At 62.2% G+C, this 57,671-nt stretch carries 47 protein-coding genes, 1 other RNA gene and 2 pseudogenes (1 of these 50 only partly in view); 14 read left to right on the forward strand and 36 right to left on the reverse strand.

The window, feature by feature from the left end; genetic code table 11:
- Positions 1-95: 95 nt before the first annotated feature.
- From lpxC to aqpZ, 6 genes are all read right to left on the reverse strand, one after another.
- Positions 96-1,049, reverse strand: coding sequence for a UDP-3-O-acyl-N-acetylglucosamine deacetylase (gene lpxC / locus PYH37_RS23185; protein ID WP_280733778.1), 954 nt, complete (start codon positions 1,047-1,049; stop codon positions 96-98).
- A gap of 338 nt (positions 1,050-1,387) precedes the next feature.
- Positions 1,388-3,184 carry a cell division protein FtsZ gene (ftsZ, locus tag PYH37_RS23190; protein WP_280733779.1) on the reverse strand — a complete coding sequence of 599 codons (1,797 nt, stop codon included), beginning with the start codon at positions 3,182-3,184 and terminating at the stop codon, positions 1,388-1,390.
- A 103-nt stretch (positions 3,185-3,287) separates the two neighbouring features.
- A complete protein-coding gene (gene ftsA, locus PYH37_RS23195; RefSeq protein ID WP_280733780.1) occupies positions 3,288-4,619 on the reverse strand; it encodes a cell division protein FtsA in 1,332 nt (443 codons plus the stop codon).
- Positions 4,616-5,548: a cell division protein FtsQ gene (ftsQ, locus tag PYH37_RS23200; protein WP_280733781.1), complete on the reverse strand. Its 933-nt coding sequence runs from the start codon at positions 5,546-5,548 to the stop codon at positions 4,616-4,618. Before ftsQ ends, ftsA begins: the two co-directional genes overlap by 4 nt.
- Positions 5,536-6,462 carry a D-alanine--D-alanine ligase gene (locus PYH37_RS23205; RefSeq protein ID WP_280733782.1) on the reverse strand — a complete coding sequence of 309 codons (927 nt, stop codon included), beginning with the start codon at positions 6,460-6,462 and terminating at the stop codon, positions 5,536-5,538. Before PYH37_RS23205 ends, ftsQ begins: the two co-directional genes overlap by 13 nt.
- A gap of 372 nt (positions 6,463-6,834) precedes the next feature.
- Complete coding sequence (gene aqpZ / locus PYH37_RS23210) at positions 6,835-7,569, reverse strand: aquaporin Z (protein ID WP_280733783.1); 735 nt, start codon at positions 7,567-7,569, stop codon at positions 6,835-6,837.
- 113 nt (positions 7,570-7,682) lie between these two features.
- On the opposite strand from aqpZ, the pseudogene PYH37_RS23215 reads away from it, so the two are divergent.
- A pseudogene (locus tag PYH37_RS23215) lies at positions 7,683-8,056 on the forward strand (MFS transporter); the annotation flags it as partial.
- Between the two features lie 175 nt (positions 8,057-8,231).
- Here the strand turns inward: PYH37_RS23215 and murB are convergent.
- The 17 genes from murB to PYH37_RS23300 all read right to left on the reverse strand — a co-directional run bounded on the left by murB (position 8,232) and on the right by PYH37_RS23300 (position 26,930).
- Positions 8,232-9,206, reverse strand: a complete 975-nt coding sequence (murB, locus tag PYH37_RS23220) for a UDP-N-acetylmuramate dehydrogenase (protein ID WP_280733784.1) — start codon at positions 9,204-9,206, stop codon at positions 8,232-8,234.
- A gap of 2 nt (positions 9,207-9,208) precedes the next feature.
- Positions 9,209-10,618 (reverse strand): UDP-N-acetylmuramate--L-alanine ligase, encoded by a 1,410-nt coding sequence (gene murC, locus PYH37_RS23225; protein WP_280733785.1) that lies wholly within the window; start codon positions 10,616-10,618, stop codon positions 9,209-9,211.
- Positions 10,615-11,739 carry an undecaprenyldiphospho-muramoylpentapeptide beta-N-acetylglucosaminyltransferase gene (murG, locus tag PYH37_RS23230; protein WP_280733786.1) on the reverse strand — a complete coding sequence of 375 codons (1,125 nt, stop codon included), beginning with the start codon at positions 11,737-11,739 and terminating at the stop codon, positions 10,615-10,617. The genes murC and murG overlap by 4 nt, the downstream gene beginning before the upstream one ends.
- Before the next feature lie 3 nt (positions 11,740-11,742).
- Complete coding sequence (gene ftsW / locus PYH37_RS23235; RefSeq protein WP_280733787.1) at positions 11,743-12,897, reverse strand: putative lipid II flippase FtsW; 1,155 nt, start codon at positions 12,895-12,897, stop codon at positions 11,743-11,745.
- A gap of 72 nt (positions 12,898-12,969) precedes the next feature.
- The gene (murD, locus tag PYH37_RS23240) at positions 12,970-14,361 is read right to left on the reverse strand and encodes a UDP-N-acetylmuramoyl-L-alanine--D-glutamate ligase (RefSeq protein WP_280733788.1); all 1,392 of its coding nucleotides are present in this window, start codon (positions 14,359-14,361) and stop codon (positions 12,970-12,972) included.
- Positions 14,362-14,368: 7 nt separating this feature from the next.
- On the reverse strand, positions 14,369-15,469 hold the full coding sequence (gene mraY / locus PYH37_RS23245) for a phospho-N-acetylmuramoyl-pentapeptide-transferase (RefSeq protein WP_280733789.1): 1,101 nt from the start codon (positions 15,467-15,469) through the stop codon (positions 14,369-14,371).
- A gap of 139 nt (positions 15,470-15,608) precedes the next feature.
- Positions 15,609-17,042 carry a UDP-N-acetylmuramoylalanyl-D-glutamyl-2,6-diaminopimelate--D-alanyl-D-alanine ligase gene (locus tag PYH37_RS23250; protein WP_280733790.1) on the reverse strand — a complete coding sequence of 478 codons (1,434 nt, stop codon included), beginning with the start codon at positions 17,040-17,042 and terminating at the stop codon, positions 15,609-15,611.
- Position 17,043: 1 nt separating this feature from the next.
- Positions 17,044-18,504: a UDP-N-acetylmuramoyl-L-alanyl-D-glutamate--2,6-diaminopimelate ligase gene (locus PYH37_RS23255; protein ID WP_280733792.1), complete on the reverse strand. Its 1,461-nt coding sequence runs from the start codon at positions 18,502-18,504 to the stop codon at positions 17,044-17,046.
- A 173-nt stretch (positions 18,505-18,677) separates the two neighbouring features.
- Entirely contained in the window at positions 18,678-20,426 is a 1,749-nt protein-coding gene (locus PYH37_RS23260; RefSeq protein ID WP_280733793.1) for a peptidoglycan D,D-transpeptidase FtsI family protein, read from the reverse strand.
- Positions 20,426-20,809 (reverse strand): cell division protein FtsL, encoded by a 384-nt coding sequence (gene ftsL, locus PYH37_RS23265; protein WP_280733795.1) that lies wholly within the window; start codon positions 20,807-20,809, stop codon positions 20,426-20,428. Before ftsL ends, PYH37_RS23260 begins: the two co-directional genes overlap by 1 nt.
- 6 nt (positions 20,810-20,815) lie before the next feature.
- Positions 20,816-21,841: a 16S rRNA (cytosine(1402)-N(4))-methyltransferase RsmH gene (gene rsmH, locus PYH37_RS23270; RefSeq protein WP_280733796.1), complete on the reverse strand. Its 1,026-nt coding sequence runs from the start codon at positions 21,839-21,841 to the stop codon at positions 20,816-20,818.
- A 14-nt stretch (positions 21,842-21,855) separates the two neighbouring features.
- Positions 21,856-22,296, reverse strand: a complete 441-nt coding sequence (mraZ, locus tag PYH37_RS23275; protein WP_280733797.1) for a division/cell wall cluster transcriptional repressor MraZ — start codon at positions 22,294-22,296, stop codon at positions 21,856-21,858.
- A gap of 413 nt (positions 22,297-22,709) precedes the next feature.
- An RNA gene (rnpB, locus tag PYH37_RS23280) (RNase P RNA component class A) lies at positions 22,710-23,108 on the reverse strand.
- 111 nt (positions 23,109-23,219) lie between these two features.
- Entirely contained in the window at positions 23,220-24,413 is a 1,194-nt protein-coding gene (locus tag PYH37_RS23285) for an NAD(P)/FAD-dependent oxidoreductase (RefSeq protein WP_280733798.1), read from the reverse strand.
- A gap of 296 nt (positions 24,414-24,709) precedes the next feature.
- Entirely contained in the window at positions 24,710-25,237 is a 528-nt protein-coding gene (locus PYH37_RS23290; RefSeq protein WP_280733799.1) for a lytic transglycosylase domain-containing protein, read from the reverse strand.
- A 227-nt stretch (positions 25,238-25,464) separates the two neighbouring features.
- Positions 25,465-26,226: an N-acetylmuramoyl-L-alanine amidase gene (locus PYH37_RS23295; protein WP_280733800.1), complete on the reverse strand. Its 762-nt coding sequence runs from the start codon at positions 26,224-26,226 to the stop codon at positions 25,465-25,467.
- On the reverse strand, positions 26,223-26,930 hold the full coding sequence (locus tag PYH37_RS23300; protein WP_280733801.1) for a J domain-containing protein: 708 nt from the start codon (positions 26,928-26,930) through the stop codon (positions 26,223-26,225). Before PYH37_RS23300 ends, PYH37_RS23295 begins: the two co-directional genes overlap by 4 nt.
- Positions 26,931-27,375: 445 nt before the next feature.
- Here PYH37_RS23300 and PYH37_RS23305 point away from each other — a divergent pair, with 445 nt between their 5' ends.
- From PYH37_RS23305 to PYH37_RS23315, 3 genes and pseudogenes are all read left to right on the forward strand, one after another.
- Positions 27,376-28,590, forward strand: coding sequence for a pyrophosphate--fructose-6-phosphate 1-phosphotransferase (locus PYH37_RS23305; RefSeq protein ID WP_280733802.1), 1,215 nt, complete (start codon positions 27,376-27,378; stop codon positions 28,588-28,590).
- 142 nt (positions 28,591-28,732) lie between these two features.
- A pseudogene (locus tag PYH37_RS32500) lies at positions 28,733-28,949 on the forward strand (LysE family translocator); the annotation flags it as partial.
- Between the two features lie 254 nt (positions 28,950-29,203).
- Positions 29,204-30,244, forward strand: coding sequence for a lytic transglycosylase domain-containing protein (locus tag PYH37_RS23315; RefSeq protein WP_280733804.1), 1,041 nt, complete (start codon positions 29,204-29,206; stop codon positions 30,242-30,244).
- 47 nt (positions 30,245-30,291) lie between these two features.
- Here the strand turns inward: PYH37_RS23315 and PYH37_RS23320 are convergent, their stop codons facing one another.
- Entirely contained in the window at positions 30,292-31,659 is a 1,368-nt protein-coding gene (locus PYH37_RS23320; RefSeq protein WP_280733805.1) for a serine hydrolase domain-containing protein, read from the reverse strand.
- Between the two features lie 250 nt (positions 31,660-31,909).
- Between PYH37_RS23320 and PYH37_RS23325 the strand changes: the two genes are divergently transcribed.
- The 5 genes from PYH37_RS23325 (at position 31,910) to PYH37_RS23345 (ending at position 37,390) form a co-directional block, all read left to right on the forward strand.
- On the forward strand, positions 31,910-33,160 hold the full coding sequence (locus PYH37_RS23325) for a BtaA family protein (RefSeq protein ID WP_280733806.1): 1,251 nt from the start codon (positions 31,910-31,912) through the stop codon (positions 33,158-33,160).
- Positions 33,157-33,837 (forward strand): class I SAM-dependent methyltransferase, encoded by a 681-nt coding sequence (locus PYH37_RS23330; RefSeq protein ID WP_280733807.1) that lies wholly within the window; start codon positions 33,157-33,159, stop codon positions 33,835-33,837. Before PYH37_RS23325 ends, PYH37_RS23330 begins: the two co-directional genes overlap by 4 nt.
- Before the next feature lie 157 nt (positions 33,838-33,994).
- On the forward strand, positions 33,995-34,780 hold the full coding sequence (locus tag PYH37_RS23335) for a glycoside hydrolase family 25 protein (RefSeq protein WP_280733808.1): 786 nt from the start codon (positions 33,995-33,997) through the stop codon (positions 34,778-34,780).
- 192 nt (positions 34,781-34,972) lie between these two features.
- Positions 34,973-36,190, forward strand: coding sequence for a lytic murein transglycosylase (locus PYH37_RS23340; protein WP_280736143.1), 1,218 nt, complete (start codon positions 34,973-34,975; stop codon positions 36,188-36,190).
- A 261-nt stretch (positions 36,191-36,451) separates the two neighbouring features.
- Entirely contained in the window at positions 36,452-37,390 is a 939-nt protein-coding gene (locus PYH37_RS23345) for a DMT family transporter (RefSeq protein WP_280733809.1), read from the forward strand.
- 539 nt (positions 37,391-37,929) lie between these two features.
- Here the strand turns inward: PYH37_RS23345 and metF are convergent.
- From metF to PYH37_RS23365, 4 genes are all read right to left on the reverse strand, one after another.
- Complete coding sequence (gene metF / locus PYH37_RS23350) at positions 37,930-38,871, reverse strand: methylenetetrahydrofolate reductase [NAD(P)H] (RefSeq protein ID WP_280733810.1); 942 nt, start codon at positions 38,869-38,871, stop codon at positions 37,930-37,932.
- A 2-nt stretch (positions 38,872-38,873) separates the two neighbouring features.
- A complete protein-coding gene (locus PYH37_RS23355; RefSeq protein ID WP_280733811.1) occupies positions 38,874-39,896 on the reverse strand; it encodes an ArsR/SmtB family transcription factor in 1,023 nt (340 codons plus the stop codon).
- A 656-nt stretch (positions 39,897-40,552) separates the two neighbouring features.
- A complete protein-coding gene (gene ettA / locus PYH37_RS23360; RefSeq protein WP_280733813.1) occupies positions 40,553-42,202 on the reverse strand; it encodes an energy-dependent translational throttle protein EttA in 1,650 nt (549 codons plus the stop codon).
- A gap of 115 nt (positions 42,203-42,317) precedes the next feature.
- Entirely contained in the window at positions 42,318-43,091 is a 774-nt protein-coding gene (locus tag PYH37_RS23365) for a ribonuclease T2 (protein WP_280736144.1), read from the reverse strand.
- 245 nt (positions 43,092-43,336) lie between these two features.
- Between PYH37_RS23365 and PYH37_RS23370 the strand changes: the two genes are divergently transcribed.
- The 3 genes from PYH37_RS23370 (at position 43,337) to PYH37_RS23380 (ending at position 46,991) form a co-directional block, all read left to right on the forward strand.
- Positions 43,337-44,284 carry an alpha/beta fold hydrolase gene (locus tag PYH37_RS23370; protein WP_280733814.1) on the forward strand — a complete coding sequence of 316 codons (948 nt, stop codon included), beginning with the start codon at positions 43,337-43,339 and terminating at the stop codon, positions 44,282-44,284.
- The gene (locus PYH37_RS23375) at positions 44,281-45,234 is read left to right on the forward strand and encodes a DMT family transporter (protein WP_280733816.1); all 954 of its coding nucleotides are present in this window, start codon (positions 44,281-44,283) and stop codon (positions 45,232-45,234) included. Before PYH37_RS23370 ends, PYH37_RS23375 begins: the two co-directional genes overlap by 4 nt.
- 110 nt (positions 45,235-45,344) lie before the next feature.
- Positions 45,345-46,991, forward strand: a complete 1,647-nt coding sequence (locus PYH37_RS23380) for a thiamine pyrophosphate-binding protein (protein WP_280733817.1) — start codon at positions 45,345-45,347, stop codon at positions 46,989-46,991.
- 106 nt (positions 46,992-47,097) lie between these two features.
- Here PYH37_RS23380 and PYH37_RS23385 read toward each other — a convergent pair whose 3' ends face one another.
- The 3 genes from PYH37_RS23385 to PYH37_RS23395 form a co-directional block, all read right to left on the reverse strand.
- Positions 47,098-47,448 (reverse strand): cupin domain-containing protein, encoded by a 351-nt coding sequence (locus tag PYH37_RS23385; protein ID WP_280733818.1) that lies wholly within the window; start codon positions 47,446-47,448, stop codon positions 47,098-47,100.
- Between the two features lie 73 nt (positions 47,449-47,521).
- Positions 47,522-47,860 (reverse strand): protein tyrosine phosphatase family protein, encoded by a 339-nt coding sequence (locus PYH37_RS23390; RefSeq protein WP_280733819.1) that lies wholly within the window; start codon positions 47,858-47,860, stop codon positions 47,522-47,524.
- 75 nt (positions 47,861-47,935) lie between these two features.
- Positions 47,936-48,775, reverse strand: coding sequence for a DUF4432 family protein (locus PYH37_RS23395; protein WP_280733820.1), 840 nt, complete (start codon positions 48,773-48,775; stop codon positions 47,936-47,938).
- Between the two features lie 249 nt (positions 48,776-49,024).
- On the opposite strand from PYH37_RS23395, the gene PYH37_RS23400 reads away from it, so the two are divergent.
- Together PYH37_RS23400 and PYH37_RS23405 are read left to right on the forward strand one after the other, a co-directional pair.
- Complete coding sequence (locus PYH37_RS23400; protein ID WP_280733821.1) at positions 49,025-50,440, forward strand: L,D-transpeptidase family protein; 1,416 nt, start codon at positions 49,025-49,027, stop codon at positions 50,438-50,440.
- A gap of 338 nt (positions 50,441-50,778) precedes the next feature.
- Positions 50,779-52,068 (forward strand): NAD(P)/FAD-dependent oxidoreductase, encoded by a 1,290-nt coding sequence (locus PYH37_RS23405; protein ID WP_280733823.1) that lies wholly within the window; start codon positions 50,779-50,781, stop codon positions 52,066-52,068.
- Between the two features lie 36 nt (positions 52,069-52,104).
- Here the strand turns inward: PYH37_RS23405 and PYH37_RS23410 are convergent, their stop codons facing one another.
- From PYH37_RS23410 to PYH37_RS23430, 5 genes are all read right to left on the reverse strand, one after another.
- Positions 52,105-52,821: a ParA family protein gene (locus PYH37_RS23410; RefSeq protein WP_280733824.1), complete on the reverse strand. Its 717-nt coding sequence runs from the start codon at positions 52,819-52,821 to the stop codon at positions 52,105-52,107.
- Between the two features lie 211 nt (positions 52,822-53,032).
- On the reverse strand, positions 53,033-54,178 hold the full coding sequence (locus tag PYH37_RS23415; protein WP_280733825.1) for an iron-containing alcohol dehydrogenase: 1,146 nt from the start codon (positions 54,176-54,178) through the stop codon (positions 53,033-53,035).
- Positions 54,175-55,560, reverse strand: coding sequence for an aldehyde dehydrogenase family protein (locus PYH37_RS23420; protein ID WP_280733826.1), 1,386 nt, complete (start codon positions 55,558-55,560; stop codon positions 54,175-54,177). Before PYH37_RS23420 ends, PYH37_RS23415 begins: the two co-directional genes overlap by 4 nt.
- Positions 55,561-55,652: 92 nt before the next feature.
- Positions 55,653-57,017: a glutamine synthetase family protein gene (locus PYH37_RS23425; protein ID WP_280733827.1), complete on the reverse strand. Its 1,365-nt coding sequence runs from the start codon at positions 57,015-57,017 to the stop codon at positions 55,653-55,655.
- A 91-nt stretch (positions 57,018-57,108) separates the two neighbouring features.
- On the reverse strand, positions 57,109-57,671 hold the final stretch of the coding sequence (locus tag PYH37_RS23430; protein ID WP_280733828.1) for an amino acid permease. Its footprint extends 985 nt past the window's final position; only the last 563 of its 1,548 coding nucleotides appear in the window; the start codon falls outside the window, past its right edge — the gene reads right to left on this strand; the stop codon is at positions 57,109-57,111.

The raw sequence follows: 57,671 nt of genomic DNA on the forward strand, positions 1-57,671 counted from the left end.
GGTTTTCCACCCCTGTCCCGCCAAACTAGAGCCTGAACCGTCATGAAAAAGCCGGCCTTTCGGCCGGCGACTGGAGAAGACGTGAACTTTTGTTGTCATGCGGACCAGGGCGCAAAGCCCGGAGCAGCCACCGCGACCATGTCGCGAGAACGGGTGCGCTGACGCCGCGTCGCGGTTTCCACGACCTCGTAGGCGCTCGAATCGCTGAGGAGTGCCTTCAGCGCGTTGGCGTTCATCTTATGGCCGCCGCGATAGGAACGATAGCAGCCGAGGAAGGGAGCACCCGCAAGAGAGAGATCGCCCACCGCGTCGAGCGTCTTGTGGCGGACGAACTCGTCCGTGTAGCGAAGGCCTTCGACGTTGACGACGGTGTTGTCGTCCGAAATCACCACCGAGTTTTCGAGCGACGAACCGAGCGCGAAACCACTGGCCCACAGCCGCTCCACGTCGCGCATGAAGCCGAAGGTGCGCGCCCGTGACAGTTCGCGCTTGAAGACCGACGGCGTCATGTCGCCCTTCCAGGCCTGGCGACCGATCAGCGGGCAGTCGAAATCTATCTCGACTTCGAATCGCATGCCGTCATAAGGCGTGAACTCCGACCATGAGGCGCCCGATTCGATGCGCACCGGCTTCAGGATGCGAATGTAGCGGCGCTTCACCGCCAGCGCCCGGATACCGGCCTGCTCTATGGCGTCGATGAAAGGTTCGGAACTGCCGTCCATGATCGGCATTTCGGCGCCATGCACCTCGATGAGCAAATTGTCGAGACCGAGCGCATAGACCGCCGCCATCACGTGTTCGATCGTTGCGATCGCGGTCGCGGGGGAAAGTCCGAGAACGGTGCAGAGATCCGTGTTGCCAACTTGCGACGAGACGGCCTTGTACTCGGCGACCCGTCCGCCGGCGAGAACGCGCTGGAAGACGATGCCGGCGTCGGCCTCGGCCGGATGGAAGGTGATCGCCACCTCGGCACCGGAGTGAACACCAATTCCTTTGAGTGTTATCGGATTTGCAATCGTCGTCTGAAACCCGAGCAGTTCAATTCCCATTCTCGTCGTCACTTTCAATCAACACGGCCGATGGCCAAACACTTAAAGGATGCAGCGATGCTCAGGGCACAAGCCGAACACTCAAGATTCCGGGACCTATCGGCCGAAACCTCGCTCTTCGAACTAACAGCGCCCGATCGAATCGTATGCGTCCCCCAATTCCGATGCTGAAAATAAAAGTTTGGAGGCACCATTCCAAATCACTGTTCGTTTCGCTTTGTTACGCAATTGTCGTGTGCGCGATGTAAATGGCAACTCTTTGAAAGAACAGGGAAATTCAAAAAAATGCCCGGGCAAACGCCCGGGCATTCGGCAAGGTGAAGGAACGGCCCTTCAAATCAGTTCGATTGACGGCGCAGGAACGCCGGGATTTCGAGCTGATCATCTTCGTGCGAGCGCGCCTGCGGCGAGACGCGACCGTGGTCATCGAGTTGGCCCCGACGCGGAGCATAAAGGCTCGCTTCCGGCGAAAGCGGGCGGCGCTGCTGGGAAGCGGCGCTCGGTGCCGCTGCCGTCATGTCTGCAGAGACGCCGTGGTCGTCATCGTCGCGACGGGAAAGCGAATTGGTGATTCGCTTCAGGAGCCCCATCGGTCCGCGCTCTTCCTGATGGGCCGGAGCCGGGTTGGCGCGATGGTCCATCTCTGCCTTTACGACCGGCGGAAAGTCTTCGACCTTCGGCATGCGTACCGGTTCGACGTGCTGACGCGCGACCGGAGCGGGCTCCTGACGGACCTGCTGCGGCTGGACTTGTGGCTGGAATTGCGGCTGCACCTGTGCCTGTACCGGCATCTCGACCGGGCGCTGCACCGGCTGGGGCTGGCGCATTACAGGAGCGGCTTCCACCGGAGCGGCCCCGGCAAAGAGCCTGCTCTGCGGACGAAACGCCTCTTCTTGCATCGGCTGGGCGGGCGCGGCGACTTGGGCGCGGGTGGCGATGTCGAGTTCGCGTTCCATCTCCGCTTCGCGGATTGCGAGCGCGATCTGGTCTACCGTGTTCTGCTGCTGCACAGGCTGCTGCACCGGCTGGTGGACCGGCTGCTGAACAGGAGCCGGCTGCTGGTGCGAGACGGTCTGCTGCGGCTGGGCCGGGACTGCGGCGGACGGGCGGACGATCGGCTTCGGCGCTACCGGACGAAAGTCGGCGGAACGACCCGCCACCTCCGCGGCCGTACGATCGATCCCGGTCGCAACCACGGAAACGCGAATCAGGCCTTCAAGCTCTTCGTCGAAGGTGGCGCCGAGAATGATGTTCGCGTCCGGATCCACTTCCTCGCGGATGCGCGTTGCAGCTTCGTCGACCTCGAAGAGGGTGAGGTCGCGGCCGCCGGTGATCGAGATCAGCAGGCCTTGAGCGCCCTTCATCGACGTTTCGTCGAGCAGCGGGTTGGCGATCGCGGCTTCGGCGGCGGCCATCGCGCGGCCCTCGCCGGAGGCTTCGCCCGTACCCATCATGGCGCGGCCCATTTCACGCATCACCGAGCGAACGTCGGCGAAGTCGAGGTTGATGAGGCCTTCCTTGACCATGAGGTCGGTGATGCAGGCGACACCCGAATAGAGCACCTGGTCGGCCATGGCGAAGGCATCCGCGAAGGTCGTCTTGTCATTGGCGATGCGGAAGAGGTTCTGGTTCGGGATGACGATCAGGGTGTCGACCGACTTCTGCAGCTCGGTGATGCCCTGGTCGGCGAGGCGCATGCGGCGCTGGCCCTCGAAGTGGAAGGGCTTGGTGACGACGCCGACCGTCAGGATGCCCTTGTTGCGGGCTGCCTGCGCGACGATCGGGGCCGCACCGGTGCCGGTGCCGCCGCCCATGCCGGCGGTGACGAAGCACATATGCGTGCCGTTCAGGTGGTCGATGATCTCATCGATGCATTCTTCGGCCGCCGCGCGGCCGACTTCAGGCTGCGAGCCGGCGCCGAGACCTTCGGTGACGGCGACACCCATCTGGATGATCCGTTCGGCCTTGGTCATGGTCAGCGCCTGCGCATCCGTATTGGCGACGACGAAATCCACGCCCTGGAGCCCTGCGGTGATCATGTTGTTGACAGCGTTGCCGCCGCCGCCGCCGACGCCGAAGACCGTGATGCGGGGCTTCAGCTCGGTAATATCCGGCTTTTGCAAGTTGATGGTCATGCTAGCGTTCCTTCTCGTTTTCTGGCCGCCTTGCCGAGCCGGCCAAATCCTTCAAAACTCAAACACCTGTCTCGTCCGGCAACGCGAATTGCGCCGGCGAAGCTCAGAAACTTTCTTTCAGCCACTGGCCCATGCGGGCGATGCGGCTGTTTCCGCCGCCGAACGTCGAGAACACGCCGCCGTGTGTGGCATGGGTCTCGAGATCGGCGACCTGCGGATAAATCATCAGCCCGACGGCCGTGGAGAAGGCCGGGCCCTTGGCGGCGGCCGGCAGGCCGGAAACGCCGAGCGGCCGGCCGATGCGGACATTGCGCGCCAGAATTCGCCGCGCCGCTTCCGGCAACCCGGTCAACTGGCTGGCGCCACCCGTCAGTACGATCCGCTTGCCGACGATCGGGCTGAAGCCGGAGCGCTGAATACGATCGCGAATGAGCTCCAGCGTCTCTTCGATGCGGGCGCGCACGATGCGCGAGACCAGCGCACGCGGCACGTGGGTCGGCTGGTCACGATCGTCCTCGCCGATCGGCGGAACGGAAACGACGTCGCGTTCGTCGGCGCTGTTCGGGAGTGCGGAACCGTGCACCACCTTCAGGCGCTCGGCATCCTCGATGCGCGTCGAAAGCCCGCGCGCGAGATCCGTGGTGACGTGGTGGCCGCCGAGGCTGACGGCATCCGCATGAACCAGCTTGCCTTCCGCAAAGACGGAAATCGTCGTCGTGCCGCCGCCCATGTCGATCGCCGCGCAACCGAGCTCGACTTCATCGTCGACGAGCGCCGCAAGGCCGCTGGCATAGGGTGTCGCGACGATACCCTCGACCGAGAGATGGGCGCGGTTGACGCAAAGCTCGAGATTCTTGAGCGCTGCCCGCTCGGCGGTCAGCACATGCATGTCGACACCGAGCACGTCGCCGAACATCGCCAGCGGATCGCGGATACCGCGCTCGCCGTCGAGCGAAAAGCCGGTCGGCAGCGAATGGAGGATCGCCCGGTCCGAGCGCAACGACTGCTGGCCGGCAGCGGCGAGAACTTTCTTGAGATCGCTCGCATCGACCTCCTGTCCGCCGAGGTCGATCGTCGCCGTATAGACGTCGCTCTGCAGACGGCCGGCGGAGACGTTGACGATCAGACTGTCGATCGTCAGTCCCGCCATGCGTTCCGCCGCATCAACCGCAAGCCGGACGACGCTTTCGGCGGCATCGAGGTCGGCGATGACGCCGTTCTTCACGCCGCGCGACTTCTGATGGCCGATGCCGATGATTTCGATATTGTGAGTGCGGCCCGGCAGGATCTGGCTTTCGGCGCGCGGCGTGAGCCGGCCGATCATGCAGACGACCTTGGTAGAACCGATGTCGAGCACCGAGACGACATGCGACCGCTTGGACGAAAGCGGCTTCAGGCGCGGGAGGCCGAAGCTGGCGGAACCGAACAAACTCATATCCGCTTCTCCTGGGCTTTCAGCATCTTCTCCCTCGCCTTGAGCGCGACTTCCCGGCGAGCGACGGCTTCCGGTGTCAGTTGTACGGTTGTACGGTCTTCGAGCCGCAGATCGACGGCGGCGATATCGCGTTCGAGAAGCTGGTGCCGCTCTTCCATTTCGGAGAGAACCTGCATCGCCCGGGCGACATCCTTTTCCGGAAGCTTCACGACGATGCCGTTGTCGAGGCGCAGATCCCAGCGGCGGCCGGCCACGCGCACGAACGCCTTGACGCGCGAGCGGAACTCCGGCCAGCGGGAGAATTCGTCGTAGAAGCCCGCGGCCGCCGTCTCGGCGTCGCGGCCGACGAAAAGCGGCAGAGCGGCGAACTTGTTGTCCCGAAGCGGCGCGATAACGCTGCCGCTCCTCTCGATGAGCGAAAGATCCGAACCATGCTGCCAGATGCCGAAGGCCTTGCGCTCCGTCAGAGTGACCTCGATCGTGCCCGGATAGATCTTGCGCACGGTAACCGCCTGCACCCACGGCAGTTCGGCAATCAGCCGGCGCGCTTCGGCAATATCGAGCGCCACGAGCGAGGTCGTGCCGTCGAGACCAAGCTGCTGGAGAATATCGATCTCCGAGGTCTGTGCGTTGCCGGAAACCCGCACATCCTCGATCGCAAAGCCGACGGCGGTCGTCGAGGCCTGCGCGAAGTTCTGCGTGTGCCCGCCGAGGGACATGCCGTAGAGGCCGGTCGCGGCGAAGAAGGCGACAGCGGAGAGCGTTCCCGTATGCGCGGGAAAACGGACACGGCCGGTGCCGAGGCTGACCAGGAAACGAAAGCTCCTGCGCAGCGGACGCGGCAGCACGAACGTATCATCCGCCTCGGCGCCGATGCCGTCGAGCGGGTAACGAACCCTTTTGCCCCTTCTGCCCCTCAACGCAAGCACGACGCGTCCTCCACCATCCACCTTAGTAACTCGCCAAACTGAAGGCCTGCATGCTGCGCCATTTCAGGCACCAGGGAGGTCGGGGTCATGCCGGGCTGGGTGTTGATTTCCAACCAGATCAATTCGCCCTCGCCGGCCCCGCGATCATCGAAACGAAAGTCGGATCGGCTCACGCCCCGGCAGCCGATTGCCTGATGCGCCTTCAATGCGAGTGTTTGTATTTTTTGGTAAATATTTGGTGAAATCTGCGCCGGAATGACGTGGTTCGAACCACCTTTTACGTATTTCGAATCATAATCGTAGAAGGCATGCCCCTGCGGGATGATCTCGGTGACGCCGAGCGCAACGTCGCCCATGACGGCACAGGTGAGTTCGCGACCTGCGATATAACGCTCGACCATGACGCGATCGCCGTAGCGCCATTCGGTCGACGTGATCACCTGGGGCGGGTGCGACTGATCTTCCTTGACGATGACGACGCCGAAGCTCGACCCCTCGCGAACCGGCTTCACCACATAGGGCGGCTGCATCGGATGAACGTTGCCGAAGGTGCGGCGATCCATGATCAACGCATCGGCGACCGGGATACCGGCGGCTTTGGCGACGTGCTTGGCCTGCGCCTTGTCCATGGCAAGCGCGGAAGCAAGGACGCCGGAATGGGTATAGGGGATTTCGAGATACTCCAGGATGCCCTGGATCGTGCCGTCTTCACCGAAGGGACCATGGAGCGCGTTGAAGACGACATCGGGGCGCAAATCGGCCAGAACCGCGGCCACGTCGCGGCCGACATCGATGCGGGTGACCCGATAGCCTTCCGCCTCGAGAGCATCCGCGCAAGCTGTCCCGGAGGATAGGCTTACGGGCCTCTCCGAGGAAAATCCGCCCATCAGGACAGCAACATGCTTGCCGCTCATTCAAACCCCCAAACAATACGCCACTATTGCCAAGCTTGCTTGCGTCTGGCTGATTCCGACAGCCGAGTCGCGGGCAGCCGAATAGGGGCCACTACAACAACATCATGGTTAACGAACCGTTTACTTTGGTTAACTCTTATCGCAAAAGCGCGAGCTTTCCGCCCGCGGAGAATCAGCCAAAGGCAAGGATTTCGTCGCTGAATCAGCGCTTTGTATGACCGTTAAGGGAAATCTGGACAGCAAGATGAAAAACGAAGACCCCGCCTGAAAACAGGCGGGGCCGCCGAGACTGCCGCCCGATCGCTCCTCGGAGTGGCTGGAGCATCCCGCTTTCAAGCGGAACCGCTGGAAGCGGACAAGATGCTCTAGAATCTAGAGTGCTAGAGCGTCCTTTGTGCGTTCACTTGAACGCACGGCGCTCAAGTCGTCCTCTCCGACGATCTTCCAGACGACGCCGGCGATCGCCGCGCCGATGATCGGGGCAACCCAGAAGAGCCAGAGCTGGGAAAGCGCCCAGTCACCCACGAACAGCGCCTGCCCGGTCGAGCGCGCCGGATTGACAGAGGTATTGGTGACCGGGATGGAAACGAGGTGGATCAGCGTGAGCGCCAGGCCGATGGCGATCGGCGCAAAGCCTGAAGGCACCCGGCTATGCGTCGATCCGAGAATGATGAACAGGAAGAAGAATGTCATGACGATTTCGGTGACGAGCGCCGCCGTGAGCGAATAACCGCCCGGCGAATGCTCACCGTAGCCATTCGCGGCAAAGCCTCCAAGCTGGAAATCCGCCTTGCCGCTGGCGATCACATAGAGCACGGCTGCCGCAACGATCGCCCCCATAACCTGCGCTATGACGTAGCCGACCAGCCTGAACGCCGGGAATTTGCCGGCGGCGGCAAGGCCTACCGAGACCGCCGGATTGAAATGCCCGCCGGAAATTCCTCCGACCGCATAAGCCATCGTCAGGACCGTGAGACCGAATGCAAAGGAAACACCCAGCAGGCCGATGCCGACCTGGGGAAACGCCGCGGCAAGCACGGCGCTGCCGCAACCGCCGAAGACAAGCCAGAACGTACCGAGAAATTCCGCAGAAAGCTTCTTGAACATGAATTCGCTCCCAGAATCGAAGCCGATCGCTTCAATTGCCGAGAGTTCGCCACAATTTGATTCCGGTCAAGCCGGTTGTCTACATCTTGCCGGCGCGCGTAATGCGGGAGAAAATCCCGGTCTCCGGCATTCTCTCCCATCGTTTCGGCCGGCGTCTCGTGCTGGTGCTGGCGACGATCGCGATCGGCGTTTTCGGCCTCGTTATGGCGCCGCTGCTGACGAGCGGTCTTGGCGGCGCCTTGGCCTTCTCGATCATGGGCCTCGGTCTGATGGGATTGACCTATGGGCCGATCGGCGCGGCACTCGCCGCCCCTTCCCGACGGCGGTGCGCTATACCGGTGCCTCGATGACCTTCAACATCGCCGGCGCATCACTGGCGCCCTATATCGCCACCTGGCTGGGCCATGTCGGCTACTAGCTGCTCGCGGCGCCGCTGATCACGCCTGCCTGCCTGCTGCTCGCAAAGGAGGAAGAAGTCTCCGGCTGAGAGCGGAAACCATACTCATGAAGAAAGGGCCGCGATGTTTCCCGTCGCGGCCCTTTCTTTCGTGGTCCTCCTGCATGATTCCTCAAATCGGAACCGATTTAAGGACAAAACCACGCAGCAGTTCAAAGTGCTACAGCGGCCGTTGCGCGCCTGAAAAGATGCACGGCGCTGCTGGTCAAGCGATGCCGTAACCGAGGAATTCCTTTATCTCGTAGCCCGGCATGAACTTGCCGACACGCTTGATCTCCCATTCGAGCTTCACGCCGGAATGTTCCAGCACGCGGTGGCGCACCGTCTCACCGAGATATTCAAGCTCGTAGCCGGTCGCCTGGCCGGTGTTGATCATGAAGTTGCAGTGGAGCGGCGACATCTGCGCATTGCCGATCATCATGCCGCGGCAACCGGCTTCGTCGATCAGCTTCCAGGCCGAATGGCCGTCCGGGTTCTTGAAGGTCGAGCCGCCCGTCTTTTCGCGGATCGGCTGCACGGTCTCGCGATGCTGGCGCACGGCGTCCATGTCGGTACGGATCTTGTTCTTGTCCTCCGGATAGCCCTCGAAGATCGCATGCGTGAAGATCAGGTCCTTGGCCGCCGCCGAATGACGATAGGCATAGCCCATGTCGGCATTGCTGAGCACATGCTTCTTGCCCTTGCGATCGACCGCATGGACTTCGACGACGCGCTCGCGCGTTTCGGCTCCATTGGCGCCGGCATTCATCCGGAGCGCGCCGCCGATCGAGCCCGGGATGCCGTAATAGAAGTAGAAGCCGCCGATACCGTGATCGAGCGCCATGGCGGCGATATTCTTGTCCGGGCAGATGGCGCCCGCCTTGATACGGTTCTCGCCGGCGATCTCGAGATCGCCGAAGCCCTTTGCCGAAAGCCGGATCACGACGCCCGGTATGCCGCCATCGCGCACCAGCAGGTTGGAACCGACGCCGATCACCATGACCGGCACCTCCTGCGGCACGAGCTTCAGGAAGGTGATGAGATCATCCGTGTCGTGCGGCTGGAACATGAGCTCGGCGAGTCCGCCAGCACGAAACCAGGTCACGCGATCCATCGGGGCATCCGGCGTGATGCGTCCGCGGACTGCGCTGACGCCGCTTCCGAGCGCCTCGATAAGTTTCTGACCGTTGACCTGTTTCATGCTCAAATTCCTGATATATCCGCGAGTTCCTTGGGCAAGGCCGCGGCCCAATAGGTGATGCTGCCAGCCCCCAAGAGAACCACAAAATCGCCCGGCTGCGCAATCTTCGAGACGATCGGCGCGAGCGCTTCCTGTCCGGCGACATGACGAGCGTCTCGATGGCCGGCTGCCTTGATGCGGTTGACGAGCACTTCGGAATTGACGCCGTCGATCGCGTCCTCGCCGGCAGCATAGACCGGGGCGATGAGGATAGTATCGGCATCGTTGAAACAGGCGGAGAAATCTTCGAACAGGCTCGACAGGCGCGAATAGCGGTGCGGCTGGTGAACCGCGATGATGCGCCCCTGGCAGGCCTCGCGTGCCGCCCTCAAGACCGCCTTGATCTCCACCGGATGATGGCCGTAGTCGTCGAAAATGCGCGTGCCCTGCCACTCGCCGGTGAGCGTGAAGCGGCGCTTCACGCCGCCGAACGAGGCGAGCCCCCTTGCGATCGCTTCCGGCTTGATGCCGAGACGCTGGGCGACCGCAACGGCGGCCGTGGCATTGGAGACGTTATGGCGGCCCGGCATCGGCAGACGCAGGTCCTTCATCTCGATCACCTGTCCGGTGCGGCGGCGGCGGATCACAATATCGAAAATCGAGGTGGCGCCATCCATCCGGATATTATGATAACGCACGTCCGCTTGCGGGTTCTCGCCGTAGGTGATGACCTTGCGATCCTCGATTTTGCTGACCATCGTCTGCACTTCGGGATGATCGAGGCAGAGCACGCCGAAGCCATAGAAGGGCACGTTCTCGACGAACTGCCGGAACGCCGCGCGCACGGCGTCGAAATTGCCGTAGTGATCGAGATGCTCGGGGTCGATGTTGGTGACGACGGCGATGTCGGCCGGCAGTTTCAGGAAGGTGCCGTCGGATTCGTCCGCTTCGACCACCATCCATTCGCCGGCGCCCATGCGCGCATTGGTGCCATAGGCGTTGATGATGCCGCCGTTGATGACGGTCGGATCGAGGCCGCCCGCATCGAGCAGCGCCGCGATCATCGAGGTCGTCGTCGTCTTGCCGTGGGTGCCGCCGATCGCGATCGCATTGCGGAAGCGCATCAGTTCGGCGAGCATTTCGGCACGGCGCACGACGGGGAGAAACTTCTCGCGTGCGGCGATGAGCTCCGGATTGTCGTTCTTGATCGCGGTCGAGACGACCACTACCTCGGCATCGCCGAGATTTTCCGCCTTGTGGCCGACAGAGATCTCGATGCCTTTGTCGCGCAGGCGCTGCACGTTGGCGCTCTCGGACTGATCCGAGCCTTGTACCCGATGGCCGAGATTGTGCAGCACCTCTGCAATGCCGCTCATGCCAATGCCGCCGATGCCAATGAAATGTACGAGCCCGATCGTCTTCGGCATTTTCATGAGCGTGTTTCCTTGAATTTCTCGACTGTCGAGCCGCTGGCAATAGCCTCTACCAGGGATGCAAGCAAGCGCGCGGCGTCCGGTTTGCCGGTTTGCCGGGCGTTCGCCGCCATCTGCGCCAGCGCCTCCGGGTTGTTCATGGCGTCGGAAAGGATGCCGGCGAGCCTCTCGGCGCTGAGTTCCGCCTGAGCGATCACCCTTGCACCGCCCTTTGCAGCAAGTGCTGCGGCATTGGCCGCCTGATCGTGGTCGAGCGCATAGGGATACGGCACGAGGATTGCTGGACGGCCGATCGCCGAGATTTCGGAAACGGTCGACGCGCCGGAACGGCAGATCACGAGTTGTGCCGTCGCAATCCGCGCGGCCATGTCGTTGAAGAAGGGAGAAACCTCGGCTGGCACACCGAGTTTCTCATAAGCTGCGATCACGCCTTCCCTGTCTTCGGGCCGCGCCTGCTGCGTCACCTTCAGCCGCTGGCGCGCGGCATCGTCGAGCCGGCAGATCGCCTGCGGCACCGTCTTCGAGAAATATTGCGCGCCTTGGCTGCCGCCGAAGACGACGAGATGGAACGGCGCGTCCCCTCCGGACGACGCGTAGGGCGCGCCGGCCGATTTAAGCACCACGGGGCGCACCGGGTTCCCGGTCATCACGGTTTTCGCAGCAAAGGCTCCGGTGCCTTCGGGAAGAAAGCCGCCCGCAACCGCCTGCACCCGCGAGGCAAGCATCTTGTTGGCCCGCCCCATGACGGCATTCTGCTCATGAATGAGCGAGGGGACGCCGACGCCCGTTGCGGCCAAGAGGGGCGGCACGGTCGGATAGCCGCCAAAACCGATGACGGCCCTGGGCCTGAGACGTGTGATCAGCCGCCGCGCAGCCCGCAAGCCCGTCCAGAGTTTCCAGACCGATCGCGCCAGTTTGATCGGGTTCTTCGAACCGATCGTCGCCGATGGCACGACATGCACCTCGTCCGCCGGAAACTTGCCGGCGTAACGCTCGGCGCGGCTGTCGGTGACCAGATGCACCGAGTAGCCGGAAGCTTTGAGCTCATGGGCCAGCGCTTCGGCGGGAAAGAGATGGCCGCCGGTGCCTCCGGCGGCGAGAAGAATGATGCCTTTGTCCATGTCTTACTCCGCCGGCACGCCGATGCCGGATCGAAAGAGGCTGCGCTCCACGGCGCGTTTTTCCGGCCGGTGCCGGGTCAAGGCCAAAACGAAGCCGGCCGTCACGCAGATCGCCACCATGGACGAACCGCCATAGGAAATCAGCGGCAGGGTCATGCCCTTGGCCGGAAGCAGTTCGAGGTTCACGCCGATGTTGATCATCGACTGAATGCCGATCTGCAGAACCAGCCCCGCGACGGCGAAGCGGTTGAAATCGTTGCGCTCGCGGAAGGCATGATTGAGGCCGCGCATCACCAGGAAGGCGAAGATCACCACGATGACCATGCAGAAGATAATGCCGAATTCTTCCGCGGCAACCGAGAAGACGAAGTCGGTATGACTATCGGGAATGATGCGTTTGACCACGCCCTCGCCCGGCCCGCGACCGAGCCAGTCACCGCGGATGATGGCGTCGCGCGCCGTGTCCACCTGAAACGTGTCGCCCTCGCCTGTCAGGAACCGGTCGATACGGCCAGCGACGTGCGGCAGCATGGTGTAGGCAACGAAGAAGCCGCCCGCCGCTGCTCCTGCGAGCACGATGATCCAGAGCCAGGGCATGCCGGCCATGAAAAACATGCCGCCCCAGACCGCAGCGGTCAGGATCGTCTGGCCGAGGTCGGGTTGGGCGACGAGCAGGGCGCCGACAATACCGAAGAGGAGGATGGAGAGGAGGTTGCCTGGAATTTCCGGCTGCTTCGCGTGCTCGGCAAAAAGCCAGGCGCAGACGACAACAAAGGCCGGCTTCATGAATTCGGAAGGCTGGATGGAGATGCCAGCAATCGAAATCCAGCGCAGCGAACCCTTCACCTCCTGACCGATGAAGAGCACGAGAACCATCATTCCGAGCGACAGGCCAAGCATGATGATCGCCGCGCGCCTCACCTGCCGCGGTGAGAGGAAGGAAATGCCGACCATCACTGCGAGCGAGGGAAGCAGGAAGAGCGCATGGCGTTTGACGAAGTGAAAGCTGTCCAGGCCAAGCCGCTCGGCAACCGGCGGACTTGCGGCGAAGGAGAGCATGAAGCCGACGCCCATCAAGAGGATGAAGGTCGCCAGAAACAACCTGTCTATCGTCCAGAACCAGTCGGCCACGGGGCCACGTTCGGCTCGGCTCACCATCTCTGTCTGTCCCCTTTCCCGGCGCGCAACGCGCCAACGTCCATATCCCGGCCCGGCTGCGCAAGCGCGCCGTCAGATGAGCATGGTCACGCCTTCGATCGCCGCCACGTGGCCGACGAAGGCATCTCCGCGCACCTCGAAATTCTTGTACTGGTCGAAGCTTGCGCAAGCCGGGGAAAGCATCACAGCCGAGGGGCCCTGCTCATCCCGTGCCGCATCTGCCGCAGCGTGCGCAACCGCCTTGTCCAAAGTGCCCGAAATCTCGTAGGGAACCGTCTCGCCGAGCGTCGCCGCAAATGCGGGCGCCGCCTCCCCGATGAGGTAGGCCTTGACGACCCGCGGGAAGAACGGCGTCAGCGAGGTGATGCCGCCTTCCTTCGGCAGGCCACCGGCGATCCAATAGATCCGCTCGTAGCTCGAAAGCGCAGGCGCCGCCGCATCCGCATTGGTTGCCTTGCTGTCATTGACGAAGACGACCTCGCCCTTTGTTGCGACCGGCTGCATCCGATGCTTGAGACCCGGGAAGCTCCGAAGGCCGCTGACGATAGCCTTCTCTTCGACGCCGACGGCAAGGCAAGCCGCAACGGCCGCGGCGGCGTTCTGTGCGTTGTGCCCGCCGCGCAGCGTCTGGATGCCGGCAAGATCGGCAAAAAGCGCAGACGTGCCACCTTCAGCACGCATCAGCCGTGAACCTTCCGCGTAAAGCCCGTCGGCAAGCGCATGGCGGCGCGAGATGCGCACGACCTTGGCTCCGGCTCGCTCCACCCGGTCGGCGATCAGGCTCGAAAAACTGTCGTCGACGCCGACGACGGCCGTGCCGCTTCCCGCCACAAGCCGCTCCTTGATGTCGGCATAGTGCTGAATGGTGCCGTGCCGGTCCAGATGATCGGGGGTCAGGTTCAGCAGAATACCGGCTGTCGGATTGAGCGTCGGCGCGAGATCGATCTGATAGGACGAGCATTCGACGACGTAGAAACGTCCCGCTTTCGGCGGATCGAGCGTCAGCACCGCGGTGCCAATATTGCCGCCAAGCTGCGTGTCCCGCCCACTCTCCTTCAGAATATGGGCGATCAGCGCCGTCGTCGTCGATTTCCCGTTGGTGCCGGTGATCGCGATGAAGGGGCAGTCCGGCGCATGCGCCCGCCGCTCGCGGACGAAAAGCTCGACATCGCCGATGACCTCGACGCCCGCCTTGCGGGCGAGATCGACGCTCCAATGCGGCTTCGGATGTGTCAGCGGCACCCCGGGCGAGAGCACGAAGGCGGCGAAGGAGTGCCAATCGACGTGGCGCAAATCGCTCGTCAGGAGTCCCGCCGCGGCTGCCTTGGCGACGCTATCGGGATTGTCGTCCCAGACCGTGACCTCCGCGCCGCCGGCGACCAGCGCCTCGGCGGTCGCGAGACCGGAGCCGCCCAGTCCGAAAAGTGCGACCTTCCTGCCCTTGAATGTGGTGACCGGGATCATCTTTCGCTCACCTGAGCTTGAGGGTCGAAAGGCCGACCATGGCGAGAATGACGGCGATGATCCAGAAGCGGATCACCACCTGGCTTTCCGTCCAGCCCTTCTTCTCGAAATGATGATGGATCGGCGCCATCAGGAAGACCCGGCGGCCGGTGCGCTTGAACCAGAAGACCTGGATGATCACGGACAGGGTCTCGATGACGAAGAGGCCGCCGATGATGATCATGACGATCTCGTGCTTGGTTGCGACCGCGACCGTGCCGATCAGGCCGCCAAGCGCCAGCGAGCCGGTGTCGCCCATGAAAATTGCGGCTGGCGGCGCGTTGAACCAGAGGAAGCCAAGACCGGCGCCGATGACCGCGCCGAGGATGACCGCGAGTTCGCCGGTTCCCGGTACGAAATGGATCTGCAGGTAGTTGGCGAAGACGGCGTTACCGGCGAGATAGGCGATGAGGCCGAAGGCCGCCGAGGCGATCATCACCGGTACGATGGCGAGACCGTCGAGGCCGTCGGTCAGGTTCACGGCATTGCCCGCGCCGACGATGACAAAACCGCCGAAGAGCATGAAGAAATAGCCGAGATTGAGCATCAGGTCCTTGAAGAAGGGGAAGGTCACCGACGAGCCGAAGGTGGAGCCGGCGGTGCCGGCCGAAAGCGCTGCCCGCATCATGAAGAAGACGGCAATGGCGGCGATCACGAATTCGATGCCGAGCCGCGCCTTGCCGGAAAAGCCCTTGTCCGATTGCTTGGTGACCTTGAGGTAGTCGTCATAAAAGCCGATCGCGCCGAAACCAAGCGTTACCAGCAGTGTCGAGACGACATAGACGCTCGAAAGATCGGCCCACAGCAGCGACGAGCCGACGATGCCGGCAAGAATCATCAAACCGCCCATCGTCGGTGTGCCGGCCTTTTTGAAGTGGGTCTGCGGTCCGTCGGCCCGGATCGGCTGGCCCTTTCCCTGGCGGATGCGGAGCGACGCGATCATCGCCGGGCCGAACAGGAAGACGATGAGGGCGGAAGTGAAGAGAGCTGCACCCGTGCGGAAGGTGATGTAGCGAAAAAGATTGAAGAATTGAAAGTGGTCCGCCAGTTCCACGAGCCAGATGAGCATAAGGGACCTTTCCCCACAGGTTAGAATCGGACATTGTCCAACAGAATCATCTGATAGACGATACCCGCTTGCGTGCGACTATGTTAGGCCATTTCCCCTGGCCGGAGGCGGTATCCACCAGCACTGGTGGTAACGCCCGCTATACTTCCCCCGTTCCGACCGTTTCTTCCGGGTAGGTGTCGAGAAGCGCCTGAACGATCCTGACGCAGCCGGTCCCTTTCGAGGACTTGACCATCACCACATCGCCGGGCACCACAGCGCCGAGCGCATAGGCGCTGAGGTCGTCGATGGACTCCCGATAGACGACCGAAACCTCCGGCGGAAGCGCGTCGCGCAGATGCGCCATCTCGGGTCCGGCAAGCCAGACGTCGGCAATTCCCGCCTCAACGATCGGCTCTGCCAAGGCGGCATGGACGTCGGCTGCATGCTCGCCCATTTCCAGCATGTCGCCAAGGATTGCGACGCGGCGTCCCCCGGCCGGCGGTTCGGCATCGCGAAGCAGCGAGATCGCCGCCCGCATCGATGCCGGATTGGCATTGTAGCTCTCGTCGATCAGCGTCAGATACGCCGTCCCGACCTTCAGGCGATGCCGCAATCCCCTGCCCTTTTCGGGCTGCATCGTCGCAAGCGAAGCCAGCACCAGATCGAGATCCGCACCCGCGAGCTTCGCGGCGGCGATCACTGCCAGCGCATTTTCGGCGATATGGCGGCCGGGAGCGCCGATCGCGACTTCCAGCGTCCTGCCGCCGATGCCGGCCCAAAGCACGGACCGGTCCGCCCCGCCGGCAAACTCCACCAGACGGAATTCCGATTTCGGATTGGCGCCGAAGGAGTGAACATGGCTCACGCCCGCGGCTGCGGCTGCTCTTTCGAGAAGCGCGTATTGCGGGCTGTCGTGGTTGATGATTGCGTGGCCACCATTGACGACGCCCTCGAAGATCTCGGCTTTTGCCGTGGCGATCTCGTCAAGGCTCGCGAAATTTCCGAGATGGGCGGCAGCGATGCTGGTGACGACCGCCACATGCGGGCGGACCATCTTCGTCAGCGGCCGGATCTCGTCCGGATGATTCATGCCGATCTCGAAAATACCGTAGTCGGTCGCTTCCGGCATGCGCGCAAGCGTCAGCGGCACGCCCCAATGATTGTTGAAGGATGCGACCGAGGCATGGACGCGGCCGAGCGGCGAAAGCACATGCCTCAGCATCTCCTTCGTCGTCGTCTTGCCGACCGATCCGGTGACCGCGATGACTTTGGCAGCACTCCTGTCGCGCGCGGCGCAACCGAGCCGGATCAGCGCTTCGAGCACGTCGTCGACAACGATCATTGGCGCGATCAGACGGCCGAGGGCAGGAATTTTCCCTTCACTGACGACAAGCAGGGCAGCCCCGTTGGCAAGCGCGAGACCGGCATAGTCGTGGCCGTCGACGCGGTCGCCCTTGATCGCGAAAAAGGCCTCTCCATTGCTGATCGAGCGGCTGTCGATCGAAATGCCGACGACACCTTCTGGCAGGTTCCCGACCGGGCGGCCGTTCATCGCGGCCAGAAGATCGCTGCTTGTCCAGAGCCAGTTCAAATCACAGACCTCCCAATGCCTTGCGCACTTCCTCGTGATCCGAGAACGGCAGCGTCACCGAGCCAATCGTCTGCCCCTCCTCGTGCCCCTTGCCGGCGACGATCAGCGTGTCGCCGGTCTTGAGCATGCCGACGGCCGTGCGGATCGCTTCGGCACGATCGGCGATTTCCGTTGCGCCCTTGGCCGCCGCCATGATCTCCGAACGGATCACCTCCGGCACTTCCGAGCGCGGATTGTCGTCGGTGACGATGACGACATCGGCAAGCCGGCTGGCGACTTCGCCCATGATCGGCCGTTTGCCCTTGTCGCGATCGCCGCCGCAACCGAAGACGATGACGACGCGGCCGGTGGTGAACGGGCGCACCGATGTCAGCACATTCTCGAGGGCGTCCGGCTTGTGGGCATAGTCCACATAGGCAAGCGCCCCGTCCTTCGTCTGGCCGACGAGTTCCAGTCGGCCGGAGGCGCCTTGCAGTTTTTCAAGCGCCGAGAATGCCGCCTTGGCGGGGATGCCGGTGGACATCGCAAGGCCAGCGGCAACCAGCGCATTGGCGATCTGGAAGTCGCCGGCAAGCGGCACATGGATTTCGAAGATATCGTCGCCGATATGCACTTCCGCCGACTGCTTGTGGCGGAAATGCTCGACACGCTTCAACGCAATGAAATCGCCCTTGCGGCCAACGGTGCGGACATCATGACCCGCCTTGCGGGCGGCGGCGATCGCCTGATCCGACCATTGGTCGTCGGCGAAGATAACCGCGGGCGAGCCCTTGGGCAGAAGCGTCCCGAACAGGCGCATCTTCGAGGCCATGTAGTGCTCGACCGTCGGATGGTAATCCATGTGGTCGCGGCCGAGATTGGTGAAGGCGGCGGCGGCGAGGCGCACACCGTCAAGCCGGCTCTGGTCGAGACCGTGGCTGGAAGCCTCCATTGCCGCATGCGTGACGCCGGCATCGGCGAGTTCGGCAAGCAGCTTATGCAGCGAGACCGGATCCGGCGTCGTCAACGAGCCGTACTCGTTTCGCCCCGGCGCGATCACGCCCGTCGTTCCGATCATCGCCGCCGAAAGGCCCGAATGCGCCCAGATCTGGCGCGTGAAGGAAGCGACCGACGTCTTGCCCGCGGTTCCCGTTACCGCCACCATGGTTTCGGGCTGATGACCGTACAAGCGGGCGGCCGCGGTTGCGAGAAAACGGCGCGGGTCGGAAAGCGAGAATATCGGCGCGCCCGCCTCGGCTTCAGCGCCGGGACCGGCAACAACCGCCGCGGCGCCGCGCGAAAGGGCGTCGGCGATATAGGCAGTCCCGTTTGCCTTGGTTCCAGCGACGGCGACAAAGAGATCGCCCGGCTTGACCTGCCGACTATCAGCCGTGATCCCGGCGATCTCGATGTTTGCGAAATCGCCCTTCAGTTGTGCCGAAAGTTCCGGGCAATTTGCGCCCGCCAGGTCCTTGATCTTCATGAACTGCATGTCTCACATTGATATCGACCCTTACAGCGCCGTGCGTCGCGTCTTCCAGACGCACAACGGTCGCTGTAACGCTTTGAATTGCTGCATGGTTTTATCCCTAAAACGGCTCCGATTTAAGGAACCATGCAGTAGAATCGCGAATCGTCCGCATTCTCATTTCACGGTCAATAAGACACAAGCAAGGCAGAACCGTCTTCTCCAAATTTCGGTTCGACGCCGAGGAGCGGCGCGGAGCGGCTGATGATGTCGCGCACCATCGGCGCGGCATTCGAACCGGCGGTGCGCCCGCCGCCTTCGCCGGTCTTCGGCGCGTCGATGAAGGTGAGCACGATGTACTTGGGATCGTCGATCGGAAACGCCGCGAGGAAGGCGTTGAAGTTCAGGTCGCTGGCGTAACGGCCGTTGACGACCTTGTCGGCCGTGCCGGTCTTGCCGCCGACGTCGAAGCCCGGAACGAGCGCGCGCTTGCCCGAACCGGCAATGCCGTTCCAGCGAAGCAGAAAGCGCATGTCGTCGCTGGTGCTCTTCTTGACAACCGCCGTCGCGATCTCGCTCGCCTGTTCCTCGGTGCGCGGCAGGAAAGTCGGCGGGATCAGCTTGCCGCCGTTGACCAGCGCCGCGCCGGCGACCGCCGTCTGCAGCGGCGTGGTCGAGACGCCGTGGCCGAAGGCAATGGTGATCGAGTTGATCTTCTTCCATTCGTGCGGCTGCGTCGGCGTCTTGACCTCGGGAAGCTCCGTCGGAAGCCTCGAGAGCAAGCCGAGGCGGGTAAGGAACTCCCTGTGTCCCGGGATGCCGACCAGATCGGCGATCTTGGCGGTGCCGATGTTTGAGGAATACTGGAAGATCTCCGGCACGGTCAGCACCCGGCGCTTGCCTTTGAAGTCTTTGATGGTGAAGCCTCCAATGCGGATGGGCGCCGTGGCATCGAAGCTGTCTTTTAGCGTCACCTTGCCGGAATCGAGGCCCATGGCGATGGTGAAGGTCTTGAAGGTCGAGCCCATCTCGAACGTGCCGTTCGACATGCGGTTCATCCAGCCTTCCTGAGCGCCTTCCACGGGCTTGTTCGGATCATAATCCGGCACTGACGCCATCGCCAGGACCTCGCCGGTGTGTACGTCCAGAACGACTGCGCCGGCCGCGATCGCCTGGTAATTCTTCATGCCGGAATCGATAACATCCCGCACGATGTTCTGAACGCGCACGTCGATCGAGAGCTTCACCGGCTCCAGCTTGGCATCGCTCGTCATGCCGATCGCCGCGAGGTCCGCAAGCCCCTGGCTGTCGATATAACGCTCCATGCCTGCGATGCCGCGGTTGTCGATATTGACGTGACCGAGAACATGGGCGGCGGTCGAACCGCCGGGGTAGAAGCGGCGTTTCTCCGGGCGGAAGCCAATGCCGGGGATGCCGAGCGCCAGAATGTCGCTCTGCTGCTTCGGCGTTAGCTGTCGGCGCAGCCACTGGAAGCGCGATTTCGATTTCAGCTTGTTGTAGATGTCACGGGCATTGAGTTCGGGCAGAACCGTTGCCAGCTGCTCGACCGCTTCGTCGGCATCGACGATTTTGTGCGGCTCAGCATAGAGCGAAACCGTGCGGATGTCGGTTGCGAGAATCTCGCCGTGGCGATCGAGGATATCGGGTCGCGAAGCCATCAGGTTGTCGGCGCGTCCAATCGAGGAAACGGTTTCCGGCTGCGCCAAGCCGTATTGCACCAGTCGGCCGCCGATCACCGCATAGACGATGCCGAAGCTGGCGATGATGATCGCGACGCGGCTTTTCGCCTGACTGGCGCTTTTCTTGCGCGTTCCCTGGAACGTGACGTTGATGCCCGCGTCGGCAGGGCGATTGTTCCCCCCGGCCGAAAAATGCGCCTTGCTTTTCAGCACCATGATACGGGAGAGAAACGACATCAGTGCGCCACCGAGCCTGTTGCGATATTATCTGTGTTGATGACGGCGGCGACACCGTCGATCGCCTTCTTGTCTTCTTCGGTCGGCGGCAGATCGGCTTTCAGCATCGGAAGCTCCTCAGGCCGCGCGAGCTGCGTCGAAGGCGTCGGCGCGAGTTGCAGGTCGACCCCGAAGGCGGAGACGAGGCGCTCCAGCCGGTTCGGCTGGGTCAGCAGCGCCCAATCCGCCCTCAGCAGGTCGATCGTGTCCTCTTCCAGCTTGATCGCCGCATCCAGCTTGCGAACCTCTTCGAGCTTGTTCTCGGCCTGGTGCTTGATGGTGTAGGTGATTGTGGCGGCAGCCGTCATGACGACGATCAGGACAATGTCGAGCGTTCTGAGCATCTTTTCTTAGCCCCCCAATTTCGCAAGGCTCGCCAGCCCCGGCAGATTGAAAATGGACAGATCGCTTCCCGGCGACGGGGCCTCCGTACGAATGCCGGCCCTGAGCTTGGCCGACCGGGCGCGCGGATTGAGGGACGCTTCTTCCTCGCTGGCTGCGACCATAGGCTTGCCGACTGGCGCGAAGGTTGCGGCGCGCGCCGCCACCATCGGCAGATGACGGGAACCGGCCGCCTTGCCCGAGCGATCCTGGAAGAACGTCTTGACGATCCTGTCCTCGAGAGAATGAAAGGTGACGACGACAAGGCGCCCGCCAGGCTTCAGCGCGCGCTCGGCGGCAAAGAGCGCATTGGCGAGCTCGCCGAGTTCGTCATTGACGAAGATGCGCAGCGCCTGAAAGACGCGCGTCGCGGGGTGAATCTTGTCCTTGGCCTTGCGCGGCGTCACCGTCTCGATGAGGTTGGCGAGATCGCGCGTGGTCTCGAACGGAGCCTCGGCGCGGCGCTTTTCGATGGCACGCGCAATGCGCCCCGCCTGCTTCTCTTCCCCGAGGAAACCGAAGATGCGGATGAGGTCGGAGACCTTGGCACGATTGATGACATCGGCGGCAGAGACGCCAGCGGCCGACATGCGCATGTCGAGCGGCCCCTTCTTCTGGAACGAGAAGCCACGCTCCGCCTCGTCAATCTGCATCGATGAAACGCCGATGTCGAGCACGACGCCGTCAAGCCCTTCTGCCGGCGCATGGTCGGCGAGTTCAGAAAAACGGGCATGAACGAGCTTGAGCCGCCCGCCGGCAGCGGCAGCCATGGGCTGCCCGGCGGCGATCGCCGTCGGATCGCGGTCGAGCGCGATGACGTCGGCACCTGCATCGAGAATGGCGGATGTGTAACCGCCGGCCCCGAAAGTGCCGTCGAGAATGATCTTGCCGGGAGCGGGACCGAGAGCTGCGAGGACTTCCTTCAAGAGGACCGGAATGTGACGAACCGGTCCGCCGTCGGCTTCAGAAGTTCCGCCGCCTTGATCCGTCACCATTCCGCCTCTCCACTCTATTCCGGACGCAACCCCCGTGGCTTGCGCCCCTCCCGGGCCTCCGCCTGCGCCCTCGCAAACGCCTGCGGCTCCCAGAGCTGAAAATGATCGCCCCGCCCGACGAAGGTCACGTCGGTCGAGATGCCGGTGAAGTCGCGGATGAAATCCGTCACCATCAGCCGGCCCTCCGGGTCGAGCTTCACGAAGACGCCGCCCCCATGAACGAGGAGCGACATCTGGTTGGCCGCGTCCGAAAACGGATCCTCGGCGGCCATCTGCTTCTCGAACCGGTCCAGAAGCTCCGGCGCGCCGACGCTGATCGCCGGAAAGACGAAGTCCTGAAAACAATATAACTCCCGGACGCCTCCATCCGAAAGCACAGCGCGAAACGCCGAAGGTACGGACACCCGCCCCTTCGCATCGATCCGGTTCGTAGCATGTGACAAGAAGCGGTTCATGACGCGAAACGGCCGCCCCCGACTGACGGGCCATGATCATCGGCCCGCGCGAACACTCGTCTGCGCATGCAAAAGACCCCCGCCGGACACAAGTGCGCCCGCCCGACCCTTCCGAAGAAGGAATCTTGGAATTTCGCGATGATGGGCCACGACATGGCCCTTGCGCAGTACCATTATGGGATAACATGGGACCATATGGGCGTCAATGGGAGAAGCTTGTACTCAGCCTGCCGGATGATCAAATATTGATAGGTTGTTAAGTTTAATAAAGGGTTACGATCGTGACCCTAATGCCTTGGAATCCCGCACGAAACCAGCCGGCGCGGGAGCTGTCCCAAGCGCGCCTGCGATTGATTCGGGGTCAAAGGAATACATGCTGCCTGTGCAGCGACGCCGCAAAGCTGCGAAAGAAAATCGCCAGTTGGCCTGTAAGCCGGGTTCTGTATGGCACCGCTCCCGAAGGAGACGGAACGTGGCAGCCATTCATCTGGGACTACGCTTGCGCGCAGCCTCGTGCAACCCACCCGGATGACGGGCCTGGAAACCGGCTGGACGCTTGCGCGCCCGTGTCATCCCTATTCGGTCTTGCTCCCGGTGGGGTTTACCGTGCCGTCCATGTTGCCATGGCCGCGGTGGGCTCTTACCCCACCCTTTCACCCTTACTCCGCATGCGGAGCGGTTTGCTTTCTGTGGCACTTTCCCTGGGGTCGCCCCCGCCGGACGTTATCCGGCACCGTGTTTCCGTGGAGCCCGGACTTTCCTCGCCCCGCGGCCTTTCGGCACTTGCGGAGCGCGGCTGCCCGGCCAACTGGCAGAGGCTCATTAACCGACCGGCACAGCAAGCGCCAGAAAAATCTGACGACTTCACCTTGCTTGCGCCGGCCCGGTCTGCTGCATGGTTTTATCCTTAAATCGGTCCCGATCTAAGGAACCATTGAGTACGCAACCGCGAAGTCGGTCTCGTACCCGGCGTCGAAGCGGCCATTCATGACGAGGGCTGCGCCCAGCCTGCCGATCTCGTCGGAACTCTTGGCCGCCTGCCCGTTGCCGCCCGTGAGGACGGCGATGCGATCGCTGGCAAAGCCGATATAGGGATAGCCGTGCCGCGTGAACGATGTGACGCAAGGCGCAAAATGCGTCGAAATGGGCCTGAACCCTGGCATCACGTCGGCAAGCAGCCCCCGCAGATGATCGGCGGCATGCGCACTGGCATTGCCGCGGAACCATTGCCGAACCGCCGGCTCTGTCGCTAGCACCCTATCGGTCGGATCGCCGCCGATCTTGATGTAGTGATTGCCATCGGCATACGCAACCGGCGGCAGCAAATAGTAGCTTCTGTGCTGCTCGGGCGCCGCAACGATCAGCGACGGCATGCCTTCGAATGCGGACAGCTCCTTTTGATCGACCTCGGCGAAAAGCACGGTGCGTGCCTTGACCGTGAGGTCGATTGGTCTCGGCAGAAGCGCCGCCGACAGCGAGAAACCGCCTGCCGCCACGACGACGCGTGCGGCGCGAACCCTATGCCCGTCGACAGTTGCCACCGCGACGTGATCCGCTTGTTCTTCAACCGAGACGACCTCCGACCGGATGACCCGGGCGCCGGATCTTTCGGCGGCGATCGTTTGCGCGCGCACCAGCGCTCGCGGATTGATATAACCTGCGCCGCGAGCCTCATGGATGCCGTCGTAGCCGCGCGGAAAGCGAAACCACGGAAACCGTTCCACGAGATCACCGCCGAGAATCAGCGGCGCTTCGACGCCGAGCCGGTCGCGGGCAAGTTCGACCTTCTCGAGATAATCGAATTCGCTGCCGGGCGCCGGTGCGGCGATCAGACAGCCGACCTCGAAATAGAACTTGACACCGCTTTCTGCGGCAATCGTCGGATAACGATCGATCGAAGAACGCGCGAGACGCGCCCATACCGGATCGTTGTCGATCGCGCGGGTAATGCGGGCGTTATCGTAATGGCTGGCGAAGACGCCACCGTGGTTCGCCCAATCCTCCGGCTCGTCCGGGCCGATAAGCGCGATCCTGGCGCCCGTACGGCTCAGATGGCGGGCCGCTGCCGCACCCATCATGCCCTTGCCGATAATCGCGAAATCAAAGTTCTCCGACATCCGTGTCCTTTGCTGGCAACTCCTCCGGGAATAGCATGCCGCTCAGGCAATGACACTGAATTCCTTCGACAATTACAGCGCCGTGCGTCTTTTCAGACCCACAAAGGTCGCTGTGACACTTTAGGCTGCTGCATGGTTTTATCCTTAAATCGGTTCCGATTTAAGGAACAATGCAGTAAACGGTATGCCGGAACGCGAGACCTATCCGGCTTTCCTCCCCGGATCGGCATCGATCCCAGGTGAGGCATGCGGCAGTTCAAGGACGGCGAGCGATTTCGCCCTCCAGAAACTGACGGTTAGTTCAGAATGCTCTTCACCTTGCCGCAATAACGCTTCGACACCGGGTTCATGCGCTTGGCGCCGTGGCCGGCGTTGTACTTCAGGATGGTGCCGCAGGTCGTGCCGTCCGAAAGCTCCTGCGCCTTCGCCAGATACATCATGCCGAACTTGATGTTCGTTGCCGGATCGTAGAGACCCTTGGCAGAGCCGGAGTAACCCATCATGCGGGCGGTCGCGGGCTTGATCTGCATGAGGCCGATTTCACCGGCGCTACCGCGCGCCATAGCGTTGAAATTGCTCTCGACCTGCACGATGGCATGGGCGAGGTCGGTAGGGACGCCATATTGCTTGGCGTAGGATTGGATGAGGATCGTATATTGGGAGCCGAGCGATAGATCCGGTTGGGGATAGCCTGTCGTCCTGGTGACGGTTGGGAGTGAAGAAGTCTTGATGGTTCTGTCGATATTCCCCGCATACGACGTTCCCATCCCGGCGCAGAACATGCCAAGGCATGCCGCCACCGCAGCAACAGACGATATTCTCATGTAGTTAGAAGTCTCCGGTCTGGGGAATGGGCCGGGCGGCGCACCCCGCCGCCACGACCGAATTTCCCGATCGTTTTCATTGACAAAAGAGCGGCGCGGTCGCGCTGCATCCCCTGCAGTTGATGGCGCGCAAATGAAGGGGCCATCATGGTAAACATGTGGCAACGCAAAAAAATCGCGCGACAAAGTGCAGGAGGCGCTAATTTAGCGCGCTCGAAAATTCCTGTTTAAGCGCGGAAATTCGGCAGGGCTGAAAGCAAGCGGTGAAGCGTATCGATGGTGGAAATATCGGCAATCCCATCTACCCGCGATTGACGGAAATGCCGCTGGAAGGCTGCCACGGCGCCCTCTGTTTTCTCGCAGAAATCGCCTGTAGCTTCAACATCATAGCCATAGAGTGACAGCATCGACTGAAGCGCTTCCACCGGTTGGCCCCGGTCGCCGCGCTGAAAGAAGCGGCCACCGCCGACGGAGGCCGGTTCCACCCAATGCCCTACCCCTTTACTGTGGAGCACATGCCATGGGAATTTTTCTCCCGGATCGACCTTGCGAATCGGTGCTACATCGCTGTGGGCAAGCACCCTTTCCGGGGTTATTTGCCAGCGTTCGCCACAGTCCCGACACAATTCGATGACCGCCGCGATCTGCGCTTTCGGGAACTCCGGCAGGCCGCCGGGATGTCCCGCATTGGCGATCTCGATGCCGATCGAGCAGGAATTGATGTCCGTCTCGCCCTTCCAGAAGCTTTTACCCGCGTGCCAGGCGCGACGCTCCTCGGGCACGAGCTGGTCGATGCGGCCGTCCTCATGGACGAAATAGTGGCTGGAAACCTGGCTTTCCTGCCGGCAAAGCCAGTCGAGCGCCGATGATGCCGTCTCCATCCCAGTATAGTGGAGAAGGATCATGTCGGGCCTGCGCCCGCCGGCGCGCTCGCCATGGTTGGGCGACGGCACCGGCCGGGCGCCGGGAAAATCGCATGTCGATGTCATGCGGCGCGGCGTTCTTTCTCAATCGCCTCATAGGCTGCATTCAGCGCAGCCATGCGATCGTTGGCGATCGCATGAAACTCCTCCGGTACGCCGCGCGCAACCAGCATGTCCGGATGGCTCTCGGAGACGAGCACCCGATAGCGCTTGCGGATCTTGGCGAAATCATCCTTTGGCGAGACGCCGAGGACCTGGTAGGGATCGCCGCCTTCGCCATCAACATGACGCGCCATGATGCGCCCAAAATGCGCGTCGTCCATCTTGAAGATTTCCGCGACCCGCCGCAGAAAGGCGAGTTCCTTGTCATGCACCGCGCCGTCGGATTTCGCGATGTGGAAGAGCCCGTCGACGATGTCCTCAAGGATCGGGCAATTCTTCTCGCAGGAAGAGCAGAGCGACGCCATCTTCTCCGCGTAGGCCTCGTAACCGGCAACGTCCTGGCGCGCGAGATTATAAAGTCGGGCGACGTTCTGCGCCTGGTCTGCGGGAAACTTGAAGATATCGCGGAACGCCGCCACTTCAGCCTCGCTGACAATGCCGTCAGCCTTCGCCATTTTCGCCGCGAGGGCAATCATCGCGACGGAGAAGGCCACCTTGCGTCGGGTTTCCGGATCCCCTTCGAAGAGCGTGCGAACGGCCTCGACCACGCCTGCGAGCGCGTTGCCGGTTGCGGTAACGATTTTGAGAAGGTTGTCCCAAAATGACATATGTGCGATTTTTCCCTGTCCACCGCACAGCATGATCTGATGTGGTGGCAAATTGCAAGCGGCTGGCCGCGCGAACGTCATGGAATGACGCATTTGTGATGGCCCCTCAATAAATCATATAGCCGTAAATCTCAACTTAATTCGCGGTAACCTTGCGCGATACTTGGACGCAGCCTCGCCAACCGCATAATTCCTTGAACCGGTTCAAGGACAAGATCATGCAGTAATTCAAAGTGCTACAGCGATCTTTGCACGTCTGATCTGACGCGCGGCGCTGTAGTTCCCGCACCTGGCGCACTATCAACTTTTTCCGACATCCACAGGCCTGTCATTTAATTTCCATCGGATTTGCGCTAGACCACCGTGATCTTTGACTAAGCAGAGATCGAGATTGTGATCGTTTCTCGTCAACGGTCACCCGATGCCGAAATCCCGAGGAGGAAACATGGCCAAGAAGAAAGTCGCAATGCTGACAGCGGGCGGGCTTGCCCCCTGCCTTTCATCTGCTGTTGGCGGCCTGATCGAACGCTACACGGATATCGCACCCGACTACGAGCTCGTTGCCTATCGTTCCGGCTATCAGGGCCTGCTTCTGGCCGACCGCATCGAGATCACGAAAGAGATGCGCGAGAAGGCTCACATCCTTCACCGCCACGGCGGGTCGCCGATCGGCAACAGCCGGGTGAAGCTCACCAACACCGCCGATTGCGTGAAGCGCGGCCTGGTCAAGGAGGGCGAAAATCCGCTTCGCGTCGCGGCGGAAAGGCTCGCCTCCGATGGCATCAGCATCCTGCACACGATCGGCGGCGACGATACCAATACGACGGCCGCCGATCTTGCGGCCTATCTCGGCGCCAACGGTTATGACCTGACGGTCGTCGGCCTGCCGAAGACGGTCGATAACGACGTCGTCCCCATCCGCCAGACGCTCGGCGCCTGGACGGCGGCCGAATACGGCGCGCGGTTCTTCGACAATGTCAGCAACGAACAGAGCGCTGCGCCCCGCACGCTCGTCGTGCATGAGGTGATGGGCCGCCACTGCGGCTGGCTGACCGCCGCGACGGCGCGCGCCTATATCCAGATGGCCGGCAGCAAGGAATACGTCGACGGCTTCATAATGAACGCGCAGCTTAAGAACATCGACGGCGTCTACTTGCCGGAGATCAAGGTCGATTTGGAGGCGGAAGCCGAACGCCTGCGTGCAGTCATGGACCGTGCGGGCTTCGTGACCCTGTTTGTCAGCGAAGGTGCGTGCCTCGATGCCATCGTTGCCGAGCGCGAGGCCGCCGGCGAAACAGTCAAGCGCGATGCTTTCGGCCACGTGAAGATCGACACCATCAATGTCGGCAATTGGTTTTCCAAGCAGTTTGCCGCGCTGCTCGGCGCCGAGCGCTCGATGGTGCAGAAGTCCGGCTATTATGCCCGCTCCGCACCTGCCAATGGCGACGACCTGCGCTTGATTCAGAGCATGGTTGATCTGGCGGTCGAAAGTGCCCTCAACAAAATCTCCGGCGTCACCGGCCACGACGAGGACCAGGGCGGCAGGCTCCGCACGATCGAGTTCCCGCGCATCAGGGGCGGCAAGCACTTCGATACATCGGCAAAGTGGTTCGGCGAGGTGATGGACGTCGTCGGCCAATCCTGGCAGGCGGAGGACTGATCGAACGATAGGAATCGATCACGATTGTGATTTGGTTGATTCGACCATTCCTCGTGATTGCAATAGCAGTTGACGGCTCCGCGCTTGCATGGCTCCCTCCTGATCTCTTCATCAGGAAGCCATTCAAGGGCGGAGCCCTTTCATGTCCTTCGAGCACTGGTTTGCCTTTGCCGCCGCCTCTGCAGTGCCGCGCGCCATTCCCGCCCCGACCATTCTGCTCGTCATCTCCTATGCGCTCGGCGGTGGCCGAAGAACCGCAGGCGCGACGGTCGCCGGGGTAGCGCTTGGCGACTTCACGGTCATGACAGCCTCTCGGCCCCCTGCTCGCCAGCTCAGCCGCGATCTTCACCGCTTTGAAATAGGATGCCTGCCTCGCTCAGCCGCGGGAAGCACGATTCGCAAGCCGAATATCCGGCGGATCGTCAACCGCACCGGCGGCTCGCCGCTGAACGGCGCAGGCCTGCTGACGGATGGCCTGAAGCGGGCAACCTCGTGAAAATCGCCCATGCGCTTGCCGCAACCGGCGGCATAGGTTAATGGAGATTCAAGCGCAGCGGGTGGCAGCCGCTGATTTGCAGGGGGCAACGGGGCCCGGACGCACGAAAGTGACAGCATGGCGATATTCCGTTTCTTCCTTTCAAAACAGGTACTTACTGCCGCCGCTCTGGCGTCTGTGGCAATTGCCTCGGGATGCTCCACCGTCGAGCATACTTCGCTGGAAGAACTGACCGCTGTGCAGACGGTCACCCCTCTCCCGAAGCCTGGAACGGAAATGACCGCCTATGCCCTGCCGACCCCGGACGGCGCGGCAACGGCAACTTCGGCCGCGCTGACGGCACAAACGACATCCGCTCCCGCGACAACCACCTCCACGACCGCAGCGCAGGCAATGGCCGCGGCGGTGCCGGTCACCGGCACGGCGACGGCGATGACTCCGGCAACGGATGCAACCCTCGCCTATGCCGCGCCGCAGACGGTCGCGATTCCGACGGCAAAGCCGGGTCAGGCCTTCGAGGTCGCGATGGCTGCGCCCGCTGCTCACACGCTCTCTTCGACGGCAGTTTCTCCGGTCGCGGGACAATCGGCCGGCGTCGAACCGGATATCGCGCCGCTCCTCGGCGTTGCCGCGGCGATGGAATCGGATTTCGATACCGGCGAGCCGGTCGGCCTGGAAACGCTCGTCGCCAAGCGCATGATCGTTCCGACAGAACGCCCCAGGGCCGGCGTCATCGGCTCCGCGGTCGGCGCCGTTGCGAGCGTCATTCCCGATTCGCTGAAGCCCTCGAGAAGACCGACCAGTTCCAAACCCGAGCTTGATCGGCTGATCGAGTATTATGCCGATCTCAACGGCATTCCCCTTGAACTCGTTCATCGGGTCGTCAAGCGCGAGAGCAACTACAATCCCGGCGCCTATAGCAAGGGCAATTACGGCCTGATGCAGATTCGCTACAACACCGCCAAGGGTCTCGGTTACGACGGCCCGCCCGAAGGCCTCTTCGATGCCGAGACCAATCTTAAATACGCGACCAAGTACCTGCGCGGCGCCTGGATGGTAGCCAACAACCAGCACGACGGTGCGGTGAAGCTCTATGCGAGCGGTTATTACTACCACGCAAAGCGCAAGGGCATGCTAGACGAACTCGACATGCGGTAAGTGGGTGGGCGGTTTCCCTCACAACTCTGGTAAGACCTTGAAGGCGCTCAATCGAGTGCTTCAATAATTCTGGCGTTCAGCTTCTGCACGTCATAACCGGTGCGCGACGGGGTCAGCCCGAGGCGAACGACGGCAAGGCTCAGTGACGGGACAAGCATGATCGCTTGGCCGTCATGCCCGAGCATCCAGAACGTGTCGGGCGGAAAATTGCCCGTGCCGGCGCGGATGCCGTTTTCCTGGAGCCAGATCTGAGCGGATCCGTAATCGCCGCCCGAAGCAGCCGTCGGCGTCCGCATGAAGGAAACATATTCCTTTGGCAGAAGCGCCCTGCCCTTCCAACTCCCGTCCTCAAGCAGAAACTCGGCAAAGCGCGCCCAATCCTGGGCCGTCGCATACATATAGGAGGAGCCGACGAAGGTGCCGCTCGCATCCGTCTCCATCACGGCGCTCGTCATGCCGAGCGGCGAGAAGAGCGCCTTGCGGGGATAGGCGAGCGCCTCCGCCGGATCTTCGAACGTTTCCATCCAGAGGCGCGAGAGAAGCGTGGTCGTGCCCGTCGAGTAGCTGAACCTCGTGCCGGGCTGTTTTTCGAGCAGCTTCGAGGCGGCGAAGCCGGCCATGTCGCTTTCGAGATAGAGCATGCGTGTGACGTCGGTGACATCGCCATAGTCTTCGTTGAACGCGAGCCCGCTCTGCATCGCCAAGAGATCGGCAAGGGTGATTTTCGCCCGGTCGTCACCGTTCCACGCGGGCAACAGGTTCGCGCGGGCAAGATCCATCCGCCCCTCGGCAATCCGCAGACCGACAAGCGTCCCCGTCACCGACTTTGTCATCGACCAGCCGAGCAAAGGCGTGTCGCGGTCGAAACCGGGCCCATAGGTCTCCGCCACCAGACGGCCATCCTTGATCACGGCGATCGCGCGGATACCTGGCCCGGCCAGACCGGCATCCTCGACGATAGTTTGAATTGTGGGGTCGATATCGGCCTTACTTCCGTCGGGCCAGTTCACATTCGGGTCATGAGCCGAGGCCGCGGCGACCCCGACGTCACCCGCCCTTGCCGAATCCGCGAGCGCCTGAGCGCTGCCGCCCCTCGTATTGGTACACCCGAGGCCCGGCCGATAGAAGGCGCGAGCGGGCGCGGCAAAGCCGAACATGCGTGCCGTAACCATTTGCTTGTTCCGGTCGACGGACACGCTGACGAATTTCAAGAGCGGATGTCCCGGCGCCTGGACATCCTCCGCCAGCACAGCCTGCGGATCGCGTCCGGCAATGAAGACATTGGAGCAGACGATCTTGGCGGCGTAGCCGTCGCCAACGATCAGCAGCTCCGGCGGAAAGAATGCCAGCCAACCCGCGATCGCAGCCAGCGCCGCGACAACCGACCCGCCAAGTTTCTTCGGCAAACCTTTCATTCCTTTTCCTCCCGCTTCATCAGGAGAGAAACAGGATTTTACCGAAAGGAAAAGCCCCCCGCAAAACTGCAGCCTTCGTCGGGAAAAGGGATGCCGAGACATCGAGCGTCGTATTCGGTGCAGGGGACGCGGGCCGACCGCAACGCCCAGCTTCACCGAAGCATTGCGGCCCGCTGTGCAAAAACCCGTCATCAAAGTGTAGCGGAGTCACTTTAGAAGCGGCTAAGTTTCAACTGAGCGGCAGCCAAAGATGACCGAATTTGCCCCCGATGCCGGCTTCGGCAGGAAGAATCCGAAGCTGAAAAGCGCACTCCTGCAGCACAAGGCTTTCTCCCTTGCCGGCCTTTCCGAGCGGTTGTTCGGACTGCTCTTTTCCGGGCTCGTCTATCCGCAGATCTGGGAAGATCCGATTGTGGACATGGAGGCGATGCAGATCCGCCCCTCGCATCGCATCGTCACGATCGGTTCCGGCGGCTGCAACATGCTGACCTATCTATCGGCCGGCCCGGCTCATATCGACGTGGTCGATCTCAATCCCCACCACATTGCGCTCAATCGGCTGAAACTCTCCGCCTTTCGCCACCTGCCGAGCCACAACGACGTCATGCGGTTTCTTGCCGCCGCCGGCACCCGGTCGAACGTGCAGGCCTTCGACCTCTTCCTTGCGCCGAAGCTCGACGCCACCACCCGCACCTACTGGAACGGCCGCGAGCTCAACGGCCGCCGCCGCATCGGCGTCTTCGGCCGCAACATCTACCGCACCGGTCTCTTGGGCCGCTTCATAGGCGCCAGCCACCTTCTTGCCCGCTTGCACGGTATCAACCCGGAAGATTTCGTCCAGGCACGTTCGATGCGGGAGCAAAGGCAGTTCTTCGACGACAAGCTCGCGCCGCTTTTCGACCGACGCGTCATCCGCTGGATCACCGGCCGCAAGAGTTCGCTCTTCGGCCTCGGCATCCCGCCGCAGCAGTTCGACGAGCTCGCGAGCCTCAGCAGCGAAAAGTCCCTCGCTGCCGTTCTGCGACAGCGGCTGGAAAAGCTGACCTGCCACTTCCCGCTTCGGGAGAACTATTTCGCCTGGCAGGCCTTCGCTCGCCGCTACCCGCTGCCGCACGAAGGCGAGCTGCCACCCTACCTGCAGGCCAAAAATTATGAGGCGATCCGCAACCATGCCGATCGCGTCGCGGTCCACCACGCAAGCTTCACGGAATTGCTCGGCCGCAAAGCCGCCTCGTCCGTGGATCGCTACGTCCTCCTCGATGCGCAGGACTGGATGAGCGATCGCCAGTTGAACGACCTCTGGACGGAGATCACCCGCACCGCCGACGCAGGCGCCATGGTGATCTTCCGCACGGCGGCGGAGGCCACCATTCTGCCAGGCCGCGTCTCCAGCGCCCTTCTGGATCAATGGCACTACGACGCCGAAATGTCGCTGAAGCTCGGCGCGGCCGATCGTTCGGCGATCTATGGCGGCTTCCATATCTACCGGAAGAAAGCATGAGCGCCGTGCAGCCGGCAGCGGAAAACCACGCCCATATCATGGACCGGATGTACCGTTATCAGCGGCACATCTACGACTTCACGCGGAAGTATTATCTCTTCGGCCGCGACACGCTGATACGCGATCTCGCCCCGCCGCCGGGTGCATCGGTCCTCGAAGTTGGGTGCGGTACCGGGCGCAACCTCGCGATGATCGGCCGGCTTTATCCCGATGCGCAGCTCTTCGGCCTCGACATTTCCGCCGAAATGCTCGCGACCGCCAGGGCGAAGCTACGGCGCGAAGGACACCCGAACGCGACCTTGCGCGTTGCCGACGCGAGCGATTTCACCGCCTCCGCCTTCGACCAGCCCGGCTTCGACCGCATCGTGATCTCCTACGCGCTGTCGATGATTCCCGACTGGCAGAACGCGATCGATGCGGCGATCGCGGCGCTTAATCCAGGCGGCTCGCTTCACATCGCCGATTTCGGCCAGCAGGAAGGCTGGCCGGGCGGCTTCCGCCGCCTGCTTCAGGCCTGGCTGCGACGCTTCCATGTAACGCCCCGCGAAACGCTTTTTAACGTCACGCGCGAGCGCGCCGCCGCAAACGGCGCGGCGCTCGAGCTCAAGTCGATCGGCAGAGGCTATGCCTGGCTCGCTGTCTATCGTCGCCCAAGCGGTCTCGAGAGCAATATATGATCGAATTTTCGCCCGCCGGCGCTGCAATTCCCGCTTGAGCTAACGCAATTTTTACGATGATATGGTGAAAAGGAGGTTACGCCTCCCTAGGGGGAATCACCATCAGGGAAACCATCGTGTGAGGCTGGATCGTCGATCGTTTCGGAACGGGACCCTCATGCGCCGGTTTTTCCTGGCTTTGCTGCCATTCGTGACCATCCTTTCCGCCTGCACGTCGACCGACTACGACCTCGTGCAGACCGCTTCCATATCGCCGCGGTTCCAGGATACCGACCCGCAGGATTTCGGCGGACGAACGCCGCATCACCACAAGGTACACGGCGTCGACGTTTCCAAGTGGAATGGCGATATCAATTGGGCGAGGGTCAAGAGTTCCGGCGTCTCCTTCGCCTTCATCAAGGCGACCGAAGGCAAAGACAGGGTCGATACGCGCTTCCACGAATATTGGCAGCAGGCGCGTGCAGCGGGAATTCCTTACGCCCCCTATCACTTCTATTATTTCTGCTCGAGCGCGGATGCCCAGGCCGACTGGTTCATCGCCAACGTGCCGAAAAGCGCTGTCTACCTGCCGCCCGTGCTCGATGTCGAATGGAATGGCGAATCGAAGACCTGCCGCTACCGCCCCGCGCCGGAAACCGTGCGAGCCGAGATGAAGCGCTTCATGGACCGGATGGAGGCACATTACGGCAAGCGGCCGATCATCTATACTTCGGTCGACTTCCACCGCGACAATCTCGTCGACCATTTCAAGGACTATCACTTCTGGGTGCGCTCGGTCGCCAAGCACCCGGGCGAGATCTATGTGGAGCGCCGCTGGGCCTTCTGGCAATATACTAGCACTGGCGTCATCCCCGGTATCCAGGGCAGCACGGACATCAACGCCTTTGCCGGCTCCGCGAAAAACTGGCAGAAGTGGGTCGCGGCCGTCTCCCGGCCAAAATGACCACAAAATTGCCGCGCAGATTCGCTCTCCGCGAACCGCTTTTCTTCATTCGGTCATAATGCTCTGAGAGAGCATCGACAGGTTTGATCTTACAGCGGCGTGCGTCCTTCAGACGCACAAATGCCGCTGTAGCACTTTGAATTGCACGCCTGACGACCGCTCCAAGGCGGCCCGGCACGGAAAGGAATTATGATGACTGGCACAGCCCGCAAGGCTCTTCTTTCCCTTGGTTTGCTGGCGCTTACCGGCGCGTCGGCATTGGCGCAAACGCAGGCTCAGCCGCAGACCCCGTCCGTCGCTTGCGGTGGCGACCTCGCGACCTTCCTTGAGGACGTCAAGGCCGAGGCTGTTGGCAAAGGCGTTCCCGCCGACGTCGTCGACCGGGCGCTCGCCGGGGCCGCAATCGACCAGAAGGTACTGAGCCGCGACCGCGCCCAGGGCGTTTTCAAGCAGACCTTCACCGAATTTTCGAAGCGCACCGTCAGCAAGGCGCGGCTCGACATCGGCGCGCAGAAGATGAAGGAATATGCCGACGTCTTCGCCCGCGCCGAAAGCGAGTTCGGCATACCCGCGCCGGTCATCACTGCCTTCTGGGCGATGGAGACGGATTTCGGTGCCGTTCAGGGCGATTTCAACACGCGCAACGCCCTGGTGACGCTGGCGCATGACTGCCGCCGCCCGGAAATGTTCCGGCCGCAGCTTCTTGCCGCGATCGAGATGGTGCAGCACGGCGATCTCGAACCGGCGACCACGAGCGGCGCCTGGGCGGGCGAAATCGGGCAGGTGCAGATGCTGCCGGAAGACATCATCGCCTATGGCGTCGACGGCGATGGCGACGGTCACGTCAATGTTAAGAAGAGCTCACCGGATGCCATTCTGACGGCGGCGAAATTCATTCAGAGCCTCGGCTTCAAAGCGGGACAGCCATGGATCCAGGAAGTCAGCGTCCCCCAGCAACTGCCCTGGGAAAAGACCGGCCTCCAGCCCGGCATGACGGCGGGCGACTGGTTCGCGCTCGGCGTCACGCCGCGCGACGGCGACACCTCCAATAGCGCTCTCGAGGCGTCGCTCGTGCTGCCGCAGGGACGCAAGGGCGCCGCCTTCCTGACCTACCCCAACTTCAACATCTATCTCGAGTGGAACCAGTCGTTCATCTACACGACCTCCGCCGCCTATTTCGCCACCCGCCTCGCCGGCGCTCCGCCCTACCAGGCGGGCAACCCGGAGCCGGGGCTCGCCGATGGCGAGATGAAGGCACTTCAGACGCGGCTGCAGTCGCTCGGCCACAACGTCGGCAAGATCGACGGCATTCTCGGCTCCGGCACCCGCGCCGCCCTGCAGAAGGAGCAGCTGAAGCTCGGCCTGCCCGCCGACGGCTGGGCAACGCCCGAACTCTTGAACGCGCTCTGACGGGAAAACACGCCCTGTTCGGCTCAGATTGAGCGAATCGCACAAGAAGCGGGTGGCGACGTCCGCTTCTCCGTATTACTGCTCCATGCAATTCTACAGCGCGTGCGTCTTTTCAGACGCACAAAAATCGCTGTAGCACTTTGAATTGCTGCATGTTTTTATCCTTAAATCGGCTCCGATTTAAGGAAGCATGCAGTAGATTGCCGGAGCAGATCAGCTCTGCACGTCCCGGCCCCACTCTCTTTGCTGCGCAGGTAGAACATGGGCTCATCCGCAAACACCGGCAACATGCAGATGACGCCGCGCCTCTGGGCGCTGCTGGCGCTGCTCGGCCTTATATGGGGCGGTTCTTTCTTCTTCGCCCGTGTGGCCGTCGCCCATGTGCCGCCTTTCACGCTGGTATTCCTGCGTCTTGGCCTCGCCGCACTTGCGCTGCATCTCTACGTTGGCGGGCGCTACGGCATCTATCCCACACTGCTGAAGCGCTGGCGTGAGTTCCTGCTAATGGGGCTCATCAACAACGCCATCCCGCACGCCCTCATCTTTCTTGGCCAGACGCATATCGGCGCCGGGCTCGCCGCTATCTTGAACGCGACGACGCCGGTCTGGACGGTGATCATCGCCAACATGGCGACGGAGGATGAGAAGCTGAGCGCCGCCAAGATCAGCGGCTGTCTTCTGGGGCTCGCGGGCACCGTGGTGCTCATCGGGCCGAGCGCACTTGCGGGCGTCTTTAGCGAGGCTTCAAACGTCCCGCTCTGGGCACTCGTATTGCCCGTCCTGGCGGCGGTCAGCTACGGCTTTTCCGCGACCTACGGCAAGCGGTTCCGCAATCTTGCGGCACCGGTGACCGCGGCGGGCCAATTGACAGCATCGACGCTCGTCATGCTGCCGGTCGCAGCCATCGCCGATACGCCGTGGATCTTGCCCTGGCCGCCGCTCACCGCCGTCCTTGCGATCCTCGGGCTCGCACTGCTCTCGACCGCCTATGGCTATATTCTTTTCTTTCGGATCATGGCGGAGGCTGGTGCCACCAACACATCGCTCGTGACGCTGCTGGTGCCGCCGAGCGCCATTCTGCTGGGCTATCTCTTCCTCGGCGAGACTCTGCAGGCGGCCGACGTCGCCGGCATGGCGCTCATTGCCGCTGGCTTGGCGGTGCTCGACGGGCGTATTCTGAAGCTTCGATATTCCACTTGAGAATGAATCGTAACCGCTGCCGCGCACCATTCCGCGACGCTCACATAGCGTTACAGACGTTTATATTAACCGTGCGGCAGCGAATGTGAAAAAAATGTGGCGACGGAAAATACATTGTTCTTTCCGATGCTTAGACTTGTGAATACGAGATTTCGACAACACGACTTTCGCAGTGCAGCACAAGTTTCGCTTTCATGCGCCGTTTTTTCGCCCTATGTTTTACCGGTCAACGCAGGGAGGATCAGTCTATGGGACTTACACATTCGTTGAATGTCCTCATGATCAGTGCAGCGTTCGCATTCGTGGCCGTAATGCTCTTCGTCTGAGAAAAGGCCGCTGAGAGTCCAAACCGAAATAGGGACTTTAATTTCCGGAAAATCCATTTGCAGCAAGAAGGTAGGCAGGGCGCTTTAAAGAGACGGATGGCGCCGTAAGAGCACCCAGTCGACACGCTGCGAGAACGACAAAAGCCCATGAACGACGATCCGTTCATGGGCTTTAATTTTTTCCGCGACTGCCCGACTCAGGCGCAGCGGGAACTATGCGGTAGCGACGGTTCTGGTGCGAAGCGCGACGACCCGCTCCTGCGCAGCCTCCGTCGCGCGGGCGTAGCCGACGAGATCACACACGGCAGTCACGAGCGGCGAGCGGTTCATCGTATAGACATGAAAGTCGCGCACGCCGCGCCGCGCGAGGTCGACCATCTGCTCGGCAGCGATATGGGTCGCCTCCTTGAAGCGCTCAGCCGGCCGATCCTCGAGATGGGCGAGCCGCGAAATGATCGCCTCAGGGATTTTGGAGCCGCAAAGCCCGGCGAATTTCTGCACCTGCGTGAGACTGTTGATCGGCAGGATTCCCGGCACGATCGGTATTTGAATGGCGGCGCGCCGCACCCGCTCCAGATAGCGCTCGAAATCGTTGTTGTCGAAGAAGAATTGGGTGATTGCGCGCGTTGCGCCGTTGTCGACTTTGCGCTTCAACATGTCGATATCGGCGGCCACGTCCGGGCTCTCCGGATGCTTTTCCGGGTAGGCGGAGACCGAGATTTCAAAATCGCCGCGCCGGCGGAGCGCCTTGACGAGTGCCGCGGCGTTTTCATAGCCGCCTGGAAACGGCTGGTAGGCGCTGCCGATTCCGCCTTGCGGATCGCCTCGCAGAGCGACGAAATGACGGACGCCGCATGCGACGTACTCGTCTATTACCGCATCGACCTCCGCCTGTGACGCGCCGACACAGGTCAGATGCGCTGCTGTATTTTCCAGTCCCATCTCGCCGATCATCCGCTTGACGGTCGTCAGCGAGCGCGCCTTGGTCGAGCCCCCTGCGCCATAGGTCACAGTAACGAAAGCGGGCGCAAACACAGAGAGGTCCTGCACAGTTTGCAAGAGCTGCGTTTCCATCTCGTCGTTTTTCGGAGGGAAGTATTCGAAGGAGAGCCTGAGATTGCCGCGCTCGGCGGGGTAAAGCGTCCGTGCGTTCATTCTCAAACTCCCCCTACCTGCAGGCGCTGGTGCGGCATATCGGCATTATCGTTCGCCACGCGCTGGTCGCGCGCCAGCCAGATGGTCACCGTCAGTTTCCCCTCTTCCGCGCCTTCCGGCGAAAGATCCGTCGTTTTCTCAAGCGCAAGACCTGCTTTTTGCAGCCAATCGGCCATTGCTTGATGCGAAAAGCCGAGGCGGGCATGCGCGTGCTCGTCGCGCAGATATTCAAGTCCGTGCGGCGCGAAATCTATGATCACGAGCCGGCCACCGGGCGCGAGCATGCGCGCGGCCTCGGTGATCGCCGCCTCCGGCTCTTCCAGGAAATGCAGCACCTGATGGATCGTGACGAGATCAAAGGCCTGGCCGTCGAGCGGAAGGTTGAAGATGTCGCCGTGGCGGATCGAAGCCTTGGTGATGCCGGCCTTGTCGAGATTGGAGCGTGCCACTGCGAGCATGTCGCGGCTGGCATCGACGCCGATGCCGCGCCGGTAGATGCCCTCGAAGAGCTGCAGGATGCGGCCAGTGCCCGTGCCAAGGTCGAGTAGGCTGTCGACCGGCTCGTCGCCGACCATCGCCTTCAGTGCCGCCTCCACATCGCCCTCGCTCACATGCAGCCGCCTGAGTTCGTCCCACTCGGCGGCGTTGCGGCTGAAATAGGCCTGGGCCTTCTCGGCGCGCGCCTTCTTCAAGGCGGCGAGCCGGGTCGCGTCCCTGGCGAGAATGGCGTCGTCGGCCGCCGCCGCGGCAAGCAGTTCGCGCACCAAAGCGACACGCCCGCCCTCCTGTCGCAGGCGGAAATAGGCCCAGGCGCCTTCCTGGTAGCGGTCGATCAGCGCGACTTCGGCAAGGAGCTTCAGGTGCCGCGAAATACGCGGCTGCGATTGTCCGAGAATTTCGGTAAGATCGGTAACCGTAAGGTCGCCGGCGGCGAGCAGTGCAAGCAGACGCATGCGCGTCGGTTCGCCTGCCGCCTTCAGCACGTCGACCAGCGCATCCAATCCAAGCGTACCACGATTAGCCATCGGCTTCCCCATCAACACATAAAGATATCTTTATGTGATTTGCGGATGATGTGCAAGTGAATTTGCGCGGAAAGACAATGGAATGGCGCTTGTAAGACAAAGAGTCGGACGGTCTCGCGATCTGCCCGCCGGATGATAGTCGTGCTCTACTTTGCGCTTGATACGCCACTGCATGGTTCCCTGCTGCATGACTCCTTAAATCGGAATCGATTTAAGGACAAAATCATGCAGCCGAGTCAAAGTGCTGCAGCCTTTGCGCGTCTAATTAGACGCGCGGCGCTGTAGATCGGAACCAAAAGGACAAAGCCATGCAGCACTTCAAAGTGTGAGGGAGGCTTGTGCATCCGAAGGGACGCACGGCGCTGAAGCGCCCGGCCCTGCCCATGTTCGCTGCAACGGTTACGGGCCGCGGGTGATCCCGCGGCTGCGGAGCTTTCAATCGCAATTGCCCTTGCCAGTGGCCACGGCCGCGCCAGGGGTAGGCTCGGCGAGCCCGCACCCTGCTGTCATGGCAAATGGCTCGGGCTGCGACCAGCCGATTGCCTAAATCACGATGATTTTAGGTCGGATCGACCTAAAATCATGAACGTGATCGATTCCAATAAGTGAGCGCGGGATGCGGGCGGAAAACCGCGCACACTTTTCCTCATCCCGCGCTAACGCGTGAGGCGCTTGTAGGTCACCCGCTTGGGATTGACCGAGTCCGGGCCGAGGCGGCGGATCTTGTCCTTCTCGTAATCCTCGAAGTTGCCTTCGAACCATTCGACGTGGCTGTCGCCCTCGAAGGAGAGGATGTGGGTCGCCAGGCGATCGAGGAACATGCGATCGTGACTGATGATGACTGCGCAGCCGGCGAAGTTTTCGAGTGCGTCCTCGAGGGCTGCCAGCGTTTCGGTATCGAGGTCATTGGTCGGTTCGTCGAGCAGGATGACGTTGCCGCCCGCCTTCAGCATCTTGGCAAGGTGCACGCGGTTGCGCTGACCGCCCGAAAGCGTGCCCACCTTCTGCTGCTGGTCGCCACCCTTGAAGTTGAAGGAGGAGCAATAGGCGCGCGAATTGACCTCGTGCTTGCCGAGCTTGATGACATCATTGCCGCCGGAGATTTCTTCCCACACGGTCTTGGTGCCGTCGAGCGCGTCGCGGCTCTGGTCGACATAGCCGAGCTGGACGCTGTCGCCGATCCGGAAGGAGCCGTCGTCAGGCTGCTCCTGGCCAGTGATCATTCGGAAGAGCGTCGTCTTGCCGGCGCCGTTCGGACCGATCACGCCGACGATGCCGCCGGGCGGCAGCTTGAAGCTCAGGTCATCGATCAGCAGTTGGTCACCATAACCCTTGGAGATGTTCTCCGCCTCGATGACCACCTGGCCGAGCCGTTCGCCGACCGGAATGATGATCTGCGCATCGCCCGGACGACGGTCGGCCGCCGCCTGGACCAGTTCGTCATAGGCGCGGATACGCGCCTTGGATTTCGCCTGACGGGCCTTCGGGCTGGAGGCGATCCACTCCTGCTCGCGGCTGATAGCCTTCTGGCGCGCCGCCTCTTCGCGGCCTTCCTGCGTCATGCGCTTGGACTTGGCCTGGAGATAGGCGGAGTAGTTGCCCTCGTAGGGAATGCCGCGACCACGATCGAGCTCGAGGATCCAGCCGGTGACGTTGTCGAGGAAGTAGCGATCGTGGGTCACCATCAGCACGGCGCCCGGATAGTCGCGCAGGTGCTTTTCAAGCCAGGCGATCGTCTCGGCGTCGAGGTGGTTGGTTGGTTCGTCAAGCAGCAACAGGTTCGGCTGCGATAAGAGCAGCTTGCAAAGCGCCACGCGGCGCTTCTCGCCGCCCGAGAGATTGGCGACCTCGGCGTCGCCCGGCGGGCAGCGCAGTGCCTCCATCGCCATCTCCACTTGGCTCTCGAGATCCCAGAGGTTCTGGCTGTCGATGACATCCTGGAGCTTGGCGCCCTCATCCGCAGTTTCGTCGGAATAGTTCATCATCAGCTCGTTGTACCGGTCGAGGATCGCCTTCTTCGCTGCGACGCCTTCCATCACATTCTCGAGCACGTTCTTTTGCGCGTTAAGCTGAGGCTCCTGTGGCAGGTAGCCGACTGTCGCACCTTCGGCTACCCAAGCCTCGCCGGTATATTCATGATCGAGCCCGGCCATGATCCTGAGGACCGTCGACTTACCGGCGCCGTTGGGGCCGAGAATACCGATCTTCGCGTCCGGGTAGAACGAGAGATGTATGTTCTCCAGGACCTTCTTGTTGCCGTAGGCCTTGTTGAGCCCGGCCATGTGATAGATGAACTGACGTGCCATAAAGGAATGCTCCGCATCGGAAGGAAATTTGCCCGCTATGTAGGCGAATTATGCCGGCGGGGCAATGCGCCAGAGGCCTGCCCCGCCGATCCCTCATTGCGGCCACCCTCTCGGATCAGCCCCGCCCGGCGGCGTCGGCGATCTCCTTGGCGCACTTGAAATCCGTCGGTCCCGCCGCCTGCATCAGGCTTTTAAGATTGGCTTTGCCCGAGAGGTCGCCGGAAAGCCCGATCGTGAGGCCGGTGATCACGCTGCGGCCGTTGACGGTCTGGCAGCGCATGCGCACCCGGTCGCCGGCCCCCGCCCCAAAACTCTGGTCGAAGGCCTGCTTGATCTGCCGCTCTTCGAGTTCGGAACCAACTTTATCGGCAAAAAGCGCGCCTACGGCGGACGTGTTCAGCTCGTCGAGTAAACGAAGCTGCAGCGTGAAATAATCCTCGGCGTTCGTCGCCTGGCACGTGCCGCTGCGCAGCCACTGGTGCCGATCAAGGCCGGACTTTACGCCCGGCATGACGACGAGCAGGCGGGCCGCGGTCTCATCCGCCATCGCGAGTTTCGGCAGGTCGAGCCAATCGCCCTTGCGGTCTTGCGCCTTGAGCTCCGCCTCGACACCGCAATAGCTCTTTTTAAGCGGCCACAGGCCGTGAAGCGAGAAGTGCGTTGCGTCGAAGCGTTCGGCCGTCTGATCGACGCATTCCTTGCGGGTCGGCCGCGTTTCGCAAAATCCCGGCTGCCAGCTTACCGCCAGCACATATTCCGTCTTGCCGGCGCCGTCCGCCCCGGACGCATCGTCGGTTACCGTATCTTGCGCCGCGGCAAAGGACGAAAGTCCCAACCCCAGTGTAAGCGCCGCAACTCGCATCAGATTCACCAACGCCCTTGCCCGCATTCTCATAATGGCCTCCAGCGGGAAAACAAAACAGGAACAAATAGCGAGAAAAACGCGAAAATTGCAACCCCTAATTCTCACTTCCGGATTCGTTGTGATCTCATGCGCAACCAGCAACAAGCGGCGATTGCCTTTACTGCGCAAATCGATTTCATATCTGCAGGGGCATTCCTGCGGCCGAATGCGCCAGCCTTCGCCATGAGCGGATGGCAGTTCAAGGTCTGAGGATAGTTCGGGAGCATGGCATGTTCGGGCAGGTGAGGACGCATCAAAGCCCGACGGGCGCAGCTCTCGGCTGGCGCCATTTCCCCGCCTCCTCCAAGCCCCGAGGCATTCTTATCATCAGCCATGGGCTCGCCGAACATTCCGGTCGTTACGCCCGCTTCGCCGAGGCAATGGCCGCGCACGGCTTTCAAGTCTATGCCCATGACCATCGTGGCCATGGTGAGAGCCGGGCACCGGACGCCCCGCTTGCGATGTTCGCGCACCGCGACGGTGCCACGAAGGTCATCGCCGACCTCGGCGCGATCCGAGAGATGGCAGCCGCCAACCATCCGGGATTGCCGGTCATTCTTTTCGGCCATTCGATGGGCGGGCTCATCGCCCTCAACGCCGTCGAGACAGATCCCGAACTCTATGATGCGCTCGCCGTCTGGAACGCGAATTTCCGCCCGGGCCTCGCGGGCCGGGCCGGTCAGGCGCTGCTGGCGATCGAGAGGATGCTGAAAGGCTCGGACGTGCCGAGCCCGCTCATTTCAAAGCTCACCTTCGGCGCCTGGAGCAAGGCCATTGCCAGGCGGAGGACTGACTTCGATTGGCTGTCGCGCGATGAAGGCGAGGTCGCAAAATATGTTGCCGATCCGCTTTGCGGCTTCGACGCTACCGTATCGCTGTGGCTCGACGTCTTCGCCTTCGCTTTCGCCGGCGGCCGGGCCGACCGTCTGGCGCACCTGCCTGCAGACCTGCCGGTCCATCTTGTCGGCGGCAGCGCCGATCCCTCTACCGAGAACGCCGCCGCCATCCGCTGGCTCGCCCGGCGCATGAAGGCGCGCGGCATGAGCGATGTCACCGTCAGCATCCACGAAGGCATGCGCCACGAAACGTTGAATGAAATCGGCCGCGAAAAGGCGACGGAAGAGTTTGCCGGCTGGTGCCTGAGGGCCGTGGACAAGAAGCCCAAAGAAAGATCATGAGCGATATCGTCCTTCCAAAACTCGCAGCCGATCATGGTCGGATTTCCTATGGCCTGACGCTGATGGTCATCTCGGTGCTGATCTCGCCGCTGATCGACATCTTCGCCAAGCTCGCAATCGCCACCGTGCCCTCGGCCGAGATCACCGCTGTGCGGTTCCTGCTGCAGGTCGTCTTCATTCTTCCGGTTGTCCTCGTCCGCCGCACGCTGTTCGATCTCACCTGGCGCAAGACCGCGCTGCATGCGCTTCGCGGTGGCCTCCTGGTGCTGACCATGCTCTCGTTCATCACCGCGCTGAAGGTGATGGAAGTGGCCGATGCGATCGCCATCTTCCTCATCGAACCGATCATTCTCACCATTCTCGGCAGCATTTTCCTCAAGGAAACGATCGGCTGGCGGCGCTATACCGCTTGCGCCGTCGGCTTTTTCGGCGCGCTCCTCGTCATCCAGCCGAGCATGCAGGAGGTAGGCCTGGTCGCGCTTCTGCCGATCGTCGCCGCTTTTGGGCTTGCGGTTTTCCTGCTCGTCACCCGCATGGTCGCGCAGAATGAAGACCCCTGGTCTATGCAGTTCCATGCCGGCATCTGGGGCGGTCTTTTCTGTCTCGTCCTGCTCTCGTTCGGCGAAGGCAGCGGTTCGAGCGTCTTCGATCCCGTCTGGCCGGAGGGCCGCGCCTGGTTCCATCTGCTCGGCGTCGGCGTCACCGCCACGATCTCCGGCGTTCTCGGCGTCTATGCCTATCGCGCGGCCCCCGCCTCGGTGCTCGCGCCGCTGCAATATCTCGAAATCGTCTCGGCGACGATCTTCGGCTGGCTGGTCTTCGGCGACCTGCCGGATGCGCTGAAATGGCTCGGCATTTCGATCATCATCGGCTCCGGCCTCTATATCATCTGGCGTGAGCGGAAGGTGGAGAAGACGGCAAGCATTGCGCCGGTTTCGCCGGCGATCTGAGTGAGCGGGGCGCGGAAAATGGGAGTCTGTTTCGCGCATTCCGCATCGATTGGAAAGAACCGCTCACGCTGGTGATCGGCAAGGGAGAAATGGCATTGGGAGGTGCGGACATGAAAACCGGTGGCCAGTTGATCGTGGAGGCGCTTGTCGCAAACGGGGTGAAGCGCATCTCGTGCGTTCCGGGCGAAAGCTATCTGGCGGTGCTGGATGCGCTCTACGACACCGATATCGACATCGTCGTCTGTCGGCAGGAAGGCGGCGCGGCGATGATGGCGGATGCCTGGGGCCGGCTGACGGGCGAGCCCGGCATCTGCATGGTGACCCGAGGCCCCGGAGCCACCAACGCATCCGCCGGCCTCCATGTCGCACGCCAGGATTCGATACCGATGATCCTTTTCATCGGCCAAGTGCAGCGCGATGCCCGCGAACGCGAGGCTTTCCAGGAGATCGAGTATCGCCGCGCCTTCACCGAGCTTGCGAAATGGGTCGGCGAGATCGACGATCCGGCGCGTATTCCCGAATTCGTCACCCGCGCTTTCTCCGTTGCGACCTCCGGCCGTCCCGGTCCGGTGGTGTTGACCTTGCCGGAAGACATGCTCACGCAGCTGACCGAAGCCCCCGCAGCGCGCGCCTACCAGCCGGTCGAAAGCCATCCGGGACCGAGCCAGATCGCGCGGCTGGAAGAACTTCTCTCTCAAGCGAAGCACCCGATGGCCATTCTCGGCGGCACGCGCTGGTCGGGCGAAAGCGTTGCCGCGTTCCAGCGTTTTGCCGAGCGCTGGCAGCTTCCGGTCGGTTGCTCGTTCCGCCGACAGATGCTTTTCGACCACCTGCATCCGAGCTATGCCGGCGACGTCGGCATCGGCATCAACCCGGCCTTGGCAAAGGAGATAAAGGAGGCCGATCTCGTTTTGCTCATCGGCGGCCGCTTTTCGGAAATGCCCTCCTCCGGTTACACGCTCATCGACGTGCCCTATCCGAAACAGACGCTGGTCCATGTCCATCCGGATCCGGCCGAGCTCGGCCGCGTCTATCGCCCCGATCTTGCGATCGCCGCCAGCCCGCGCGATTTGGTGGCAGCGCTCAATGACGTCAGGCCTGTAGGCGAACCGGCTTGGTCCTCCCGCACCAAGACGATGCACGAAGCCTATCTCAAATGGTCGACGCCGCCCGAGAAAGGACCCGGAGACGTGCAGATGGGGCCGATCATGAACTGGATCGAGGCGAACACGGCCCCTGACACCATCTTCACCAACGGCGCCGGCAATTACGCGAGCTGGCTGCACCGCTTCCACCGTTTCCGCCGCTATGGGACCCAGGCCGCGCCCGCTTCGGGATCCATGGGTTACGGCCTGCCCGCGGCCGTTGCGGCAAAGCACCTCCACCCGAAGCGCGACGTCATCTGCTTTGCCGGCGACGGCTGCTTCCTGATGCATGGCCAGGAGTTCGCGACCGCAATCCGCTATAACCTGCCGATCATCGTGCTCGTCATCAACAACGGCATCTACGGCACGATCCGCATGCATCAGGAGCGCGAATATCCGGGCCGCGTCAGCGCCACCGACCTTACCAATCCGGATTTCGCAGCACTTGCCCGCGCCTATGGCGGCCATGGCGAGACGGTGGAGCGGACGGAAGAATTCGCCGACGCATTCCTCCGAGCACGCGCAAGCGGCAAGCCGTCGATCATCGAGATCAAGCTCGACCCGGAGGCGATCACGCCGACCCGAACGCTGAGCGAAATCCGTAACGGTTGAGGTCGATTGGAATAGACAAGAATCCAGCAGCGCCGCGTCGGCGGCGCGGCGGCGCCCGACACCGCTTTCCGCCTCCGCAACGGAACGGAGCAGCGGCCATTCCAGCCTACTCCAGCCACTCCGTCGAAAAGGCACCGCTCACATGAATATCGGTGGTCTCCAGCCGACCGGGGCCGAGATTCGCGAATTTGTGCGGAACGTTGGCCGGAGCGACGACGATCTGCCCCGCATGCGCCTCGATCGTCTGGTCGCCAACGGTGAACAGCGCGCGCCCGGCGCGAATGATAAAGGTCTCGGCATAGGGATGGCGGTGCAGCTTCGGGCCACCGCCGATCTTGTCGGTCGTGTAGAACACGATGGACACGTCGGCTCCGTAAATGCCGCCCTCGAATTCCCCTTTCCAGACATCGGGCTTGTCCGCCCACTGCTCCCGATCGATGAGGTGAGGCTTGGTCATGTCGAATCGTCCCGACGTCGCTTTGCGTGCAAAAAGAACGGGGAGCGGTCAGCGAAGGCGAAACGGCCCCGCGTCAGCCGCGAATGTGTTGTGTCTTCTGATAAACCGCCGTGGACCGCGCACCGGAGCGGCAATAGCCGAGCATCGGTCGCGGGAATTCGTCCAGCGCATCGACCATGCCCCTCACTGCATCCGCCGTCACCCCCATCGGGCCGATCGGAACATGGGTGATCTCCAGCCCCAGTTCCTCGGCACGCGCGGCGATCGAATCGAAGGTCGGCTGATCGGGCGTCTCGAAATCGGGGCGGTGGCAGACGATGGACTTGAAGCCGAGCGCCTTGATCTCATCGAGGTCCTCGACCGTGATCTGACCGGAGACCGAATATTCATCGTTGATCGGGCGAATGTCCATGATGACGCTTTCCTAACAAATGCTTTCGCCTTGGTGTAGGCCCGGCTTCCGGCCGCGTCAATCGCGAAGCCACCCTCAGGAGACCGTGAAGGCAAGTGCGTAGTCGCGCCTTTGGCCGGGCTCGAGCAGATCGAGTTCGCCGCTCGCAGCGAGCTCCGTTCGCTTTGCCAGACGATGCGATGCGGGCTCGATGCTGATGACATTGGCGCCGCCGCGCTGGCAGCGCCACATCTGCAAAAACGGCAGCGTGTCGGTTCGGAAGCGCACGTGGAGAGTGCGGTCTTCGAGTCCCGGTAACGCGGTCAAAGAAACCTCCGACCAGCGGCCGTCGCCGGCGAACGCCGGAACGCAGAAATGCGCGCTCTCCCCCTCGCCGAAGCGCCACGCGCGGCATCCGCCTTCAACCGAGGGGCTGACGATATGCGTGCCGTCACCGAGCAGCCGGCCCGCAATATTCATGTGGTACATGATCATCGGTGCGAAGGCCGACCTGCCGATATTGACGACATGGTCTTCGAGCATCACGCTTCGCGCATCTTCATCGACCCGCCATTGGCGCTCGACGGCAGCCCTCCCGCCGCAGGCGAGATCGCCTTCCGTCACGGCGGTACAGCGGCGACCGTCGGCGGACATTTCCGTCCGGGCGACGGCCGTACCCGCAAGCGAGCCATGCAGCGGATAGCGGGCGCCGCCCTCGTGCCCGTCTATCGGCTCGGGATGGCGGATGTGATCGGGCCCGCAGGTGAAGAGGAAACCAGAGAGGGCGCGCTCGATACGCGGGTCACCGTCGGAGGGAATTGCCGCTCCCGGCGAAAGATCGGTGCCATCGACAACGAAGGCAGCGATGTCGAGCGCCGACGATCGATCGAACAGGAGGTGACTTTCCGCGCCGCTTGCGCCCTTGGTCGTCTGCATGCTGGTCTCCGGCTCCCGCCTCAGAATCAGTGGGCGACAAGCGCATGATAATACAAGCGAATTGGATTGGATCGCGATATATTCGCTGAACCAACCAGGCGTCAAAACGTTGATTATGGCAGGAATCGAGCGCGTTCGAAGAGCCGGACTGCTAGCATGCCTGTTGCAACGAACAGAAGGCCGACGTAACTAAATTTAACCAGGTGTTCATGATGAATTCACTTTTTTCACATTAACGTCGGAATCGGTATGTACCGCCCCAATCCCACCACCATGAAAACAGGTTCTATCGTGACGTCAGCGACCCGCATCGGCCTTTCGCTTCTCGCCGCAACCAGCCTCCTGGCTGTAGAGCTTGCGCCCGCGCGCGCGCAGGAGGGCTACGGTGACTATGGCGGCGGCGGCAACGTCATTCTCATCACGCCGGACGGCGAAATTCTCGATTACATGCCAGGCGAGGACGAGGTTCGCCCGATGCGCGACCATCGCGGCCGCACGGTTCTGGTCGACCCCTGGGGCAACGTCGTCGCCACCGTGATGCCGTCCGATGGCTACGGTGCGGACCGCCGGGAGAACGGCACCGATTTCTACTCGAACCGGCGCGACCGCGATCGCGGCTACGGCTATTCCGAGCCCGGCGAGTTCACCGGCACCGTTCCCGACTACCCGGATGCGCCGCCGGCTGAAGTCGAACGCGAGGAACTGCCGAACAGTCTTCCCTCGCTCGGCGAAGGCAGAGAGGAAGCCTACTACGACCCGCAGTACCAATATGAAGAGCCGCTGAGGCAGCCGATGCCACCGGCGATCTCCGTGCAAGGCAAATCACGCGCGGAAATCACCGCACTTCAGGTCTTTTTGGACCGCGAAGGTTTTTCGCCCGGCGTCATCGACGGCAAGATGGGCTCGAACGTCACCAAGGCGATCGAAGCCTGGCAGCAGGCGACCGGCGAGACGCTCGACCCGAACAACACCGAAGACATTCTCGAGCGCCTGCGCTTCAATGGCGGCCTGCCGATCACGACCTATACGATCACCGCCGCCGACGCGGCCGGACCTTACGTCGCTTCGATCCCGGAAGATTATGCCCATAAGGCGCAGCTTCCGCATCTTTCCTTCATGTCCACGGCCGAGATGCTCGGCGAAAAATTCCATATGGACGAGGCCTACCTGCGCGAGCTCAATCCGGGCGTCGACTTCAGCATTCCGGGGACGACGATCAAGGTGATCAATCCTGGTTCGAACAAAGCGGGCAAGGTGGCGCGGATCGTTGCCGACAAGAGCCGCAAGCAGGTGCTTGCCTATGACGATGCCGGAAAACTCCTTGCTGCCTATCCCGCCACGATTGGATCGGCGGATACGCCTTCACCCTCCGGCACCGTGAACGTCGAGCGGATCGCCTTCGACCCCGGCTATACCTATAATCCGAAGATCAATTTCCAGCAGGGCGCAAACGACAGGATCCTGACGCTGCAGCCAGGACCGAACGGGCCCGTGGGCACCGTCTGGATTGCCCTGTCGAGGCCGACCTACGGTATCCACGGAACGCCGGACCCATCGAAGATCGGTAAGACCCAGAGCCACGGATGCGTCCGTCTGACCAATTGGGACGCGACCGAACTCGGCAAGATGGTGAGCCGCGGCGTCACGGTGGAGTTCGTCGACTGACCTACTGCATATTTAAATCGGAGCCAATTTAAGGTAAAAGATATGCAGCAATTCAAAATGCTATAGCGACCTGTGCGTCTGAAAATACGCACGGCGCTGTGGGCGCGGCCCGTCTCGAACGACGCTCCCGGTGGCGTTCAACCCATGACTTCCTTATAATTCTGTCTCCAGCGTCCTCGGGCGAAAACACAAGCGGCGTGTCCGGTTCCCTGCACTTCGCCTCCGCCGCCCGGGCATTGTGAGCCCTCATGACTTCATGAAACATTGTCATGAAAAACTTTGCTGCAATGGCTCTATCAGAGGCACAAAGTCCTCGGCATCATAAAGGAATGTTCGCGATGGCGGCGGAGCGCCCTCTTCCCAATCTCTGGCATACGACAGCGCCGGCCGCCCCCGAAACCGTCCCCCTCGCAGGCGACAGGACAAGCGATGTCGCAATCATCGGCGGCGGCTTCACCGGCCTCTCCGCTGCGCTTCACCTCGCGGAGATGGGTGTGAAGGCGATAGTTGTCGAAGCGCGTATGATCGGCTTCGGCGGCTCGGGCCGCAATGTCGGTCTCGTCAATGCCGGCATGTGGGTGAAGCCGGACGACCTCATAGCCACGCTCGGCCGGGAGGCTGGAAACCGGCTGCTCGGCGAGCTCGGCGACGGCCCGTCGCTTGTCTATGATCTCGTCGCCAGGCACGAAATGCAATGCGAGGCCGTCCGCAACGGCACGCTGCATATGGCCGTTGGCGCCGAGGGCCTGAAGGACATCCAGGACCGCGAGGCGCAATGGAAGAAACGCGGTGCGCCGGTCGAAGTGCTTTCGGCCGAGAAGGCGCAGGCGCTTTCCGGAGCAGAAGGTTTCGCCGGCGCGCTGCTCGACCGCCGCGCCGGAACTATCCAGCCGCTCGGCTATGCGAGGGGTCTGGCTCGCGCAGCACTCGCCGCCGGCGCGGAGATTTTTACCGACACGCCGCTCCTTGGCGCCGAACGCAAAGGCGACTTTTGGATGCTGAAAGCCGGCCGGGGCACGATAACCGCCCGCCACGTCATCATTGCGACCGAGGCTTACGGCGGAACCATAGCTGGCGCGCCGTGGAAGGCCCACACGCAGGAATTGACGATCCTTCCCTATTTCCAGTTCGCGACCAATCCTCTCGCGGACAATGTCGCGAGCCGTATTCTGCCGGAGCGCCAGGGCGCCTGGGACACAGGCCTCGTCATGACCTCCTTCCGCATGGACCAGCAGAATCGCCTGGTCTTCGGCTCGATCGGCCGGCTCGATGCGATGGCCGAAGGCACGCACCGCGCCTTTGCCGCCCGCTCTGTACGCAAGCTCTTCCCCTATATCGGCGATTTCCGCTTCGAATACTGGTGGGACGGCCGCATCGGCATGACCAGCAACAACCTGCCGGCGATGCACGTGCTGGCACCAAACGTCGTTTCAGTGAGTGGCTACAACGGCCGCGGCATCGCGCCCGGAACCGTCTTCGGCCGCGCCCTTGCCCGCCACGTCACTGGCGACACCTCCGCAATCCCGCTCGCCGAGACGCCGATTGCGCCGGATCCCTGGCGGAAGCTCAAAACCGCCTTCTACCACGCCGGCGCTCAGGCCAAGCACCTCATCGACCGGCGCTTCTGAACCCGCGCACTTCTCGCACGCGCAAGATGTGGATCATCACGCCGCGCGCGGCAAGGCCCAACGCAAGCGCGAGGCCAGGGAGCGCTTTGCCATGACCGGGAGCAATGACTGTATCTCGCGGGCGAGCGCGAATGCGTTTTCACGCGCCTTGTCGAGATTGCTGACGCGGCTCGCGTCCATCGTCTGCAAGGTGCCGCCGCATTCGAAGATCTCGCGATAGGCCGTGCGCTCGATGATCGGCGTATCAAGGACCGAAACCCCGCGCGAAGCCAGCAGCGTCTTGATCGCCTGCAGCGCCCGCGTCGTCACCAGGGAATTGACGCGGGTCAGCACAACCGAATGATTGATGCGGACTCTGGCCTTTTGCTCGATTTGGCGAATGAGCTCCAGGATCTGAACGGCGCCGCGGGCGTCCATGGCACAGCCCTGAACCGGGATCAGCACCTGATCGGAAAGCCCTAACGCCAGCGCAACGATCGCGTCCTTGGCACCGGCGAGGTCGATGACGATGAAGTCGGCCTGATCCTTCAGCTCACGGATATGACAGGGCAGCGAGGCCGGCGTGACGTGCGAGATCACTTCGAGATTGGCGATATTGCCGGAAACTTCCGACCAACTGGTGATCCAGCGTTGCGGATCCGCATCGAGCACCACGACGCGGTTTCCCTGTCGCGCCAGCTCAGTCGACAGGATCAGTGCCGCAGTCGTCTTGCCGGCGCCACCTTTTGCGTTGGCGAATGTGATGACGGCCATTTTTTCCACCTCGTCTTTTCCTGTTCCGTTGCCTGCCCCCCGGATGCCGGACGTGCAGGGTTCGCTTAATAGAACCTTTCAGAACATGGTTAACGAAATGGAAATTTTCGCCGACAAAGATTAACCGCGGAGCCGCGCGGTGGAGGTTTCCGCGCGAAAAAGCCCGGGAAATCAACATCTCCTGGGCCTTTAAGAAATTAACGCGGGCGGCTTAGATGCACTCGGCGAAAAGCCTCTTCGCCGCATCGAGCGTCAATTCGACCGGGTTGCCGCCGGCCGTCGGATCGACGATCGCCATTTCCGCCATCTCGTCGATGCGGTCGGTCCCGACGCCGAGCGCCGAGAGTTTGTCCGGCACGCCAAGTTCGTACCTGAGCTTCAAGACATAACCGTAGAAACCGTCAAAGCCGCCGGCAATGCCGAGATAGGCAGCAGCTCGGGCGATCTTCTCTTCGATTGCCGGACGGTTGAAGCGGAGCACCGGCGGCATCACCACCGCATTGGTCATGCCGTGATGGGTATTGTAGATCGCGCCGACCGGGTGGGAGAGCGAGTGGATCGCGCCGAGCCCTTTCTGGAACGCGACCGCACCCATTGCGGCAGCACTCATCATATGGGCGCGCGCTTCAATATCGCTGCCGTTCTCATAAGCACGCGGCAGATATTCCTTGACGAGCCGCATGCCTTCAAGCGCGATGCCCGCCGACATCGGATGGTAGAAGGGCGAAGAATAGGCTTCCAGGCAATGCGCGAAGGCGTCCATGCCGGTGCCGGCGGTGATCACCTTCGGCATCCCGACCGTCAGTTCCGGATCGCAAATCGTCACGCCCGGCAGGAATTTCGGGTGGAAGATCACCTTCTTCACATGGCTTGCCGAATTGGTGATGACGCTGGCCCGCCCAACTTCGGAGCCGGTGCCGGCGGTCGTCGGCACCGCAACGATCGGTGCGATGCTTTCGACGCTGGCGCGCGTCCACCAGTCGCCGATGTCCTCGAAATCCCAGACCGGCCGCGTCTGGCCGGCCATGAAGGCGACGCATTTGCCGAGATCGAGACCGGAGCCGCCGCCGAAGGCGACGACGCCGTCGTGGCCGCCGTCCTTGAATGCCTTCACGCCGGCTTCCAGGTTCTTGTCGTTCGGGTTCGGATCGACGTCCGCAAAAATCGCCCGGCCGAGACCGCCGGCCTCGAGAATATCGAGCGCATTTTGCGTGATCGGCATCGGCGCAAGCCCCCGGTCCGTCACGAGCAGAGGCTTCTTCATGCCGAGCGCCTTGCAATGATCGGCAAGCTCCTTGATCCGGCCGGCGCCGAACTTGACGGCGGTCGGATAGCTCCAGTTGGCGGTAATCGTCATGCGGTTGCTTTCTTCAGGTGGTAGGATTTCGGGCGGGTGAGATTGTGGAAGCCGAGGATCGAGAGCGAACCGCCGCGGCCGGTCTCCTTGACCCCGGTCCAGCAGAGCGCCGGATCGAGATAGTCCGCACGGTTCATGAACACGGTGCCGGTTTCGAGATCGCGGCCGATCCGCGCGGCGCGTTCCGCGTCTTTCGTCCAGAGCGAAACGGTGAGGCCGTACTGGCAGTCGTTCATCAGGTCGATTGCTTCGGAATCGTTCCTGACCTTCATGATGCCGACGGCCGGCCCGAAGGTCTCCTCGCGCATGAACTCCATGGAATGGTCCACATCGACGAGGATCTGCGGCGCGAGATAGGCGCCGCCGTCATCCTCTGGGAAGAGCTTGGGATCGATGAGTGCCTTGGCGCCCTTTGAAACCGCGTCGGCGATCTGATGGCGCACGGTCGCGGCAAAGCGCTTGTTCGCCATCGGCCCGAGCGTCGTCTCCGGGTCGAGCGGGTTGCCGAGCTTGTAGTTCGAAACCCAGGCGACCGATTTCTCGACGAAGGCGTCGTAGAGCGACTCATGCACGTAGATGCGCTCTATGCCGCAGCAGCATTGGCCGGAATTGTAGGTCGCGCCGTCCATCAAGGTGTCCACGGCCGCATCGAGATCGGCGTCCCCCATCACATAGCCGGGATCCTTGCCGCCGAGCTCCAGCCCGAGCCCCGTGAAGGTGCCGGCCGCCGCCCGCTCGATCGAGCGTCCGCCTTCGACCGAACCGGTAAAATTGATGAAGTCGAAGCTCTTGGCGGCAATCAGCGCCGCCGTTGTCTCGTGATCGAGAAAGAGGTTCTGGAAGACATCGGCCGGGACGCCCGCCTCGACGAAGGCGCGCACCATACGCTCGCCGACGAGGATCGTCTGGCTGGCATGCTTGATAATCACGGTGTTGCCCGCCATCAGCGCCGGGGCAACCGTGTTGATCGCCGTCATGTAAGGGTAGTTCCACGGCGCGATGACGAAGACGACGCCATGCGGCTCGCGCTCGATGCGCCGCTCGAAGCGCTCGCTCTCCTCTATGACAAGCGGCTTCAGCGCATCGGCGGCGATCGAGGCGACGTAGTTGGAACGCTCGTTGAAGCCCTTGAACTCGCCGCCGTAGCGCACCGGCCGGCCCATCTGCCAGGCGAGCTCCGGCACTACCTCGTCGGCCATCTCGTTGAGCCGCGCGACACCGGCGAGCACCAGCTTGACCCGCTCCTCGACCGGGCGCTTCGCCCAGCTTTTCTGCGCGAGACGCGCATGCGACACCGCCTGCTTGGCGAGCTCAAGCGGCATTGCGGGCCGCTCGGCGTAAACTTCGCCGTTCACCGGGGAAATGCATTTGATCATCGTCATGATCGTCTTCCTGCTTTCATTTCAAAACGAGTGCGGCCGGTTCGCATTCCGGTTCGGCCGCGACTGACAAGATTAGAATAGAGCGCTGGAGCTTAAGCCCTTTCAAAACCGCGCGCGACTTCCCAGTCCGTGACGCGCCGGTCGTATTCTTCCTGCTCCCAGCGCGCGGCATGCGCATAGTGTTCGATCACGTCTTCGCCGAAAGCCGTGCGTAGCATCTGCGAGCCCGCCAGTGCCTCCGTCGCGGCCCGCAGCGTGTGCGGAATTTCGCGCACGTCCTTGCCATGGTAGGCGTCGCCGACGAAGGGCGCCTCCAGTTCCATCTTGTTCTCGATACCGGATATGCCGGCTGCGATCAAAGCGGCAAAGGCCAGATACGGGTTGAGATCGGAGCCTCCGACCCGGCATTCGATGCGGATTGCCTTCGTGGCTTCGCCACAGAGGCGATAGCCGGCCGTGCGGTTGTCCTTGCTCCAGATCGCCTTGGTCGGCGCGAAAGTGCCGGCCATGAAGCGCTTGTAGGAGTTGATATAGGGCGCAAGGAAATAGGTGATCTCGCTCGCATGGGTGAGCAGACCGGCGACGTAATGGCGCATGAGGTCCGACATGCCGAAAGGCGCGTTCTTATCGAAGAACAGCGGCGTCTCGCCGTCGACGCTCCAGAGCGATTGGTGGATGTGCGAGGACGAGCCCGCCGCGGCATAGTTCCACTTGGCAAGGAAGGTGATCGCCTTGCCGCGCGACCATGCGATCTCCTTGCAGCCGTTCTTGATGATCGCGTGACGGTCGGCCATCGTCAACGCGTCAGCGTAGCGGACGTTGATTTCCTCTTGGCCGGCGGAGGCTTCGCCCTTTGAATTCTCCACTGGAATGCCGGCGCCCTGAAGACCATTGCGGATCGCCCGCATCACGTCCTCTTCCTTGGTCGTCTGGAAGATGTGGTAGTCCTCGTTGTAGCCGCTGGCGAGCTGTAGATCGCGATAGCCGGACAGCCGCGCATCGTCATAGGACTGATCGAAGAGGAAGAACTCGAGCTCGCTCGCCATGAAGGGCTTTAGACCCATCGCCTCAAGGCGCGCGACCTGCTTCTTGAGGATGGCACGCGGCGAATGAGGGACTTCCTCGTGGGTGTGGTGATCGAGTACGTCGCACAGCACTAGCGCCGTGCCCTCGAGCCACGGAATGCGCCGCAGCGTCGAAAGGTCCGGCTTCATCGTATAGTCGCCGTAACCCTTCTCCCAACTCGTCGCCTTGTAGCCGGCGACGGTTTCCATCTCCATGTCGGTCGCAAGCAGGTAATTGCAGCTATGCGTTTCCTTCCAGCCACTATCGACGAAGTATTCCGCGTGAAAACGCTTGCCCATCAGCCGGCCCTGCATGTCCACCTGGCAGGCGAGCACCGTGTCGATGCGGCCGCTGGCGACATCCTCTTTCAATTCTTCGAACGAGTAGCTCATGAAAGTGTCATCCCATGTTGGCGCGGCCGTTCCCGTGGCCGCAAGAACGAGCGGAGATCGCGGGCGCGATCCCCACCCTCTTGTTATCTCCTTAGACCTCGCCGACGGCCTTTTCGGCAGCGGCGATCTCTGCCTGGCGGCGCGCGACCTCGTCGCCGATCGGCGGTCCACGGAAGCGGCGGCTTTCGAAACCGAACCAGACAATGCCGGTCACGATCAGGAAGCCGACGGTGATGTAGAGCGCCCAGTCGTTCGGCGGCTGAATTCCAAGAACGAAGATCAGCACCATCGCGATGATCGACAGGATCGCGAAGAGCTTGAACATGCCCTCACCAAGGTTCCACGGCCCCATCTTATCCCACTTCGAGCTTCCCCAGGCAAAAAGGCCGAGCGTGATCGGGATCGCGAAGGAGAAGAACAGGAAGATAACCGTGCAGGAAACGACGATCGTATAGACCGGCGTATCGCCGATCGACACCAGCGACGAGCCCCAGACGAAGAGCACGGCAAGGATGGAGCCCGTCCAGATCGCCGCAACCGGCGTGCGATAGGTGGGGCTCACCTTCGAGAGTGCCTTCGAGGCCGGCAGGCCGCCGTCACGCGAGAAGGCGAAGATCATGCGGGAAACCGAAGTGACCGTCGCCAGACCGCAGA

The organism is Sinorhizobium numidicum (assembly GCF_029892045.1).
Lineage (GTDB): Bacteria > Pseudomonadota > Alphaproteobacteria > Rhizobiales > Rhizobiaceae > Sinorhizobium > Sinorhizobium numidicum.

Bases quoted from the DNA above. Each gene is read 5' to 3' on its own strand.
- ftsZ (WP_280733779.1), bottom strand. From the start codon at position 3,184: ATGACCATCAACTTGCAAAAGCCGGATATTACCGAGCTGAAGCCCCGC.
- ftsA (WP_280733780.1), bottom strand. From the start codon at position 4,619: ATGAGTTTGTTCGGTTCCGCCAGCTTCGGCCTCCCGCGCCTGAAGCCG.
- PYH37_RS23330 (WP_280733807.1), top strand. From the start codon at position 33,157: ATGAGCGCCGTGCAGCCGGCAGCGGAAAACCACGCCCATATCATGGAC.
- PYH37_RS23390 (WP_280733819.1), bottom strand. From the start codon at position 47,860: ATGGACATTCGCCCGATCAACGATGAATATTCGGTCTCCGGTCAGATC.
- PYH37_RS23295 (WP_280733800.1), bottom strand. From the start codon at position 26,226: ATGACATCGACATGCGATTTTCCCGGCGCCCGGCCGGTGCCGTCGCCC.
- ftsW (WP_280733787.1), bottom strand. From the start codon at position 12,897: ATGGTGAGCCGAGCCGAACGTGGCCCCGTGGCCGACTGGTTCTGGACG.
- PYH37_RS23335 (WP_280733808.1), top strand. From the start codon at position 33,995: ATGCGCCGGTTTTTCCTGGCTTTGCTGCCATTCGTGACCATCCTTTCC.
- PYH37_RS23340 (WP_280736143.1), top strand. From the start codon at position 34,973: ATGACTGGCACAGCCCGCAAGGCTCTTCTTTCCCTTGGTTTGCTGGCG.
- ettA (WP_280733813.1), bottom strand. From the start codon at position 42,202: ATGGCACGTCAGTTCATCTATCACATGGCCGGGCTCAACAAGGCCTAC.
- ftsL (WP_280733795.1), bottom strand. From the start codon at position 20,809: ATGCTCAGAACGCTCGACATTGTCCTGATCGTCGTCATGACGGCTGCC.
- PYH37_RS23300 (WP_280733801.1), bottom strand. From the start codon at position 26,930: ATGTCATTTTGGGACAACCTTCTCAAAATCGTTACCGCAACCGGCAAC.
- PYH37_RS23395 (WP_280733820.1), bottom strand. From the start codon at position 48,775: ATGCAGACGACCAAGGGCGCAAGCGGCGCGGAAAGTCACCTCCTGTTC.
- PYH37_RS23320 (WP_280733805.1), bottom strand. From the start codon at position 31,659: ATGAAAGGTTTGCCGAAGAAACTTGGCGGGTCGGTTGTCGCGGCGCTG.
- PYH37_RS23285 (WP_280733798.1), bottom strand. From the start codon at position 24,413: ATGTCGGAGAACTTTGATTTCGCGATTATCGGCAAGGGCATGATGGGT.
- PYH37_RS23420 (WP_280733826.1), bottom strand. From the start codon at position 55,560: ATGACGATGATCAAATGCATTTCCCCGGTGAACGGCGAAGTTTACGCC.
- PYH37_RS23255 (WP_280733792.1), bottom strand. From the start codon at position 18,504: ATGAAGATCAAGGACCTGGCGGGCGCAAATTGCCCGGAACTTTCGGCA.
- metF (WP_280733810.1), bottom strand. From the start codon at position 38,871: ATGAACGCACGGACGCTTTACCCCGCCGAGCGCGGCAATCTCAGGCTC.
- PYH37_RS23355 (WP_280733811.1), bottom strand. From the start codon at position 39,896: ATGGCTAATCGTGGTACGCTTGGATTGGATGCGCTGGTCGACGTGCTG.
- murB (WP_280733784.1), bottom strand. From the start codon at position 9,206: ATGAAACAGGTCAACGGTCAGAAACTTATCGAGGCGCTCGGAAGCGGC.
- PYH37_RS23370 (WP_280733814.1), top strand. From the start codon at position 43,337: ATGTTCGGGCAGGTGAGGACGCATCAAAGCCCGACGGGCGCAGCTCTC.
- mraY (WP_280733789.1), bottom strand. From the start codon at position 15,469: ATGCTCATCTGGCTCGTGGAACTGGCGGACCACTTTCAATTCTTCAAT.
- PYH37_RS23405 (WP_280733823.1), top strand. From the start codon at position 50,779: ATGGCGGCGGAGCGCCCTCTTCCCAATCTCTGGCATACGACAGCGCCG.
- murC (WP_280733785.1), bottom strand. From the start codon at position 10,618: ATGAAAATGCCGAAGACGATCGGGCTCGTACATTTCATTGGCATCGGC.
- aqpZ (WP_280733783.1), bottom strand. From the start codon at position 7,569: ATGTTCAAGAAGCTTTCTGCGGAATTTCTCGGTACGTTCTGGCTTGTC.
- PYH37_RS23375 (WP_280733816.1), top strand. From the start codon at position 44,281: ATGAGCGATATCGTCCTTCCAAAACTCGCAGCCGATCATGGTCGGATT.
- lpxC (WP_280733778.1), bottom strand. From the start codon at position 1,049: ATGGGAATTGAACTGCTCGGGTTTCAGACGACGATTGCAAATCCGATA.
- PYH37_RS23385 (WP_280733818.1), bottom strand. From the start codon at position 47,448: ATGACCAAGCCTCACCTCATCGATCGGGAGCAGTGGGCGGACAAGCCC.
- murD (WP_280733788.1), bottom strand. From the start codon at position 14,361: ATGATCCCGGTCACCACATTCAAGGGCAGGAAGGTCGCACTTTTCGGA.
- PYH37_RS23410 (WP_280733824.1), bottom strand. From the start codon at position 52,821: ATGGCCGTCATCACATTCGCCAACGCAAAAGGTGGCGCCGGCAAGACG.
- mraZ (WP_280733797.1), bottom strand. From the start codon at position 22,296: ATGAACCGCTTCTTGTCACATGCTACGAACCGGATCGATGCGAAGGGG.
- PYH37_RS23325 (WP_280733806.1), top strand. From the start codon at position 31,910: ATGACCGAATTTGCCCCCGATGCCGGCTTCGGCAGGAAGAATCCGAAG.
- PYH37_RS23345 (WP_280733809.1), top strand. From the start codon at position 36,452: ATGGGCTCATCCGCAAACACCGGCAACATGCAGATGACGCCGCGCCTC.
- PYH37_RS23400 (WP_280733821.1), top strand. From the start codon at position 49,025: ATGTACCGCCCCAATCCCACCACCATGAAAACAGGTTCTATCGTGACG.
- PYH37_RS23380 (WP_280733817.1), top strand. From the start codon at position 45,345: ATGAAAACCGGTGGCCAGTTGATCGTGGAGGCGCTTGTCGCAAACGGG.
- PYH37_RS23415 (WP_280733825.1), bottom strand. From the start codon at position 54,178: ATGACGATTACCGCCAACTGGAGCTATCCGACCGCCGTCAAGTTCGGC.
- PYH37_RS23290 (WP_280733799.1), bottom strand. From the start codon at position 25,237: ATGAGAATATCGTCTGTTGCTGCGGTGGCGGCATGCCTTGGCATGTTC.
- murG (WP_280733786.1), bottom strand. From the start codon at position 11,739: ATGGACAAAGGCATCATTCTTCTCGCCGCCGGAGGCACCGGCGGCCAT.
- PYH37_RS23305 (WP_280733802.1), top strand. From the start codon at position 27,376: ATGGCCAAGAAGAAAGTCGCAATGCTGACAGCGGGCGGGCTTGCCCCC.
- PYH37_RS23315 (WP_280733804.1), top strand. From the start codon at position 29,204: ATGGCGATATTCCGTTTCTTCCTTTCAAAACAGGTACTTACTGCCGCC.
- rsmH (WP_280733796.1), bottom strand. From the start codon at position 21,841: ATGGTGACGGATCAAGGCGGCGGAACTTCTGAAGCCGACGGCGGACCG.
- PYH37_RS23205 (WP_280733782.1), bottom strand. From the start codon at position 6,462: ATGAGCGGCAAGCATGTTGCTGTCCTGATGGGCGGATTTTCCTCGGAG.
- PYH37_RS23425 (WP_280733827.1), bottom strand. From the start codon at position 57,017: ATGAGCTACTCGTTCGAAGAATTGAAAGAGGATGTCGCCAGCGGCCGC.
- PYH37_RS23365 (WP_280736144.1), bottom strand. From the start codon at position 43,091: ATGCGGGCAAGGGCGTTGGTGAATCTGATGCGAGTTGCGGCGCTTACA.
- PYH37_RS23260 (WP_280733793.1), bottom strand. From the start codon at position 20,426: ATGTCGTTTCTCTCCCGTATCATGGTGCTGAAAAGCAAGGCGCATTTT.